The sequence below is a fragment of the Enterobacter sp. CFEC122 genome, from assembly GCF_052983755.1.
Genome location: NZ_JBRIQR010000036.1, coordinates 1 through 45,625, shown reverse-complemented (window position 1 = coordinate 45,625; position 45,625 = coordinate 1). Strand labels below are relative to the sequence as shown.

Sequence of the window (45,625 nt, the reverse complement as noted above, 5' to 3'; positions counted from 1 at the left end):
ACCAGCATCACCGCGCTGCCGGACAATCTGACCGTGGGCGGCTCGCTCTACCTGCGTCCGGAGAAGATCACGAACGTTTCTTACCGTGAAAACTGCGGTTACTCCAGCCGTACCATCTTCGCTATGTGGACCGGCAAAGAGTTTCGGATCGCTGCGGGTTGCTTTTTCGGCTCCATCGAGCAGTTCGAACAGGCAGTAGATGACAAGTATGACGGCAACGCAGCCGAAGCATACAAAAAGGCCGGGCGTGACTGCGTGGCTGAACTGACAGAAAAACTCAATCCGAAAGACTGAATTGATTCCGGCAGCCTCCACGGTGCCGGGCTTCCAGAACAGGAGAAAAAGCGATGCGGTCCGAAAACCAACAGCAAGCCATGAACCTTATCGCGTTGCTGTGCCTGATGTACCACTTATCGCCAGCTGACCTTGAGGCCATCGCCCACCAGCTCGCGCACTTCGATGCAGTTTGTGATTACAGAACACAGTGGGTTGAGCATGCTCAAAGTTCTTACTGATTTACAAAGGCGCATCCTGGAGCGTTGCACCCTTTCCGCTTCCGGATGCCTTGAATGGCAAGGCGCTGTTGATGGTTGTGGTTATGGGCAGATCCGAGACCGTGGGGCGTTACGTAAGACACATCGCATCATGGCAAATGCACCGGATGGAATCCATACGCTGCACTCATGCGACAACCCTAAATGCTGCAACCCCAGTCATTTGTCGCTGGGAACTCATACCGACAACATGATTGATAAATCGAAGAAAAGACGAGTCGCTAATGGGTCAGGTACCCAAAAGCTTAGCGAAGAAGATGTACGCAATATCCGCATAAGCAGCGACACGCATGAAAGACTGGCTCAGATGTATGGGGTCGCAAGAACAACCATCACCAATATCAAATGTGGAAACCGTTACGGGTGGGTAAAAGATGAATAACAGCAACTTATTGAGAGTGATCGACACCGAAACGACTGGGCTGGAAGGCGGCCCGGAAACCGTGGTGGAAATCGCCAGCGTCGATATTGTCGACGGCGTAATCTGCAACCCAATGAGCGACCTCGTTAAGCCAGGCGTGGCGATCGGTTTTGAGGCCATGGCGATTCACCATATCACCGAAGACATGGTGGAAGGCGCGCCGCTGCTCAGTGAAGTAATTGGCCGCTATCTGGGGGCTGATGCCTACGTCGCCCACAACGCGAAGTTCGACAAAGCCAAGCTTCCCGCAATGAGCGCTCCATGGATCTGCACCGCCAAGCTGGCGCGTTCGCTCCTGCCAGAGCACAAGAGCCACAGCAACCAGTACCTGCGTTACAGCCTCGGGCTGAAACCGGAAGTACCTGAAGGGCTTTACGCTCACCGCGCGCTGTATGACTGCTACGTCACCGCCGAATTGCTGCTCTATATGGGCCGCCTGGCGAAATGGACGATGGGCGAAATGCGGGCCATCTCCAATAACCCTTCCCTGCTGCATGCGCTCCGCTTCGGTAAGCATAAAGGCGTCTCGTTCGCAGAGCTGGCAAAAACAGAACCGGGTTATCTGCGCTGGCTCGTTGCCAACAGCGACGACGAAGACGTGCTTTTTACGGCTGAACACTGGCTGAACGGGGGTAAATGATGGGTACTCCAGTGCTGATCCTCGGTGACTCTGGCGCGGGCAAGTCCTACAGCCTGCGCAACTTCAATCCGGACGATGTGATGCTGCTCCAGTGCATCCCCAAAATGCTGCCGTTCAAGTCTGCGGGCTGGAAACTTCACGGCAAGCTGCTGCCAGACGGAAGCAAACAGCGCGGTAACGTTCTGCGCTCGGATAACTGGGAAACGGTGCTGGACACCATCTATCGCATGGTGCAGTCGAAAACGCGCCGCGTCCTGATCATCGACGATTTCCAGGTGGTCATGCAGCACGAGAACATGAACCGCGCGTACCAGACCGGCTATGCCAAGTTCACCGAAATGGCAGATCACATCTGGCGAATCATCATGGCGGCCACCGAGCTGCCGGACGACTTCCGCGTTTATTTCCTGGCTCACACCGAAGAGACCGAGGGAAAGATCCGCATGAAGACTACCGGGAAGATGCTCAACGAAAAGCTGACGCCAGAGGGCTATTTCTCCATCGTGCTGCGCGCCATCAAGAAGGACGGTAAACACGTTTTTCTCATCAAAGGCGATGACAACGACACCGCCAAAGCGCCGCCCGACCTGTTCCCGGACCAGACGGAAATGGACAACGACCTCCACGCCGTAGACGTGGCTATCACCGAATTTATGACCGAATTGTAACTTTGAGGATTTAACGATGAACCAACCAATGACTTTTATGTGGAACAACGAAACGGCTGAAATGGCGAAGAAAGCTGGCGCAACAGGCGGGATCAGCGAAACCGGCGCTTACGAGGGCGAAATCGTTTCTGCGGTGTACACCTTCGGGAAAGATGGCAGCCAGTCCCAGGCGCTCGAACTGAGCCTGGATTCCAATGGGCTTAAGGCGAATTTCCTGCGCATTAACTTCCTCGGCAAAGACGGCCAGCAGACTTTCGGCATGGGGCTGGTATCAGCGCTGATGTGGGTCGCCCAGGTCAAACAGGCGCAACCGCAGCAGGTACAGGGTCAAAACGGTATCGAATGGCACTGCCCTGCGCTGGTTGGCAAAAAGGTGGGCCTGTTTCTCCAGAAGGTGCTGTACACCAAAAACGACGGCGGCGACGGCTACAAGTTCGAAGTGCGCCACGTTTTCCAGCCGGGAACGCGCAAGACCTACGCCGAACACGCTGAGAATGCCCCAGCAGAAGCGATCGCCGCGCTTGAACTGTCGATGAAGGACAGGGACGAACGTATGCACGGCGGCGCGCAGTTCTCTGGTCCGCGCAATGCCCAATATGGCGGTAACCCTTATGCAAATCAGGCTGGCGGCGCACCACAGTCTCGCTTGCAGCAGAACAGCGGTCAGCCACCGGTCGACTTTGACGACGATATCCCATTTGCGCCGATCTGTCTTCCGTTCCCTTCTCACTCTATCTATGCGCTATGACACACGCACAGGACGAAATCAGGGTTGGCGCGGTGCGCCTTCCCTGGCTCAAAGAGAAAAACGGATGGTTGCTGCCGTGGGGTGAAGTCGTTACCAACCCACTGAAGGCGCAACGACTGGCTGAAGAACTTAACGAAAAGCAGGTGGCAGCATGAGATACGGATCTGTTTGCAGTGGGATTGAAGCCGCCAGCGTCGCATGGGAGTCGCTGGGATGGCAACCAGCTTGGTTTGCAGAAATCGAAGCCTTCCCGTCTGCGGTTCTTGCCCATCACTGGCCTGATGTAGCCAATCTGGGCGACATGACAAAAATCGCCGCAGCGGTGCGAACTGGTGATGTTGCGGCACCAGATGTGCTGGTGGGCGGCACGCCGTGCCAGGCTTTCAGTATTGCTGGTCTTCGCAATGGTCTGGATGACGAGCGCGGACAGTTAACCCTTTCTTACGTGGAATTAGCGAATGCAATCGACGACAAACGCCGCGAGCGCGGAGAAGATGAAGCGATCATCGTCTGGGAAAACGTCCCGGGCGTCCTCAGCAGCAAAGACAACGCATTCGGCTGTTTTCTGGCAGGCCTTGCCGGAGAAAGCAGCGAGTTGCAGCCAGCAGGGGAAAAATGGACGCACGCAGGTTGTGTGTCTGGACCACAAAGGATTATCGCCTGGCGCGTCCTTGATGCTCAATTTTTCGGAGTGGCCCAACGCCGCCGCCGTGTGTTCGTTGTCGCAAGTGCTCGAAAAGGATTCGATCCCGCAGCGGTACTTTTTGAGCAAGACGTCGGCAGCTGGTCGACTCAGACGAATAATGCTGGGAGCGAAAGACGCTCCTGCACAGTTGATAACTGCACTCTCTATCGCTTCAGAAGAACCGATTCATACATCAATGACGGAGTAAGCAGCACTCTTTCGGCCAGAGATTATAAGGGCCGCCGAGAGCTTGTCGTGATGGCTGATAATCGCGTAAGAACCCTTACCCCACTCGAATATGAAAGGCTTCAGGGATTCCCAGATGGGCACACGCTGATCCCGTATGAAGGAAACCTTGCTGATGATGCGCCCCGTTACAAGGCGATCGGAAACAGTATGGCAGTGCCGGTAATGCGCTGGATCGGTGAGCGTATCGCCACTGCGCTTCCAGTCGAAGCGCATGCACCGCGCAACTGGCAGCGCCCGTTCCTTAAATGGGCTGGCGGTAAATATTCGCTGCTGCCGGAGTTGGATCGCCTTATCCCCGCAGGGAAACGTCTTATTGAGCCTTTTGTGGGTGGCGGCTCGGTGTTCCTTAACTCAGACAAGCACGAGCGCTTCCTTCTGGCTGACGTCAACGCTGACCTGATTAACCTGTATCAGATGCTGGCGGTGGTCCCAGACTCGGTGATCTATGAGGCAATGAAGGCATTCAGGCATCTTAATGATGCCGAAAACTACACGGAAATTCGTGAAGCATTCAACGCACAGCGGCTGGATGCGGTCGAGCGCGCAGCAGCATTCCTTTACCTCAACCGGCACTGCTTCAACGGCCTTATCCGTTACAACCTGGACGGTTTTTTTAACGTCGGCTTTGGGAAATATAAAGCGCCATATTTCCCGGAAGAAGAGATCAAGGCATTTAAGCGGAAGGCTCACGCATGCGTATTCATGAATGCAGGCTTCAGGCGCACGCTCGCGCTGGCAGGTGCTGGTGACGTCGTTTACTGCGATCCGCCTTATGAACCGCTGCCCGGCACCGCTGGTTTCACTAACTACGCGGCTGGTGGGTTCTCATGGGATAGCCAGGTAGAGCTTGCGGAAAGCTGTGTGGCAGCCCACCAGCGGGGGGCAAAAGTGGTAATCAGCAATTCTACCGCACCGCGCGTAATTGAACTTTACGAACAGCACGGCTTCACGCTGCACCGCGTCAGTGCTCGCCGGGCTATATCCAGCAAAGGCAGCACCCGCGAAACAGCGAGTGATGTTGTAGCCACTTTGGGAGTGTAGTGATGATGATGCTGATTAATCGCAGTAAGCAATCACCTATCGGTCGCCGCGCTTGCGATGTTGCGCTGGCGGCGCACCACGCAAAATATGGCGATTACGGCAGGCAGAAGCACCAGACAAATTACACCGTTGAGGTGGATGGCATGAAGGTCACCGTCGAAGTCGTCAACCGCGCCACCAGCTATGTCGCCACAGCAATGATCGGCGTTCGTAAACTTCGAAACCTGCCAGCACAGGCACACTGATTAACAATCACGGCCCCGACTGGGGCCACTGGAGAACATCGATGGAAGAAGAAGTATTTACCAGAGATGAGGCCGCCGCCTTCCTAAAAGTGGATAAAGGCACGATTGCCCAGTGGATAAAGTCCGGTCGCCTGGCTGCTACCCGAAAAAATCCACATAAGAAAAAAAGCCCATACCTGATCTGCAAAACAGACTGTATTGCGGCAGTGAAGAACCCGATCCACAATCAACCCGTGAATGCGGTTGATGTGCAGGAGGATAAAGCATGTCAATCAAACAACGTGCCGGTACGTGGCACTGCGACTTCGTTACGCCTGGTGGAAGTCGAATTAGACGGTCTCTTGGGACAACGGACAAAAGGCAAGCGCAGGAGCTCTATGATCAGCTGAAAGCTGAAGCATGGCGAGTTGATAAGATGGGGGAGTTTAAGCCGCGAACATTCGATGAAGCGTGCGTTCGCTGGCTTAACGAAAAGCAGCACAAGAAAAGCCTGGACGATGACAAAAGCCGGATCGGATTCTGGAGGATGCACTTCAAAGGAATGGACCTGTCAGCAATCACGGAAGACAGGATCTTGTCGGCGGTGAGTTCGATGGTTAATCGCAAACATCGAATGAACTGGGAGGCTAAACGGGACAGCCTGCTGCGAAGGGGTAAGCCGGTTCCTGAATTTAAGGATAAACCAGCGTCGCTGGCGACGAAGGCGACGCACCTTGCTTTCATCCGGGCGCTGTTACGATGTGCGGCCAACGAATGGCGATGGATAGCCAAAGCGCCGAACATCAAATGCCCGGTGCCGAAAAATAAGCGTATTCGCTGGCTAACCAAAGAGGAAGCTGCGAACCTGATCCGGGAGCTTCCCGAGCATATGAAGCCAGTTGTTATTTTTGCACTGGCGACGGGGCTGCGCAGGTCGAACATCACAGATCTGGAGTGGTCGCAAATTGATATGCAGAGGAAGGTCGCGTGGATTCACCCCGAGGACGCGAAAGCAGGAAGGGCGATTGGGGTCGCCCTGAACGAATCGGCCTGTAAGGTGCTGCGGGAGCAGCTGGGGAAACATAACCGGTGGGTCTTTGTTCACACTGAATCATCCGTTCGCCCGGATGGAACGAGAACAAAGGCAGTGCGCAAAATGCGGTCTGATGCTAACACGGCATGGCGCGCAGCGTTAAGGCGGGCGGGAATAGAAAATTTCCGCTTCCATGACCTGCGGCACACCTGGGCGAGCTGGCTTGTACAGTCTGGCGTGCCACTCAGTGCGCTACAGGAAATGGGCGGCTGGGAAAGTATCGAGATGGTGCAGCGTTATGCACATCTGGCACCAAATCACCTGACGCAGCATGCCATGCAAATCGACTCATTCCTGGCGGGGAATGGCACAAATATGGCACAAGGCGCTTTTGCTGAACTGGTGAATATCGCGTGAACCCGCGTGGTTAGTGGTGCCGATAATAGGAGTCGAACCTACGACCTTCGCATTACGAATGCGCTGCTCTACCAACTGAGCTATATCGGCCCTGAGAGGCCGGTTACGAGTGTAACCACGGGGCAAAAGGTTAGATCTATCCGGGTGATGCGTCAATGCCCTTTTGAATCAAACGGCTATTTTTGCATCACCCGTGATTATTTACGCACGAATCGTATCGTCGCCGAAGCCGATCCACTTGTACGTGGTCAGCGCTTCCAGCCCCATCGGACCGCGCGCGTGCAGTTTCTGCGTGCTGACCGCCACCTCAGCGCCGAGGCCGAACTGGCCGCCGTCGGTGAAGCGGGTGGAGGCATTCACATACACCGCAGAGGAATCCACTTCGTTCACGAAGCGATCGGCATTGCGCATGGTGCGCGTCAGGATGGCGTCAGAATGCTGCGTGCCATGCTCACGGATGTGCGCAATCGCGTCGTCAAGATCGCTCACGATTTTCACGTTCAGATCCAGTGAGAGGAACTCGTCGTCATACTGCTCCGCGTTGACGGGAACGACGTTAGCCGGGCCATCCTGCAGCAGTGCGAGCGCACTGGCGTCAGCATGCAGCGTCACGCCGCTCTCTGCCATCTGTTTGCTCAGGGCCGGCAGGAAGGTGTTCGCTATGTCCTGATGCACCAGCAGCGTTTCAACGGTGTTACAGGTGCTAGGACGCTGGGTCTTCGCGTTCACGATAATCTTCAGCGCAGGAGCAATCTCAGCGCTGTCGTCTACCACGATATGACACACGCCAATACCGCCGGTGATCACCGGAATCGTCGACTGCTCGCGGCACAGTTTGTGCAGGCCCGCGCCGCCGCGTGGGATCAGCATGTCGATGTATTTGTCCATGCGCAGCATTTCGTTGACCAGCGCGCGGTCCGGGCTCTCAATTGCCTGCACGGCACCCGCCGGTAAGCCACACTCCTCCAGCGCCTGCTGAATGACTTTCACCGTCGCGGCGTTGGTGCGCCAGGTCTCTTTCCCACCGCGCAGAATGGCGGCGTTGCCGGTTTTCAGGCATAGGGAGGCGACATCCACCGTCACGTTTGGACGGGCTTCATAAATAACGCCGATAACGCCGAGCGGCACGCGACGGCGCTCCAGGCGCAAACCGCTGTCCAGCAGCCCACCGTCAATCACCTGCCCTACCGGATCGGGCAGATTGCAGACCTGACGAACATCGTCGGCAATGCCTTTCAGGCGGGCCGGGGTCAATGCCAGGCGGTCGAGCATCGCTTCGCTCAGACCGTTGCGACGCGCTTCCAGTAAATCCTGCTCGTTGGCGAGCAAAATCTCCTGGGACTGAGATTCCAGATAATCAGCGATTTTTTCCAGCACGCGGTTTTTCTCGCGGCTGGAAAGGAGCGCCAGTTTGTAAGAGGCGGCCTTCGCGGCGACGCCCATTTGTTCCAGCATGTTCTGGCTCCTTAACGAATAATCATGTCATCGCGATGCACGGCAACCGGGCCATATTCATAGCCCAGAATGGCGTCGATCTGCTGCGAATGGTGACCCGCGATGCGGCGCAGGGCATCGCTGTTATAGCGGCTTACGCCGTGGGCGATGTCGCGGCCTTCGTGGTTACGGATGCGGATCACTTCACCACGGGAGAAGTTGCCTGTCACGCTTTTAATTCCTTTAGGAAGTAATGAGCTTCCTCGTTCCAGAATCGCGGCGGTCGCCCCTTCATCAACGACGAGTTCGCCCGCAGGCGGCGCGCCAAATATCCAGCGTTTACGGTTTTCCAGCGGAGATTCCTGGGCGTGGAAGCGGGTGCCAACGGAGATGCCTTCCATCACGTCGCCAATCACGCCAGGGCGGCTGCCCGCGGCAATGATGGTGTCGATACCGGCGCGGCACGCCACGTCGGCGGCCTGCAGCTTGGTCCCCATGCCGCCCGTTCCGAGGCCGGACACGCTGTCACCGGCGATGGCGCGCAGCGCATCGTCGATACCGTGAACGTCGGTAATCAGCTCGGCTTCCGGGTTGGAGCGCGGATCGGCAGTGAACAACCCCTGCTGATCGGTCAGAAGCAGTAATTTATCGGCGCCAGCCAGAATGGCGGCCAGCGCAGAGAGGTTATCGTTATCACCCACTTTGATTTCAGCGGTAGCAACGGCATCATTCTCGTTAATGACCGGAACGATATTATTGTCCAGCAGCGCGCGCAGGGTATCGCGGGCGTTCAGGAAGCGCTCTCTGTCTTCCATATCCGCACGCGTCAGCAGCATCTGTCCGACGTGGATGCCATAGATAGAGAACAGCTGTTCCCAGAGTTGAATGAGTCGGCTTTGTCCCACGGCGGCCAGCAGCTGTTTAGAGGCGATCGTCGCGGGGAGTTCGGGGTAACCCAGGTGTTCACGCCCGGCGGCAATCGCCCCGGAGGTCACAATTACAATACGATGCCCTGCGGCATGTAACTGAGCGCACTGACGTACAAGCTCAACAATGTGGGCGCGATTTAGGCGGCGCGATCCGCCTGTTAACACACTGGTACCGAGTTTTACCACCAGCGTCTGGCTGTCACTCATGATTCTCTGCCGTTCAACGATAAGGGAAAGTAATGTCGAACGAACGTTTTAGCAGGAGTCAGCCCCGTTGCCAACTGCCTTAGCATATCGCGAAACACTTTGTTGCGCGGGATCAGGAAGCGTAGCGGGAGAATTTGACAATTTTATTACCGAAATAATAAATCACAGTTTTTTAAAATTATTCTTAGTTTGTCATAAAAGTTTCATTCCAGAACGATAAAACCCTTCCTGTTTTTTCACGGGACTTAAGCATGAGCTTATCGTCCAGCGAATTTTTTAGCGCGTTTATAAGACAGGATCGAAAATGAAAAAGAGCACTCTGGCATTAATGGTTATGGGCGTAGTGGCTTCTGCATCCGTTCACGCAGCTGAAGTTTATAATAAAGATGGTAATAAGCTGGACGTGTACGGCAAAGTGAAAGCCATGCACTACATCAGCGATGATGCCACCAAAGATGGCGATCAGACTTACGTTCGTTTCGGTTTTAAAGGCGAAACCCAGATTAACGATCAGCTGACGGGCTATGGTCGTTGGGAATCTGAATTTGCGGGTAACAAAGCCGAGAGCGACTCCTCTCAGAAAACCCGTCTGGCGTTCGCGGGCCTGAAGCTGAAAAACTTTGGTTCTCTGGATTACGGTCGTAACCTGGGTGCCCTGTATGACGTCGAAGCATGGACCGACATGTTCCCTGAGTTCGGCGGCGACTCTTCCGCGCAGACCGATAACTTCATGACCAAGCGTGCGACCGGTCTTGCCACCTACCGCAACACCGACTTCTTCGGCGCGGTTGACGGCCTGGACATGACCCTGCAGTACCAGGGTAAAAACGAAAACCGTGACGCCAAGAAGCAGAACGGTGACGGTTTTGGTACCTCTCTGAGCTATGACTTCGGCGGCAGCGATTTTGCCGTCAGCGGTGCTTACACTAACTCTGACCGCACCAACGCGCAGAACCTGCTGGCGCGTGGTCAGGGGCAGAAAGCCGAAGCCTGGGCTACCGGTCTGAAATATGACGCGAACGATATTTATCTGGCAGCGATGTATTCAGAAACCCGTAATATGACGCCAATTTCTGGCGGATTTGCCAATAAGGCACAGAACTTTGAAGTCGTCGCACAATATCAGTTCGACTTCGGTCTGCGTCCTTCCCTGGGTTATGTCCAGTCTAAAGGCAAAGATATCGAAGGTATTGGTGACGAAGATCTGGTGAAATATATTGACGTTGGCGCGACCTATTACTTCAACAAAAATATGTCCGCGTTTGTTGATTATAAAATTAACCAGATTGACGACGATAATAAACTGGGCGTGAGCAGCGATGATATCGTTGCCCTGGGTATGACCTACCAGTTCTAAGATTATCCGAATAAGAAAATCCCGGCAGATAAGCCGGGATTTTTTTTGCCCGGTGGCGCTGCGCTTACCGGGCCTACGGGATAGTGCATTTTGTAGGCCGGGTAAGGCGAAGCCGCCACCCGGCGCTGTGACGCTATCAGGCGGTCAGCTTCACCGCTTCGCTGGAAAAATCATCCGCTGGCTCGAACTTAAGGTCCAGGGTGGCCAGCAGTGCGCTCGCTTTGTCGTGAAACTCTTTCAGGGTATATTCCAGGCGATCGATCACTTCCTGATCTTTAATGGTGGTGGCCTGCCAGTTACCGTCTTTATTAAACAGGCCAAACTGGTAGCTATACGTAAAGCGTTTTTCCTCTGCTTCCATTTCCATCCACCAGCCCCAGAATTCACGTTTTTCGGGTGCAGGCTTCACGTTGACGCATACAGCCAGGCAGTCGAAAAAAAAGCGATTCTCTTCACACTGCTCTTCTCGAATATACGGGCCAAGAGCCATGAACTTCTTAATCAATCTACTTTTCGGGTGTCCACTCGGTAACGTCATTGCGATCTCCTTTTGTGAAGCCACTGTTTTACCAAACCAGCGAAATTTAGCAATCTATTAACACAATCTCTGAGCGATCCAGCGCGTAATCTCCTTCAGAGCTTTATCGAAATTCTGATAGACCGGGCTGAACGGCACCTCAAGCAGTTTGCCATCCGCAGATGACGACGTGATTAAGCGCGACTCTTCTTCCGGACTGAACGGATCGTTTTTCCAGAACCCCGACAGCATCGGCGTCGGGCAGCGACGTCCCAGCAACCCTTGCGTTTTTAAAGAGTAGCGATTGAGCTCAACGCGCAGCGCTTCGTCTGATGCATCATGCATGCCAAGACGGCTGGCCAGCACATCAAGGTACATTTCGGGCACGCTCCCCTGGCGTGCGGGATCGCTGAGCAGGGCGTGAACGACCGGTCCAAGGCAGGCGACTGCTTTCAGGCGGGAGGATTCAAGGTAAGCCAGACGCACCGCGACGTTTGCGCCAAAGCGGAAGCCAAATGCCGCCACGCGGGTGTGGTCAACCCACGGAATGTTTTCCAGCGCTTTTAGCGCATGCTGGTGCAGCAGGCTGGAATCCTGAGTCAGTTTCCATTTGGAGGAGAAGCCAATTGAGGGCATATCCAGCGTCAGCATCGCGATCCCTTTTGGTGCGAAGTAGCGCTCATACAGGCTGTAATAGTCAATTTGCAGAGAGTCCAGCCCGCCGCACATCAGCACGGTCGGGAACGGGCCTTCACCTTCGGGCATATGCAGGAACCCGGTAACGGGCGCCCCGCCCGGAACAGCGAACTCAAGCTCGCGCATCTGGCCCGGCAGGCGTTGAGCCGCCTCTTCGTAGGCGCGATTCGCCAGCGCCTGCGCCTGTTCGGCCAGCTCATCGCCTTTTAAATGCGGGTAGGCGGCAATCGCATAGAGGTTGGCCGCATGCAGCCAGTGTTTGCCGCTGCGCGTGGCATCCTCTTCCTGGCTGGCTTTTTGCTGCCAGAGCATCGCCTGTTTAGACCACTCGTAGATCCAGTTTCCGCCACGGTAGCCCACTACCGTATCATAGAGCTCGCTGTCGGTACGCTCGGCTTCACTCATCACGATACGTGCCTGCACATCAAGGATTTCACGGGGATCGATACCGCGCCAGATCCACATCAGGCGGTTAATCATGCGATACCAGTGAGGCACGTTTTTACCGTCTAATGCAGACTGGACGGCAGGCTGAGTACCCGGATTGAAGCGACGCACCAGCGTCGACGTTTCAGGGTGTTTGAAACGGGGTTTGAAGAGAGTCTCGGTGAGATTCGCCTGCGTCATTGCATTGCCTCCATGAATACGTCGTATAGAGACTATTGTAACGCGCGTCAGACTAAAAAAAACAACGCCCGGCATCACAGGGCGTTAAATTAATTGCGGAACGTGATTAACGACCCGAGATTGGCGGTACGAAGACCACGCCCATATCCCATGGTTGTTCAATCCAGGTATCCTGCGGAATATCAATCACGTAATCGTCAACCAGCGGGCGGCCAGCAGGCTTCGCGAAGATAGTGACGAAATGTGCTTTCGGATACATTTCCCGGATAGCCACCGCGGTACCGCCGGTATCCACCAGGTCATCAATAACGATGAAGCCTTCACCGTCGCCTTCCGCGCGTTTCAGCACTTTCAGCTCGCGCTGGTTGTCATGGTCATAGCTGGAGATGCAAACGGTATCGACATGACGAATACCCAGCTCACGTGCCAGCAGCGCCCCCGGTACCAGACCGCCACGGCTGACGGCAATAATGCCTTTCCACTGTTCGGAAGGCATCAGACGCGCAGCCAGTTTGCGTGCGTGAATCTGCAACATGTCCCAGGTGACGACGTATTTTTCGCTCATGTGAAGTGTCCCAGCCTGTTTTTATACGGCTTAAAAAGTGTTCGAGGGGGAAATAGGTTGCGCGAGATTATAGAGATCTGACGCACTAAAAACCAGTGTTTAGCGCCCTCTGCCTGAGTTTTTACATGCTTTATGCTACCAGCCAGCAGAGAAAGTGGTATTCTCAGTTTCATCTCGCAAGCCTGACTTGTGGTAACTATTAACCTGCTAACCCTGTGACCTGCAACCCTGTTTGCAGCGCCTCGACAAGGAGACTTATCGTGTCTGAACTGTCTCAACTATCTCCGCAGCCGCTGTGGGATATTTTTGCCAAAATCTGCTCCATTCCACACCCTTCCTACCATGAAGAACAGCTTGCCGAACATATTATGGGCTGGGCGAAGGAAAAAGATCTGCATGCGGAACGTGACCAGGTTGGCAACATTCTGATCCGCAAACCCGCCACCGCAGGCATGGAAAACCGTAAACCGGTTGTGCTGCAGGCGCACCTGGACATGGTGCCACAGAAGAACAACGACACCGTTCACGACTTCACCAAAGACCCGATTCAGCCGTACATCGACGGCGACTGGGTGAAAGCGCGCGGCACCACCCTGGGTGCGGATAACGGCATCGGTATGGCCTCTGCGCTGGCCGTGCTGGCTGACGACAGCGTTGAGCACGGTCCACTGGAAGTGCTGCTGACCATGACCGAAGAAGCGGGCATGGACGGGGCGTTCGGTCTGCAGGCGAACTGGCTGCAGGCGGATATCCTGATCAACACCGACTCCGAAGAAGAAGGCGAGATCTACATGGGCTGCGCGGGCGGGATTGATTTCATCTCTACCCTGCCGCTGTCACGCGAAGCGATTCCTGCCGGTTTCCAGACCTTCAAGCTGACGCTGAAAGGGCTGAAAGGCGGCCACTCCGGCGGTGATATTCATCTGGGTCTCGGCAACGCCAATAAATTGCTGGCACGCTTCCTGGCAGGCCATGCGGCCGAGCTGGATCTGCGTCTGGTAGACTTCAACGGCGGTACCCTGCGCAACGCGATCCCGCGCGAAGCCTTCGCCACCGTGGCAGTGCCAGCGGCAAAAGCCGACGAGCTGAAAAAACTCTCCACCGTGTACCTGGATATCCTGAAAAACGAACTGTCGGCGAAAGAGAAGAACCTGACCGTGGTGCTGGAATCCGTCTCCACGGATAAAGCCGCGCTGACCGTGCAGTCTCGTGACACCTTCGTTCAGCTGCTGAACGCGACGCCAAACGGCGTCATCCGCAACTCTGACGTGGCGAAAGGCGTAGTGGAAACCTCACTGAACGTGGGCGTGGTGACCATGAGCGACGACAGCGCGGAGATCATCTGCCTGATCCGCTCCCTTATCGACAGCGGTAAAGAGTATGTGGTGAGCATGCTGGAATCTCTGGGCACGCTGGCGGGCGCGAAAACGTCTGCAAAAGGCAGCTACCCGGGCTGGCAGCCGGATGCAAGCTCTCCGGTGATGGCGCTGGTGCGTGAAACCTATCAGCGTCTGTTCAACAGCACGCCGAACATTCAGGTGATCCACGCCGGTCTGGAATGTGGCCTGTTCAAGAAACCGTATCCGGATATGGATATGGTGTCCATCGGGCCAACCATTACCGGTCCGCACTCGCCGGATGAGCAGGTTCATATCGAAAGCGTTGGTCATTACTGGACGCTGCTGACTGAACTGCTGAAGGCGATCCCAGTTAAGTAATACCCTCACCCCAGCCCTGTTCCACAGGGATAGGGTGAAAAACCCAGGCCCGGTAAGCGTAGCGCACCGGGCTTTTTTACAATCCCAATACCAGCTGTCGCTCTAACTGCGGATCCAGCAGCGTGACGTGCAATCCCACCAGCCTCACCCCTCGCCCTCCTCGTCGCTCTTCCCATGCCTTTTTTGCCGTCGCGATAAGATCGTCTTTGTTCAGACGCGGCCAGACGTGTTCCTGCGTGGTCTGCTGGAAATCGTTGAATTTGAGCTTGATGCCCTGACGGGCAATCAGCAGGTCCGGTTTTACCTTGCTTAAGCGTCGTTCCAGCTCAGGATAAAGCTGTTCCGTGATAATGGTTTCGCATTCGGACCAGTCATGAATATCTTCAATGAGGGTTCGCTCGACGCCGACGGATTTCCGCAGCCGTTCGCTGTTCACATCGCGATCGTCAATCCCCTGGCTGCGCTCCCACAGCACGCGGCCAAACTTCCCGAAGCGCTTGAGCAGCATGGCGAGGTCGCTTCGCTGCACGTCTTCGCAGGTGCGTAATCCCATGCTTTCCAGCTTTGCGGCGGAGACTTTCCCGACGCCGGGGATTTTGCCAAGCGGCAGCGTTTTTAAAAATGCAGGCACCTCTTCCGGCGTAATGACGTACTGGCCGTTGGGCTTATTTAAATCCGAAGCGATTTTGGCAAGGAATTTAACGGGCGCGACCCCCGCAGATGCCGTCAGGTTCAGCTCGTTGAAAATCGTCTGGCGGATCTCCTGCGCCATCAGCGTGGCGGAGCCGTGGCAATGCACGCTGTCGGTCACATCGAGATAGGCTTCGTCCAGCGACAGCGGTTCTATCAAAGAGGTATAGCGGGAGAAGATTTCCCGAATATGAAGGGAAGCCTCTTTATAGGCGTCGAACCGCCCGGGCAGAAGCGTGAGATGAGGGCAAAGCTTTAAGGCCATCGCCGTCGGCATGGCGCTACGCACGCCAAATTTGCGCGCAGGGTAGTTGGCGGTGCTGATAACGCCACGCTGAACGCGGCTGCCGCCAATGGCGATGGGAATATCCCGCAGCGCCGGGTTGTCTCGCATCTCCACTGCGGCAAAAAAGCAGTCCATATCAACATGGATTATTTTGCGCATAGTAAGCCCTCACTCATTACTGGATAAGTATACAGTAAACAAATGAGGATTGAGAAGCAGATGTAAGAATGCCGGGTGGCGGCGTTGCCTTACCCCGGCCTACAAAAACTTAAATAATGCGCTGCTGCTCGCGCGCCATGCGTTTTTTGCGGGCGTCGCACGGTTCCGGGCAGTCGCAGACCTTCTCCATGCCAATGGAGGAAATACCGCCGCAGCTGCCCTGAATGCTTTTCCGCTTAACGATCCAGCCTAAAGACATGCCAAAGATGACAAGTACAAAAACCACAAAGGTTGCCAGAAACGTCAGCATCATCAGCCTCCAAAGTCATCGAGCATGATGTTCTCATCTTCGACGCCGAGATCTTTCAGCATCTTAATCACGGCGGCGTTCATCATCGGCGGACCACACATATAGAACTCGCAGTCCTCGGGAGCCGGGTGCTGTTTAAGGTAGTTTTCATACAGCACGTTGTGGATGAACCCCGTATAGCCCGTCCAGTTATCTTCCGGCTGCGGATCGGAGAGCGCCACGTGGAAGGTAAAGTTCGGGTTTTCACGCGCCAGCTGTTCAAACTCATCATCGTAGAACATCTCACGCAGCGAACGCGCCCCGTACCAGAAGCTGATTTTACGCTTGCTGCCGAGCCGCTTGAGCTGGTCAAAGATGTGCGAGCGCATCGGGGCCATGCCGGCACCGCCGCCGATAAAGACCATTTCCGCGTCGGTATCTTTCGCGAAGAACTCACCGAACGGGCCGGAGATGGTCACCTTATCGCCCGGCTTCAGGGACCAGATGTATGATGACATCACGCCCGGCGGCGCATCCGGCACATTCGGTGGCGGCGTGGCGATACGCACGTTGAGCATAATAATACCCTTCTCTTCCGGGTAGTTGGCCATCGAGTAGGCGCGCAGCGTCGGCTCTTTCACCTCAGATACAAAGCGGAAGAGATTGAATTTGTCCCAGTCGGCGCGGTACGCCTGCGGAACGTCAAAGTCCGCATACGCCACGGTATGCTCAGGGCACTCAATCTGAATGTATCCTCCGGCGCGGAACGGGACATCTTCCCCTTCCGGCACCCGCAGCTTCAGCTCTTTGATAAAGGTAGCTTTGTTATCATTAGAGATAACTTCACATTCCCATTTTTTGACGCCGAAAATCTCTTCCGGCAGTTCAATCTTCATGTTCTGACGCACTGCGACCTGACAGGCCAGACGGCAGCCCTCTTTTGCCTCACGCTTTGTGATATGCGACAGCTCGGTGGGCAGAATATCGCCGCCACCCTCTTTTACCGTCACGCGGCACTGCCCGCAGGAGCCGCCGCCGCCGCAGGCCGAGGAGACAAAAATACCGTTACCGGACAGCGTGTTGAGCAGCTTATCTCCCGCAGGGGTGCGGATCTGATTCTGCGGATCGTCGTTAATATCAATCACTACGTCGCCGGAATTCACCAGCTTCGCGCGCGCCGCCAGAATGAGCCCTGACAGCACCAGTACAATCAGCGTGAACATCACCACGCCAAGAATAATTTCCATCTGTTAGCCCTTATAGCTGCACACCGGAGAAGGACATGAAGCCCAGCGCCATCAGCCCGGTGGTGATAAAGGTGATCCCTAAGCCACGCAGGCCTGCAGGCACGTTGGCATATTTCATTTTTTCGCGGATCCCCGCCATGGTGACAATCGCCAGCATCCAGCCGATGCCGGAGCCGAAACCGTACACCACGGATTCACTGAAGTTGTAATCACGCTGAACCATAAACGAGACGCCGCCGAAGATGGCGCAGTTCACCGCGATCAGCGGCAGGAAGATCCCCAGCGCGTTGTACAGCGACGGGAAGTACTTATCGAGGATCATCTCCAGGATTTGCACCAGCGCGGCAATCACGCCAATAAAGGTGATGAAGTTCAGGAAGCTGAGGTCAACCCCTTCCACCAGCGCGCCGTCCCGCAGCACAAAGTTGTAGACCAGATTGTTAATCGGTACAGATAAGCCAAGCACCACGGTGACCGCGATACCCAGCCCAAATGCCGTCGACACTTTTTTGGACACCGCAAGGAACGTACACATGCCGAGGAAAAACGCGAGCGCCATGTTTTCAACAAACACCGCGCGCACAAACAAACTCAGGTAATGAGCCATCGTCGGTTACTCCTTTTCCTGCTGTTCTGGTCTCAAGGTACGAATCAGCCAGATCAACAAACCGATAATGAAAAATGCGCTGGGAGCCAGCAGGAACAGGCCGTTTGGCAGATACCATCCACCGTTTTGCACCGTGTCCAGCACCGTGATGCCAAACAGCTTACCGCTGCCAATGAGCTCACGCAGGAAGCCAACGGTCAGCAGGATCACACCGTAGCCGAGGCCGTTACCGATACCGTCCATAAAACTCGCCAGCGGCGGCATTTTCATGGCGTAGGCTTCCGCACGCCCCATCACAATACAGTTGGTGATGATCAGCCCGACAAATACCGAGAGCTGTTTGGAGGTTTCATAGGCGAAGGCGCGCAGCAGCTGATCGACCACGATCACCAGCGAGGCGATGATCGCCATCTGCACGATGATCCTCACGCTGTTGGGAATGTGGTGGCGGATCATCGAGATAAACATGCTCGAAAATGCCGTGACCAGCGTGACCGCCAGCGTCATCACCACCGCCGTTTCTAGCTTGGTCGTCACCGCCAGGGCTGAACAGACGCCCAGCACCTGCAGCGTGATCGGGTTATTGGCCAGCAGTGGGCCAATGAGCACCTTTTTGACTTCTTTCAGTTCACCGGTATCAGCCATTGTTCAGCGCTCCTTCACGTACGTTTTTCAGGAAAGGACCAAAACCCAGCTCGCCCATCCAGAAATCAAAACTGTGCTGCACGCCTTTGGAGGTGAGCGTGGCGCCGGACAGCCCGTCGACGGCGTAGTCGTCACCGGGACGTGCCGCCCCTTTCATCACCTTCAGCGCAGGCAGACCGTTATCGTCGAGCACTTTCTTACCGATAAACTGTGCCCGCCAGTTCGGATTTTCTACTTCGCCACCCAGCCCCGGCGTTTCGCCCTGGTCGTAATACGTAATGCCTTTTACGGTACGGCCATCCGTATCAAGCGCCACAAAGGCATACATCATTGACCACAGGCCGTTGCCGTAGACAGGAAGCACCACTTCCTGAATGCGTTTTTGGGGGTCACGCACCAGATAAATTTCGGCGAGATTGCTGCGGCGCTTAATCCCGGCGGGATCTTGCGATGCCTCGAGCGTCAGGCTCATCTGCGGATCTTTCAGCGCCAGCGCCTGGTTATACTTCGCCGGATCTTTATCCAGCAGCTGGCCGGTTTTCAAATCCACCAGACGCGGTGAAATACGCTCCGCAAATACCGCCGAGACGTCGTCTGCACTCATCCCTTCCTGCATCAACCCGGCCACGGCCAGTATGTTGCGCTGTTTATCCAGCGCACGTTGCGCCTGCTGCAGGGGTTTTAACCCCACGGCAGAGCCGGCCACGACAATCGAACAGACCAGACAGAGCACCAGCACCACCAGCAGCGTTTTGCTGATACTGTCGTTATTTTTAACTTCAGCCACGCGCCTTCCTCCGCTTAATGTTGGCCCGCACCACCAGGTAATCGAAGAGTGGCGCAAACAGGTTGGCAAACAGAATGGCCAGCATCATTCCTTCCGGGTACGCCGGGTTGACCACGCGGATCAGGACACACATCGCGCCAATGAGCACGCCATAGCTCCATTTACCTTTGTCCGTAAACGAGGCAGAGACGGGGTCGGTTGCCATGAACATCATGCCAAACGCGAAGCCACCCAGTACCAGATGCCAGTACCAGGGCATGGAGAACATTGGGTTGGTGGTCGAACCGATAACGTTGAACATCGTGGCGGTCAGCACCATGCCGATCATCACCCCCGCCACAATTCGCCAGGAGGCCACGCGCCCAAACAGGATGATCGCCCCACCAATCAAAATCATCAGCGTTGAAACTTCACCAATGGAACCCGGAATGTTGCCAATAAAGGCATCAAACCAGGTCACAGGCTGACCCGTCGCGTTGTTCACCAACGTTTCGCCGCCGTGTGCCGCCCACTGTGAAAGCGGCGTCGCGCCGGAAAAACCGTCTGCCGCCGTCCAGACCAGGTCGCCGGAGATTTGCGCCGGATAGGCAAAGAAGAGGAACGCACGCCCCGCCAGCGCCGGGTTAAGGAAGTTCCGCCCGGTGCCGCCGAAGATCTCTTTGGCAATGACCACACCAAAGCTGATGCCCAGCGCTGCCTGCCAGAGCGGTAGCGTCGGGGGAACAATCAGGGCAAACAGAATAGAGGTCACGAAGAAGCCTTCGTTGATCTCATGTTTACGGATGATGGCAAACAGCACTTCCCAGAAGCCGCCCACGATAAAGACCGTGATGTAAATCGGCAGGAAGAACACCGCCCCCAGCGTCATCATGCTCACCCAGCCCGCGTCTGGCGCAAAGCTCACCCCTAACGACTGGGCCAGGCGGTAGTGCCAGTCAGACTGAAGCACCTGCGCCAGCTGCTGCGCATCGTACATGTGGTGCAGCGCCGGAATGGTCTGCAGACCGACGTTGTACATCCCCCAGAACATCGCCGGGAAGACCGCAAACCACACCAGGATCATCATCCGCTTAAGGTCGATGGCGTCACGGACGTGCGCCGCTCCTTTCGTCACCAGCCCCGGCGTGTAGAAAATGGTCGCCGTGGCTTCATACAGCGGGTAGTACTTTTTGAGCTTCCCTTCGGTAAAGTGCGGCTCAATTTTTTCAAAGAGGTGTTTTAAGCCCATCGGTTATCCTTCCTGCTCAATGCGGGTTAACACCTCGCGCAATACCGGTCCATATTCGTATTTTCCCGGACAGACATAGGTACAGAGCGCCAGATCTTCTTCGTCCAGTTCCAGACAGCCCAGCGCCTGCGCGCTGTCGGTATCGCCGGCGAGCAGATCGCGCAACAGCATGGTCGGCAGAATATCCAGCGGCATGACGCGCTCGTAGTTGCCAATCGGGACCATAGCGCGCTCGCCGCCGTGCGTACTGGTCGAAAAGCTAAACAGCTTATTACGCAGGAAGTGCCCCAGCGTGGTACGGGTGACGGAGTATTTTTCCGCACCGGGCAGCACCCAGCCGAACAGCTCTTTCTCGCGGCCTTCCTGCACAATGCTGACCTGCAAATGGAAACGTCCCAGATAGGCGTGCGCCTGCACGGCATGGCGGCCACTGAGGACCGAACCGGAAATCAGCCGGTTTTCGCCTGCTTTGGTTTCTTCGTTCAGCAGTTCATTGATATCCGCGCCAATCAGCGTCTTCACCAGACGCGGGTTTGCAGCCTGCGGCCCACCGATGGCGATGATGCGTTCCGCGCACAGCTCTCCGGAGGTGAAGAGCGTACCGATGGCGATGACGTCCTGATAATTAAGATGCCAGACCTGTTTCGTCAGGCTCACCGGCTCAAGGAAATGGATGTGCGTCCCGACCAGACCCGCCGGATGCGGGCCAGCAAACTCATTAAACGTGACCTGCCCCTGAGGATGACCGCCAAGCTTGCCGCCACCGGCCTGGCAAACGTGGACTTTTCCCGACGTCAGACGGGTTAAAACGGTAAGCCCGGCATCAAAGGCTTTGCGCTGTGCCAGGATAACCGGCTGCGGATCCACGCTGAGCGGGTTGGTATCCATTGCGGTGACGAAAATCGCGGCCGGTTCCGTGCCGGGAACCGGGGATTTACTGAAGGGACGCGTGCGAAGCGCGGTCCATAAACCGGACGCCAGAAGCTGAGCCTGAACAGCCTCACGGCTCAGCGACGCGAGGTCTGCGGCATCGTAACGGGCGAATTCACGCTGTTCATCGCCTTCAATGCGGATCACCACCGACTGCAGAACGCGCCGTTCGCCACGGTTGATCGCCACAACGGTGCCGCTCGCGGGGGCTGTAAACACCACGCCGGGATTTTTTTTGTCCTCAAAGAGCGCCTGGCCTTTGATCACGCGATCGCCTTCCTGTACCAACATCGAAGGACGCATTCCCAGGTAGTCGTCGCCCACAATGGCGACATGACGGACACTTGCGCCTGTCGAAACGTGCTGCGCGGGCACGCCTGCAATCGGCAGATCAAGTCCTTTTTTGATTTTAAACATGTGGTTAGCAGGTTTCCATGAACAACAATCCAGTGGCCGCGAAGTGTAACATTTTCCCCTTCTCGCGGGCAGCGAATCCGCCGTCGCGCGCGCCAAATTGCGAGCTAATGCGCAAAGTTCCTGGAGCCATCGCGATTTTGATGGTTTATAAAGTAAAACTAATTTGTAAACTCACCGCCCGGCTCTTGCGAAAATCTATAGCGGTGCTAATGTGAGCGCTCCTAACAGAATAATCTGATTTCGGGTCTCTTTTGCCGTCCTGGCAAGTTGGTCATGGTTTTATCAAGGAACTAGTAGTATGCGTAAAATCGCATTGTTCATTGCGATGCTTCTGATTCCGTGCATGTCGTTTGCCGGACTGCTCAGCAGTAATAGCTCAACGACGCCGATCAGCAAAGAATATAAACAGCAGTTAATGGGATCGCCGGTTTATATTCAGATCTTCAAGGAAGAACGCACTCTCGATCTGTTTGTAAAAATGGGTGAGACGTATCAGCTGCTTGATAGCTACAAAATATGTAACTACTCCGGTGGATTAGGGCCAAAACAGCGTCAGGGCGATTTCAAAAGTCCGGAAGGGTTTTACAACGTTCAGCGTAGCCAGCTCAAACCAGACAGCCGTTTCTATAAAGCCATCAATATCGGTTTCCCGAATGCCTATGACCGTGCACACGGTTATGAAGGTAAATACCTGATGATCCACGGTGCTTGCGTGTCTATCGGCTGCTACGCGATGACCGATTCCGGCATTGATGAGATTTTCCAGTTTGTCACCGGCGCGTTGGTCTTTGGTCAGCCAAACGTTCAGGTCAGCATCTATCCGTTCCGCATGACGGATGCCAACATGGCGCGTCACAAGTATTCGTACTACGCGGATTTCTGGAAACAGCTGAAACCCGGCTATGACTACTTCGAGCAGACTCACAAGCCGCCTGTTGTCTCGGTTGTGGATGGCCGTTACGTGGTCAGCAAGCCGCTGAGCCACGAAGTTGTCCATCCACAGCTGGCGTCAAATTACACGGTCCCCGAGACAAAATAGCACCCACTCGCCTGGCATAATCTTTTGCCAGGTTTCGTTGCCCGTCAGCGGCTGCGTTGCAATAACAGTGACCACATCGTTCGGTGTGGTCTCCTTCTGAAAGTCTATCTCCACATCCTGATCGAGCAGCGTTGCCACGCCAAACGGCGCACGGCGGGTGATCCAGAACAAATTCGTCGAGCAGAACGCCATCACATAGCGGCCGTCTGAGAGCAGCATGTTGAACACGCCTTTTTCGCGTAGCTCGGTCGCCAGCGTCGCGATGTATTTAAACACGGCAGCCATATTGCCTGGCGTGCGGGGATAGCGCTCCGTCAGCTTGTGCAGCAGCCAGCAGAAGGCTTTTTCACTGTCGGTTTCGCCTACCGGGCGGAAATTGCCCGTTTCCAGCGACTTATAGCCCGTGAGTTGCCCGTTGTGCGCGTAGGTCCAGTTTCGGCCCCACAGCTCACGGGTAAACGGATGGGTATTTTCCAGCGCCACTTCGCCACGGTTAGCCTGGCGAATGTGGGCGATCACCGAGCGGGACTTGATAGGATAGTCCTGCACCAGTTTGGCAATCGGTGAGTTAAAGCTGGGCTGTGGATCTTTGAACGTGCGACACCCTTTGCCTTCGTAGAAGGTGATGCCCCAGCCGTCTTTATGCGGCCCGGTTCCTCCACCGCGCTGCACCAGCCCGGTGAAGCTAAAGCAGATATCGGTTGGCACATTGGCGCTCATCCCGAGCAGTTCGCACATACATCACCTCCACAACAGCGGGGGGCACCGGCGCCCCCCAGCGAAGTCTTACTTAGCCATCTCTTTTTCGATCAGCTGGATCAGGATGTGGATCACTTTGATGTGAATTTCCTGAATGCGGTCAGCATAACCGAAGTGCGGAACGCGAATTTCAACATCCGCCGTACCGTTCATCTTACCGCCATCTTTGCCCGTCAGGGTGATGACTTTCATCCCTTTTTCACGCGCGGCGGCGATCGCTTTGATCACGTTACCGGAGTTGCCGGAGGTAGAAATCCCCAGCAGCACGTCGCCTTCACGGCCTACCGCTTCAACGTAGCGAGAGAAGATGTGGTCGTAACCGAAGTCGTTGCCTACGCAGGAGATGTGGCTCACGTCGGAAATCGCAATCGCCGGGTAGCCAGGACGGTTTTCGCGATAGCGTCCGGTCAGCTCTTCTGCGAAGTGCATCGCGTCGCAGTGAGAGCCGCCGTTACCGCAGGAGAGCACTTTGCCACCCGCTTTGAAGCTGTCGGCCAGCAGGACCGCCGCGCGCTGAATAGCGTGAATATTGGCATCATCTTTCAGAAAGTTCGCCAGCGTTTCCGCCGCTTCGTTCAGTTCGTTACGAATAAGATCCTGGTACATGAGGATAATCCTTCAGTATTGATGAAATAACACAGTGGAGTGTACCGGATAGCGGGAAAAGCGAGAAGCTAAAGCCATGCGAAACGTCCGGCGTTTTGCTTTTTCGTGCCGGGTAAAACGCGAACAATGTGAACCAGGTTGTAATTATTTTGTAAACACATTGCTAAAGGAAATAACATCAACTACAACCATATCATCACAAGTGGTCAGACCTCCTACAAGCAAGGGAGCTTTTCTTTATGATGATTTTGAGCATTCTCGCAACCGTTGTTCTGCTCGGTGTGTTGTTCTATCACCGCGTCAGTTTATTCCTGAGCAGCCTGATTCTTCTGGCCTGGACGGCTGCGCTTGGCGTCGCAGGTCTCTGGACTATCTGGCTTTTAGTCCCTCTTGCCATCATCCTTCTGCCGTTTAACTTTGCCCCGATGCGTAAATCAATGATTTCTGCACCGGTGTTCAAAGGCTTCCGCAAGGTGATGCCGCCCATGTCGCGTACTGAAAAAGAAGCGATTGATGCGGGCACCACCTGGTGGGAAGGCGACCTGTTCCAGGGTAATCCGGACTGGAAAAAGCTGCATAACTACCCGCAGCCGCGTCTGACCGCGGAAGAGCAGGCGTTTATTGACGGCCCGGTAGAAGAAGCCTGCCGTATGGCGAACGACTTTGCCATCACCCATGAAATGGCCGACCTGCCGCCAGAGCTGTGGGCGTACCTGAAAGAGCATCGCTTCTTCGCGATGATCATTAAGAAAGAGTACGGCGGTCTGGAGTTCTCCGCCTACGCTCAGGCTCGCGTCCTGCAAAAGCTGGCAGGCGTTTCCGGCATCCTGGCGATTACCGTTGGCGTGCCTAACTCCTTAGGCCCGGGCGAACTGCTGCAGCATTACGGTACCGAAGAGCAAAAAGATCACTACCTGCCGCGTCTGGCACGCGGTCAGGAAATCCCTTGCTTCGCGCTGACCAGCCCGGAAGCAGGCTCCGATGCGGGCGCGATTCCGGATACCGGCGTGGTCTGCATGGGCGAGTGGCAGGGCGAGCAGGTGCTGGGCATGCGCCTGACCTGGAACAAGCGTTATATCACGCTGGCCCCTATCGCCACCGTGCTGGGTCTGGCCTTTAAGCTCTCTGACCCGGAAAGACTGCTGGGCGGCGAAGAAGATCTGGGCATTACCTGTGCGCTGATCCCAACCTCCACCCCGGGCGTTGAGATTGGTCGTCGTCACTTCCCATTGAACGTGCCGTTCCAGAACGGTCCAACCCGCGGCCAGGATATCTTTGTGCCGATTGATTACATCATCGGTGGTCCAAAAATGGCCGGTCAGGGCTGGCGTATGCTGGTGGAATGTCTGTCGGTGGGCCGCGGCATTACCCTGCCGTCGAACTCAACCGGCGGTCTGAAGTCGGTGGCGATGGGGATTGGTGCCTACGCGCACATCCGCCGTCAGTTCAAAATCTCCATCGGCAAGATGGAAGGTATCGAAGAGCCGCTGGCGCGTATCGCGGGCAACGCCTACGTGATGGACGCTGCCGCCACGCTGATTACCTACGGCATTATGCTGGGCGAAAAACCAGCCGTACTGTCGGCCATTGTGAAGTACCATTGTACCCACCGCGCGCAGCAGTCAATTATTGACGCGATGGATATCGCGGGCGGTAAAGGCATTATGCTCGGCGAAGGCAACTTCCTGGCGCGCGGCTATCAGGGCGCACCGATTGCTATCACCGTGGAAGGGGCAAACATCCTGACCCGCAGCATGATGATCTTCGGTCAGGGCGCAATTCGCTGCCATCCTTACGTGCTGGAAGAGATGGCCGCTGCGCAGAACAACGACGTGGATGCCTTCGATAAGCTGTTGTTCAAACATATCGGTCACGTGGGCAGCAACAAGGTGCGCAGCTTCTGGCTGGGCCTGACGCGCGGCCTTACCAGCGCCACGCCGACCGGCGATGCAACTAAACGTTATTATCAGCATCTGAACCGTCTGAGCGCCAACCTGGCCCTGCTGTCCGACGTTTCCATGGCGGTACTGGGCGGCAGCCTGAAGCGTCGCGAACGTATCTCTGCCCGTCTGGGCGATGTGCTGAGCCAGATCTTCCTGGCCTCTGCGGTCCTGAAACGTTACGACGACGAAGGCCGTCAGGAAGCGGATCTGCCCCTGGTGCACTGGGGCGTGCAGGATGCGTTGTATCAGGCTGAACAGGCGATTGACGATCTGCTGGCAAACTTCCCGAACCGCTTCGTGGCAGGCGCCCTGCGCGTGGTGATCTTCCCGACCGGTCGTCACCATCTGGCACCGTCCGACAGGCTGGACCACAAAGTGGCGAAGATCCTGCAGGTTCCGAGCGCAACCCGTTCCCGTATCGGTCGCGGTCAGTACCTGGCACCGACGCCGCATAACCCGGTGGGTCTGCTGGAAGAGGCGCTGCTTGACGTGATGGCCGCCGATCCGATTCACCAGAAGATCTGTAAACAGCTGGGCAAAAACCTGCCGTTTACCCGTCTGGACGAACTGGCAAAACAGGCGCTGGCCGGTGGCATTATCAATAAAGATGAGGCCGCTCTGCTGGTGAAAGCCGAAGAGAGCCGTTTGCGCAGCATTAACGTGGATGATTTCGAACCGGACGAGCTGGCGACGCAGCCGGTAAAGCTGCCGGAGAAGCACCGTAAACCTGAAGCGGCATAACGCGTTTTCGCTTACCTAAACCCCGCCTCGCGCGGGGTTTTTTATTGCCACATTTTCTCGTTATGTCGTGCTACAGTGTCAAAAAGTGGTCGTTTGAGGAGTCTGTATCGTGCCTGGTCTGAAGATTTCTATTTTGCAGCAACCTTTAGTGTGGATGGATGGCCCCGCCAACCTGCGCCACTTCGATCGTCAACTCGAGGACATTACCGGGCGCGATGTGATTGTCCTGCCGGAAATGTTCACCACCGGCTTCGCCATGGAAGCGGCAAAACAGTCAATGCCGCAGGAGGAGGTGGTCGCCTGGATGCATGCCAAAGCGCAGCAGACCAACGCGCTGATTGCCGGTAGCGCCGCGCTGCAAACGGAGCGCGGCCCGGTGAACCGCTTCCTGCTGGTCGAGCCGGAAGGAAAGGTGCATTTCTACGACAAGCGTCACCTGTTCCGTATGGCGGATGAGCACCATCACTATGAAGCCGGTAACGAACGCGTGGTGTTCGAGTGGCGCGGCTGGCGCATTCTGCCGCTGGTCTGCTACGACCTGCGCTTCCCGGTGTGGTCGCGTAACCGCAACGATTACGACCTGGCGCTGTATGTGGCCAACTGGCCTGCACCGCGCTCCCTGCACTGGCAGTCGCTGCTGGTGGCGCGCGCGATTGAGAACCAGGCGTACGTGGTGGGCTGCAACCGCGTGGGGACGGACGGCAACGGGCATCACTATCGCGGCGACAGCCGGGTGGTGAATCCGCAGGGCGAGATCATCGCCACCGCAGAGCCGCATCAGGCGACGCGTATTGATGCGGAGCTGTCCTTGACGGCGCTGAAGGAGTACCGGGAGAAGTTTCCGGCGTGGCAGGATGCGGATCCTTTTAGCATTGAGTGAAAAAAAAGCCGGGTGGCGGCTACGCCTTACCCGGCCTACCAATGTTGCTCGCTTCTTTTAACTCACCAACGCCTGCCCGTCTTTGCGGCTTTCCGTCGCCGCCACGTAGTGTCCTTCCGGCAGGCGGTAAATCACCTGTGCACCACCGAAGTTGTAATCCTGAAGCGGATCTTCCACCACAATTTGATGCCCGCGCTCGCGCAGCGCGGCAATCGTGTTGCGATCGAACGTCGATTCAACGATCACCTCCCTGCCCTGCACCACGCGCCAGCGCGGCGCATCGATTGCCGCCTGCGGGTTTTGCCCGTGCAGCATGATGCGTAGCGCCATCTGCATGTGCCCCTGCGCCTGCATCGGGCCGCCCATCACGCCGAAGGACATCAGCGGCTGGCCGTTGCCGTCCATCGCAAAGCCCGGAATGATGGTGTGGAACGGGCGCTTGCTGCCCGCCAGCGCGTTCGGGTGATTTGGATCCAGCACAAAGCCGCAGCCCCGGTTTTGCAGGCTGATCCCGGTATCCGGCACCACAATGCCTGAACCGAAGCCCATATAGTTGGACTGAATAAACGAGACCATCATCCCGCTGGCGTCCGCGGTGCTGATGTAGACCGTGCCGCTCTGCGTCGGGGAACCGTAGACAAAATCAGATGCGCTGTCGTGGTTGATCAGCGCCGCACGCGACTTCAGGTAATGGTCGCTCAGCAGTTCTTTCGCCGCAAACGCCATGTGTGCTTCGTCTGCCACGTAGCGGTCGAGATCCGCCAGCGCCAGCTTCATTGCCTCGATAGAGAGATGCAGAGACTGCACGGAATCCGGATGATGCTTCTCAATGCCGCACTGCTCAAGAATGCCGAGCGCAATCAGCGTGGCGATCCCCTGCCCGTTTGGCGGCAGCTCCTGCACCGAGCCGCCCGCAAAGTCGCGTGACAGCAGTTCTACCCAGTCCACGCGGTGGTTGGCCAGATCCTCGGCCGTCAGGTGCGCGCCATGCTCTCTGGCGAAGGCGGCAATTTTCTGCGCCAGCTCACCGCGGTAAAAGGCTTCGCCGTTGGTGCGGGCAATCAGCTCAAGCGAGTTCGCCTGCGCCGGGTTACGGAAGATCTCCCCCACGCGCGGGGCGCGGCCTTCCGGGGCGAAACAGGCGCTGAAGCCCGGCTGATCTTTCAGCTTGTTATAGCCGCGCTGCCAGAGATGCCCAATCAGCGGGGAGACCGGGAAGCCGTTGCGCGCGTAGTCAATGGCGGGCTGCGCCAGGGTGGTCAACGGCAGCGTGCCGAAGCGTTCCGCCAGGGCGACCCAGCCGGATACCGCCCCCGGCACGGTCACCGCGTCCCAGCCGATTTCGGGCACCGCGGTTTTTCCGGCAAACAGATCCGCGTGCCAGCTCGCAGGCGAACGACCGGAGGCGTTCAGGCCGTGCAGCTTTTCACCGTCCCAGACGATAGCAAAGGCGTCGCTGCCGATGCCGTTGCCGGTCGGCTCGACCACCGTCAGCGCCATGGCGGCGGCTATGGCCGCATCCACGGCATTCCCCCCCAGCTGCAGCATCTTCATTCCCGCCTGCGCCGCCAGCGGCTGAGACGTCGCAACGGCGTTATGGCCCAGCATCGGCGGACGGCGTGAAGCGTAACCGGACGTAAAATCTAGCGCTTTGGTCATCATGACTCCTTAGTCGTGGCGCGGATCGAGCGCATCGCGCAGCCCGTCGCCGAGTAAATTAAAGCCCTGCACGGCAAGGAAAATCGCCACGCCGGGGAAAATGGACATCCACGGGGCCTGTTCAAGAAAACCTTTGGCGGTGTTGAGCATGGAGCCCCAGGATGGATTGGGCGGCTGCTGTCCCAGCCCCAAAAACGACAGGCTGGCTTCAGCGATTATCGCCGAGGCAATCGCCAGCGTGGCCTGGACCAGAATCGGCGACATCACGTTGGGCAGAACGTACTTGATGATGATCCAGCGATCCGGCAGGCCAATAGCCCGCGCGCCGTCGATGTACTCTTCGTTGCGAATGGCGATCACTTGGCCGCGCGTCAGGCGGGCGAAGATCGGCATCGCGGAAAGGCCGATGGCGATCATCGCGTTCGTCAGGCTCGGGCCCAAAAACGCCCCCAGCGCGATCGCCATGATCAGGAACGGGCAGGCCAGCAGCGCCTCGATCACGCGCGAGATGACGCCGTCCCACATCTTCTGGAAGTAACCCGCCACCAGCCCCAGCGGTACGCCGATAACCACGGCAATCACCACAGACATACAGCCCGCCATCAGCGAGGTGCGCGCCCCCCAGATAATGCGGGATAGGATGTCTCGCCCCAGCTCGTCGGTGCCGAACCAGTACATCGCCGACGGCGCTTTGCGCACCGCCAGGAAGTTGGCTTTGACCGGGTCGAACGGGGCGATCCACGGCGCCAGCAGCGCCACCAGCACAAAGAACCCCACCACTGCCGCGCCAATGACCGCGCTTTTATTGGCGAGGAATTTTTTCAATACCCGGTTTTGCGCCCGCGGTAGTGCGGGCGCAACGGTTTGGGTCGTCATTTCCGCCATCGTTAGCCTCGCATTTTCGGGTTGATAAGGACGTAAAGCACGTCGGCCAGCAGGTTGAGCATCAGGAAGCCGATGGCGACGATCAGCACCACGCCCTGCACCACCGCATAATCACGGTTAAATACCGAATCGACGATCATCTTGCCGAAGCCCGGAATGGTGAACACCTGCTCGGTCAGCACCGCGCCGCCCAGCAGTTCGCCAAACAGCAGCGTGGTGAGGGTGATCACCGGCACCAGCGCGTTGCGGAACGCGTGCTTCAGGATCACCGCCTTCGGCAGCAGCCCTTTCGCCCGCGCGGTGCGGATGTAGTCCGCCTTCAGTACCGCAATCATCGAGGCGCGGGTGTGGCGCATCAGCGTTGCCGCGAGCCCCGTTCCGAGCACGGACGCGGGCAGCAGCAGCGTGCGCAGGTTCTGGAGCGGATCTTCACTGAACGGCACGTAGCCGGAGGCAGGCAGCCACTGCAGGTTTACCGAAAAGACCAGAATCAACAGGATCCCCAGCCAGAAGTGCGGGATCGAGATCCCCGAGATCGCCACGAAGTTCGCCCCGTGATCGACCCAGCTGTTTTTGTTCACCGCCGCGAGGATCCCCATGCTGATGCCAAACACCAGCGCGATAATCATCGCCAGCAGCGACAGCTCAAGCGTCACCGGCAGCTTGCTGGCAATCAGCTGCGTCACCGGCTCGTGCGTGCGTAAGGAGACGCCCAGATCGCCCTGCAGCGCCCGCGTCAGCCAGTGGAAATACTGCACCGGGATCGGGGCATCGAGGTTCAGCTCCGCACGCAGCTGAGCGATAACTACCGGGTCGCGCTCCTCGCCTGCCATGGCGATCAGCGGGTCGCCAGGCAGCAGCTTTTGCAGCCCAAACACCATCATGCTCACCAGCAACAGCGTCGGGACGGCCAGCAGCAGACGTTTGCAAATCAGTTCCAGCATGGGCTCTCCTCAGGACACTTATTTCGCAAGCGTTAAGCCAGCCAGACGCACGATGCCGTCCGGGTACGGCTTAAAGCCCTGCACGCTTTTGTTCAGGCCAAAAATACGCGGCTCGAAGTAGAGGTAGGCAATCGGCATGTCGGTTTGCAGCTGCTTCACCACCTTGTCGTACAGCGGCTGGCGCGCGGCCTGGTCGGTACTCTGGCGCGCCTGGGTCAGCCACTCATCGACCTGCGCGTTGCTGTAGCGGCCGTCGTTCAGGGTGCCTTTGCTGTTGATAAAGCCGTAGATGCTGCCGTCCGGATCCGGGCGCCCCGACCAGCCGGAGAAGCTCAGCTGATAGTCCCCGCTCTGCTGGCGGTCCAGCAGCGTGGCGAATTCGGTCATCTGCAGGTTCAGGTTAAAGCCCGCCTCGGCGACCATAGCCTGCAGCACCTGCCCTACCTGCTGCGAGGTTGGGTTGTTCGGCACCAGCAGGTTGACGGTCAGCGGCGCGGTGACGCCTGCCGCTTTGAGCAGGGCTTTGGCTTTATCGACGTCACGCGGCGGGACCGGCAGGTTGACGTGATACGGACTCACCGTGGAAAACGCCTGGTTGGCTGGCGTATACAACCCTTCAAAGACCACCTGGTTTAGCGCATCGCGGTCGATGGCCTGAGAAAACGCCTCGCGTACTCGAGCGTCCTTGAACGGATCGTTGGCGGGCACCTTGCCGTTATTGATGTTGAAAGTGATGCCCTGATAGCCCAGACCGGTCACCTTCGCCAGCGCCAGCTTGCTGTCGGCTTCGACGGTTTTAACGTCGCTGGCGGCGATGCCTTCGGTCAGATCAAGATCGCCCGCGCGCAGGTTCGCGAGGCGCACGGAGGCATCCGGGATCGGCAGATAGATGATTTTGTCGAAGTGGTAGGCGTCTTTGTTCCAGTAGTTGTCGAAGCGGGTCAGAACGATGCGGTCCTGGGACACGCGGCTGTCGAATTTATACGGGCCGGAACAGACCGGATGGGCGGCAAAGTCAGGCTTTTTTGCCGCTTCAGGGGCCATCATGGCGCCCGCACGGTCGGTGAGCTGCATCAGCAGTGCCGCATCCGGCGTCTTCAGGTGCAGGGCAATCTGCATCGGACCGGTGACCTCGACCGATTCAACGGAGGAGATCTCGCTTTTACGCAGGGAGCCTTTTAAGGTCAGGGCGCGGTCGAGGTTGTATTTTGCCGCGGCGGCATCGAATTTCTCACCGTCGTGGAAGGTCACGCCTTCGCGCAGGTTGAGCGTCAGGGTTTTACCGTCGTCACTCCACGCCCAGTCTTTGGCCAGACCGGGGACGACCTTCAGGTTTTCATCCACATCCACCAGCCTGTCGCACAGGGAGGCAAAGACGAAGCGGCCATAGTAGGTGCGCGCCAGATGCGGGTCGAGCATGTCCGGGTCAGCCCCCAGGCCAATACGCAGCACGCTTTCAGAATGGGCGGGCAGCGCCGCGCCAAGCAACATAACACTTCCCAGTACGGTCAAAAGAGAATTACGCATTGTCATTATCATGAGTTCCTTGAAGGAAGGGACGAGTGGGTGGCCGCGTGTTCAAACAGCGCGCGGCGGCGCAGAAACGCAGCGGATGGCGATGCGATCTGGATAACGCTGCGATCGCGGTTGATCTCCTGCCAGCGATGACAGGCAACCTGACGCCCGCCGTCGAGCACCTGATTAATCGGCTCGACCTGACGGCATTCGTCAGTGACGAACGGGCAGCGGGTGTGGAAACGGCAGCCGGACGGCGGACTGGCCGGGTTCGGTAAATCCCCCTGCAGCAGCGGCGCGTCGCGTTCAGCGCCCGGCTGCATCTGCGGCGCCGAGGCGATCAGCGCCTGGGTATAGGGGTGCAGCGGTGCGTCAAAGATCTCATCGACGCTGGCAAGCTCAACGATTTGCCCGAGGTACATGACCGCCACGCGGTCGCTCATATGGCGAATAACAGCCAGACCGTGGGCGACAATCACCATCGTCAGCCCCAGCTGGTGCTTCAGGCTTTCCAGTAAATTGACCACCTGCGCCTGCACCGACACATCCAGCGCGGATACCGGCTCATCGCCCAGCAGCAGCTTTGGTCCTGAGGCCAGCGCGCGCGCAATGCCGATACGCTGGCGCTGCCCGCCGGAAAACTCGTGCGGGTAGCGCCCGGCCCAGGCGGCGGGCAGGCCCACGGTCTTAAGCAGTTCGGCAACGCGGTACTGCCGGTCCCCTTTCTTCATGTTCTGGTGCAGCCACAGCGGCTCACCGACGATCTGCTCCACCGTCATGCGCGGGTTCAGGGAGGCGAAGGGATCCTGAAAGATGATCTGCAGCTCGCGGCGGAGCTGATTGAGGCGCGCGCCCGAGGCGTGGGTGATCTCTTCCCCCTGATAAAACACGCGCCCTTCGCTGGCGGCCAGCAGGCGCAGCAGCAGGCGGCCAAGCGTGGATTTTCCGGAACCGGACTCGCCGACAATCGCCAGCGTTTCGCCCGGCATGACGGCAAGCGACACGCGATCGACCGCCGTCACAAACCGGGCGGGGGTAAAGAGTTTTTTCGGGCCGGGGAAAAGCTTGCTGAGATCCCGAGCTTCCAGAATGGGCGTGGTCATGCGGTCTCTCCCAGGGCGATGTGGTGTTCGAGCGGCACGCGGAAGCAGGCAACCCGATGGCCCGCGCCGAGCGTGGTGAGCGGCGGTTTTTCATCATGGCAGCGCGACTGCGCAAACGGGCAGCGCGTTGCGAAACGGCAGCCTTGCGGCATGGATTCCGGCAGCGGGACCGATCCGGGAATAGTGGAAAGCGGGCCCTTGCGTGCGCCAAGGGAGGGGATCGAGCCCATCAGGCCGATGGTGTACGGGTGCTGCGGGTCGGCAAATATCGCCTCGACGCTCCCCTGCTCTACCACCTGTCCGGCATACATCACCGCCACCTGCTGCGCCACTTCGGCCACCACGCCTAAATCGTGGGTGATCATCAGCACCGCCGTGCCGGTTTCCTCTTTCAAGGTGTTGAGCAAGGCGAGGATTTGCGCCTGGATGGTGACGTCGAGCGCGGTGGTCGGCTCATCGGCAATCAATAATTTAGGATGATTGATCAGCGCCATGGCAATCATCACGCGCTGGCGCATGCCGCCGGAAAGCTGGTGGGGATAGGCTTTCAATCGCATCTCTGCTGCCGGAATCTGCACTTTCTCGAGGATCTGCAGCGCGATCTTCATCGCCTCTGCGCGCGAGACGTCCTGATGACGCATAACCGCCTCGCTCAGCTGATCGCCCAGCGTAAACGCCGGATTGAGCGAGGTCATCGGCTCCTGGAAAATCATCGCCAGCTCGCTACCGCGCAGATCGGCATATTCCCGCGGCGAGAGCTTGCGCAGATCGTGGCGACGAAACTGCATCTCCCCGCTGACGATCCGTGCGCTGGCGGGCAGTAACCCCATCAGCGCCAGGGAGGTGATACTTTTCCCGCAGCCGGATTCTCCCACCAGCGCCAGCGTTTCGCCCGCCCTGACGGTCAACGAGATACCGTCAAGCACGCTTACCGGCGAGCCCGCGAACGTAACGTTGAGGTTTTTTACTTGCAATACGGGCGTGGCGTCCTTAAAGGGGATTGTCGTCATGGCGTGAAGTCGTCCTCGAGGTGGATCGCCTGAATCAGGGCGGTTTGCAGGCTGAGCAGGTGTTCGCGCATCGCGGTCGCGGCCTCGTTAGGCTGGCGATGGATAATGGCAGCCATGATCTTGTGGTGGTGGTCGTTATAGCTATCGACACGCTCGGGGGTGCGTGCCAGCTCGCGCAGATGCTGCCAGCCCGGTTCACGCCGCACGGCATCAATGGCATCAAACAGGCCGAGCATCAGGCGGTTGCCCGCCGCTTCCGCAATGGCGCGGTGAAAGGCGCTATCCCACAGTTCGTTGAGATCGCGGTCATCCGGGCTGACCTTGTCGATGCGTTCCAGCATGCGCTGCATGAGCGCAAGGTTTTCCCTGGTGGCACGCAGTGCCGCAAGCCGGGCTAAGCCGGGTTCGAGCTGCAGACGAGCTTCCATCACTTCCAGAAGGTTGGTTTGCTGAACCAATCCCTGAAGGGCCAGCGGTTCAACGGGTGCAGCCGGGCCGATAAAGGTCCCTTTGCCCTGCTTACGCCAGATGCGCCCCTCTTCTTCCAGCACGTCCAGCGCGCGACGCACTTCACGTCGTCCTACGCCGAGTGTGTCCGACAGCTCACGTTCCGTGGGCAGTGGAGTGCCTGGTGTTGACTCGTGCTGGTTGATTAGCCCGCGCAGCTGTTCAAGCGCGGTGCTGGAATTTGCCAGAAACCGTGACGGTTTTTCCATATTGGTTCGCTCGCTTTCATCATTGCTTTATTTTTATTAACGATAAGTTATTGATATGGAATGACGCTTATCGTGCTAATGATTAAGCAATAACCAAACCAATCTGCAATTGGTTCAGTAATTTTTAGCATAGCGGGTTATAAGCAGATGATTCTGTATGAATTCTTTTTTACAGAGAGACACAATCTGACTCGTGCCTGAATAGCCAGCGGTGGAAAAATGCACAACAACAGTGCAAAGAATGCACTAATGATGTGCAATTGTTAATTAATTGCACTATTGATATTAACTTTTTGTTAACTACAAGTCAGAAGAGAGGGAATGGAATCACAGCTGGCTGAAACGACGAAGGCCTGAATCATTTCTGATTCAGGCCTTCTGAATAGTGGCGGAACGGACGGGACTCGAACCCGCGACCCCCTGCGTGACAGGCAGGTATTCTAACCGACTGAACTACCGCTCCACTGTTCCCGTTTGGGGAACGAGGCGCATATTACGGTGCGCCTCCAATCTCGTCAACGCTTTTTCTCGCGTTTTGAATCGTTTGCTGCAAAAATCGCCCAAACGATGATTTTACAGGCATTCCGGCGTTTTTTCAGGCACGCCACAGGCAGCTGCCGCCCTTCTTCTGCACCAGATCAAGACGGGATTCGTGATTAAGCAGCTCTTCATCACTGGCTAAAACAACCCGCAGCCGACTTGCCTGACGGACGACACGCTGAATACCCGCTTCGCCCTGCGTTTGCTGCGACTCATTTTCCATACTGAACTTCATAGACGTCTGCCCACCGGTCATCGTCAGATAGACATCGGCGAGGATCTGGGCATCGAGCAACGCCCCGTGGAGCGTTCGTTTGGTATTATCTATCTCGTAGCGCGAACACAGTGCATCCAGGCTGTTACGCTTGCCGGGGAACATTTTCCTCGCCAGCGCCAGACTGTCTGTCACCTTACAGAAGGTGTTCGTCTTCGGGATATCACGATTAAGCTTGCTGAATTCATAATCCATAAAGCCGATATCGAACGAGGCGTTATGGATAACAAGCTCAGCGCCCCTGATGTATTCCAGGAATTCGTCAGCCACGTCCGCAAAAGTCGGCTTATCCAGCAAGAACTCATCGGCAATACCGTGAACGCCGAACGCTTCGGGATCCACCAGCCGATCGGGCTTGAGATAGACGTGGAAGTTGTTCCCCGTAAGACGACGGTTCACCACTTCAACGGCACCGATCTCAATGATCTTATGCCCTTCGTAGTGCGCGCCAATCTGGTTCATACCGGTGGTTTCGGTATCGAGGACGATCTGGCGAGTAATTGCAGTGCTCATAGCGGTCATTTATGTCAGACTTATCGTTTAACTGAACGTTTCAAATACAGGAAGTCTACCAGAGATGCGTAAACAGGTAGAAATTTTCACCGATGGATCTTGTCTCGGCAACCCGGGTCCCGGCGGCTACGGCGCGATTATGCGTTATCGCCAGCATGAAAAAACTTTTAGCGAAGGCTATTTTCTGACCACCAACAACCGGATGGAGCTCATGGCGGCCATTGTGGCGCTGGAGGCGTTAAAAGAACATTGTGACGTGGTGTTAAGTACCGACAGCCAGTACGTTCGTCAGGGAATTACCCAGTGGATCCATAACTGGAAAAAACGCGGCTGGAAGACTGCCGATAAGAAACCGGTCAAGAACGTCGATCTCTGGAAACGGCTTGATGCCGCCCTGGGCCAGCACCAGATCAAGTGGGAGTGGGTTAAAGGGCACGCCGGTCATCCGGAAAACGAACGCTGTGACGAACTGGCGCGTGCGGCAGCCGCTAACCCTGCGCATGAGGACGCGGGTTATCAGCCTGAATCCTGATCAGGGCTTTCTGTACTGCCGCGTGGCGCCAACGGTCTGGCGGATCGGTGTTTTCGATTTGCTCTGCTTCATGGGATTAAGCGTTAGGGGAATGGTTCGCTTACGCGCGACGATAAACTGCATGCAGCCTAAGGCAGGCAAATGCGTGCTCAACAAGACGCCCCCCTGCCGTGCCCAGGGCAGCACCTGAAAGCCGCCGTAGCAGAGCACTTCGAAGTTAAGCAGTGACAGCCAGTCGAGCTGGCGCATCATGGTGAACATCCGGCTGTTGTAAGGCGGCGTCCGGCGCAGCACCGGTACCAGCTTTCGCAGGCCCATCAGGCTCAGCGGGTTGAATCCGCTCAGCACCAGCCAGCCGTCATCAATCAGCACGCGATCGGCTTCGCGAAGCAGACGGTGCGGATCGCTGCACCAGGGTAACGTATGTGCGAGCAAACACGCATCAACGGATTTTTCCGCAAACGGCAGATGTAACGGGTCTGCTTTCACCTGAACCGGCGATCCGCCGAGAGAGACGTTCACCTGATGCGAGATAGCGCAGCTTTCGGTATTGATTTCCGCGCTGAGATTGCCAATCTTAAGCAGGTGAAAGCCATACATTTTCGCGAGCCAGGGCTTCAGCTGTTGCTCTAACGCCTCGCGATAGTATTCACCCCAGGGCAGTTCCGCCCAACGTTCCGGTGCTGCGACAGTCTGAGGTATCCTTGCCGGTTTCATCAACACACCCGCCACGCTATAAGAGGTAATGTATGAATCTTATCAGTATTTCTGCTTTTGAGGACAATTACATCTGGGTTTTGGTTGACGATGAACGTCGATGCGTCATTGTCGATCCCGGAGAATCCGCCCCCGTACTGCGCGCAATAGAAGAGAACGGCTGGCAGCCGGAAGCTATTCTGTTGACGCATCACCATAACGATCATACGGGCGGTGTACCTGAACTGCGTACCCATTTTCCGCATGTTGTGGTTTACGGACCGTCAGAGGCACAAGATAAGGGTGTCACGCAAGTAGTCGAAGAAGGCGAAAAAATCCTCATACGTGAGTGGGAGTTTTCCGTATTTGCCACACCGGGTCACACTTTGGGACATCTGTGTTTCTACAGTAAGCCTTATCTTTTTTGCGGTGACACGCTGTTCTCAGGGGGCTGCGGAAGGCTGTTTGAAGGAACACCAGCGCAAATGTATCAGTCTTTACAGAAGATTAACGCATTACCCGATGACACCGTTATTTGTTGCGCACATGAGTATACATTAGGAAATATGAAGTTTGCCGTCAGCCTGTTGCCTGAGGATCGGGCGATTCAGGATTATTATCACAAAGTGAAGGAGTTACGTGCAAAAAACCAAAACACACTCCCCGTAATTCTGAAAAACGAGCGCCAAATTAATTTATTTTTGCGAACAGATGATATTGATTTAATTAGCAAAATTAACCAAGAAACAAATTTGCAACAACCAGAACAGCGATTTGCATGGTTAAGGTCAAAGAAAGATAACTTCAGATAATTGCTGGTTGCCTTTTCAAAAATTCGCCGTTATCATCGCTCGTCTTTTAAGCAACTATTGACACACACATGAAGGCAAAAGCGATATTACTCGCCTCTGTCCTGCTTGTAGGTTGCCAGTCGCAGAACGGCAGCAACGTACAACAGCACGCACAGAGCCTTTCTGCAGCTGGTCAAGGGGAAGCAGGGAAGTTTACAAGTTCGGCGCGCTGGATGGACGATGGGACATCTTTCGCGCAGGAGCAAGACTTGTGGACCTCTATTGGCGACGAGCTAAAGATGGGAATTCCGGAAAACAGCCGGATTCGCGAACAGAAACAGAAGTATTTAAGTAATAAGAGCTATCTCCACGATGTAACGTTACGGGCAGAGCCGTATATGTACTGGATAGCCGGGCAAGTTAAGAAACGTAACATGCCTATGGAGCTGGTACTCCTACCCATAGTGGAGAGCGCTTTTGACCCACACGCGACGTCTGGCGCCAATGCCGCAGGCATTTGGCAGATCATTCCGAGCACCGGGCGAAACTATGGTCTGAAACAGACCCGCAACTATGATGCGCGTCGCGATGTTGTCGCTTCAACGACAGCCGCTCTCGACATGATGCAACGTCTGAACAAGATGTTTGACGGCGACTGGCTGTTAACGGTCGCAGCGTACAATAGCGGCGAAGGTCGTGTACTGAAGGCAATGAAAGCGAATAAAGCACGGGGTAAATCCACCGATTTTTGGTCGCTCTCACTGCCACAGGAAACAAAGATTTACGTACCGAAAATGCTGGCTTTGAGCGATATTCTCAAGAACAGCAAGCGTTACGGTGTACAACTGCCAACACCAGACGAAAGTCGTGCACTGGCGCGTGTTCGCCTCAGCAATCCGGTTGATATTCAACAGGTTGCTGATATGACGGGTATGTCGGTAAGTAAATTGAAAACCTTTAATGCTGGCGTTAAAGGCTCAACGCTGGGGGCGAGTGGCCCGCAGTATGTAATGGTTCCGCAGAAACATGCTGAGCAGTTACGTGAGTCTTTAGCTTCGGGTGAAATCGCCGCCGTTCAGTCAACGCTGATCGCGGATGCATCATCAGTTAACAGCCGCAGCTATAAGGTTCGTTCAGGTGATACGCTTTCGGGAATTGCGTCACGTCTTGGCGTGAATGCGAAAGATCTGCAGCAGTGGAATAACCTGCGCAGTTCAGGCCTGAAAGTGGGTCAAACTCTGACGGTGGGTGCAGGTAGCAGCGCACAGCGTCTCGCCAGCAACAGCGATAGCATTACCTATCGCGTGCGCAAGGGTGATTCGCTGTCCAGTATCGCAAAACGTCACGGCGTGAACATCAAAGATGTGATGCGCTGGAACAACGATACTGACAATCTGAAACCGGGCGACCAGCTAACGCTGTTTGTGAAGAACAGCGCGACGCCAGACTCCTGATAACACGACCGAAAGATAAAAAGGCACCGATTCCCCTCGGTGCCTTTTTTGTTTATCCCGCTTTTTGCGCTTCCGCCATGATGGTATCGCTGGTAAATGAACCATCGTCCTGCAGTTCAAAGTACGCCTTCACCTCTGCCGACGCACTCTCCTGATACAGCCTGATAGCCTGGCTTAATGCTTCCGGGGTGCGCATACGCGCTATCCACGAGCTAAACTCCAGCGGTAAACGGTCTGTGATTAACGAACGCGCGATCAGCCCCGCTTCCGTGATAAGCGATAACCACTCTCCGCTGGCGTAGTTTTGCACATGGGAGGTGTCGCGCAGCGCTTCCACCGTCTGCAGCCAGATATTACGTACCGGATGCCCAGGCGACATGACATCCATAATAATGAAGATGCCACCCGGCTTCAGAACGCGTTTGACTTCGCGTAATGCCTGGCCAACATCATGCCAGTGGTGCGCGGAATAACGGCTGATCACCACCTCAAACGAGGCATCATCAAAAGGTAAGGATTCGGCATAGCCCTGACGCGTATCAATGTTGCCCAGTCCCTTCGCTTTCGCCGCTTCAGCAACCACCTCCAGCATCTGGCTGGATAAGTCATATGCGGTTACGTGCGCCACCTGCTGCGCAGCCGTGAAGCTGGCATGCCCTGCCCCGCAGCCTAAATCCAGCACGTGCGCCTGCGGGAATGCCGACAGACGTTCACCGAGACGCACCAGATCGCGACCTGAAGCGTGCACGGCGCTGCTCAGATAGGCATTTGCCTGAGAACCAAACTGTTTTTCTACGTTGTCATGATGGGAGTGTGTTGTTGTCATCGTACTGTCCTTTGTGGGTTAAAAATAGAAGGGCAGCACCCGCGCAGGTCTGCCCCACGGCAGACCTGACACACCATTATTTATCAGGTTTGCCGGGACTGAATTCGACTAGTAGAGGGTTATGATCGGAGGCGCGCGTCACCAGCACAGAGGCGTCGTGTACGCTTAAACCACGGTAGAAGACAAAATCGAGAGGACGACCAAAGGCTTTTTTGCGCTGGTCATCGCTAAAACGGACTTCACGCAGCGACATTTCGCGCGCAAAGCGGTACAGCGCATTCATGCGCGGGCGGCTCCAGGCATTGAAATCACCGGCCATAATGATCGGCCCACTGTGATGCGCAATCTGATCGCCGATCGGAAGTAACTGCTTGCTATAAACATCCACGCCCAGGCTGAAGTTTACCGCGTGGATATTCACGACCATCAGCATACGGGTATCCGGCAGTGGATAGACCGTCACCAGTGCCGATTTCGCCAGACGCAGGATAGGCTCGCGTTCGCGCAATGGACAACAATAGACCGGATGTGCTGCTGAAAGCGTCATCACCCCCGAGGGGTGCTGAGGCAGAACAAAGGCCGGTACCTGGTCGGCGGCAAGATAGTGAGTGGTGGCAAACCGGACCAGCTCAGGGGTGGTTTGCGCCTCCTGGAGCAGAACCAGATGGGCATCTTTGCCAAAATTCTTGAGTACCGATAACCACTCCGCACGCTGCTGCTTAAAGATATTCCACACCAGTACGCGGATTTTTTCATCGCTGCTTAACGGTGTGCCGGCGGGTAATGCCTGACTGATGCTCGCAAACGACCCCGGAGGCAAGATCCTCTCCGCGGGCATTCCGGCAACATAACGCATGGCATAGGTATTTTTTCGCACTTTTGGAAACAGCCTCTGTAACATGAACCAGTCCGGAAAACGGACTGGTTCTAATGTTATAGGGACTTTAGGTCACACTTTCAACGCAATTTCTGAGAAACCGCTTTCCAGTTTTGTAAGCCAGCGCTTACTGATGTTACCCCAGCGCAACGCGGGCTGGCTTATCCAGACGTCCGCTCATGCCAATCAGCAGGAAGGCGATCAGGACAATCACCGCGCCAATCCACGGGGTCTGGGTCAATCCGAAGTGCTCGACGGTTTGTCCGCCAATAATTGAACCCAGCGCAATACCAATATTAAATGCGGCAATGTTCAGCCCCGATGCCACGTCCACCGCATTTGGCGTATAAAGCTCGGCTTTCTGTACAACGTAGACCTGAAGCCCTGGCACATTACCAAAAGCGAAGATCCCCATGACCAGTACCGTGACCAGCGCGGCGTACTGTATCGAGGCGGTGAACTGGAAAATCATCAGCAGAACAACCAGCGCGGCGAAGATGAATTTCAGCGCCGGCACCGCACCATGCTTATCCGCAAGCTTGCCGCCCCAGATATTGCCAATCGCAACGGAAATACCGTACCCCAGCAAGATCCAGCTCACGGCGTTGGTAGAGAAGCCCGCCAGGTCCTGCATCATCGGTGCCAGGAAGGTAAAAGCAGTGAATACGCCACCATAGCCCAGCGCCGTAACCGCGTAGATGATCAGCAAACGCGGATGCGTAAGTACCTTCAGCTGATCGCTCAAGCTAGCGCTGGCCCGGCCTGGAATATTCGACGGCACCAGCAGCAGGCTGGTCACCAAGGCAATGACGCCCAGTAGGGAGACGGCCAGGAACGTTTCACGCCAGCCGAAGTGTTGTCCGATAAACGTGCCCAACGGTACGCCCGTAACGAGTGCAACGGTCAACCCACCGAACATGATCGCAATGGCGGATGCCGCTTTCTCTTTGGGTACCAGGCTGGTTGCAATAGTAGAACCAATCGAGAAGAACACCCCGTGAGCAAGGCCGGTCAACAGCCGAGCGATGACCAGCGTGGTGTAGTCCGGCGCCTGCCAGGCCAGAATGTTGCCAGCAGTGAACAGCACCATCAGTGCAACTAACAGCTGCTTACGTGGGAAACGTCCTGTCAGGGCCGTCAGGGCTGGCGCACCGACGGCAACGCCCAGGGCATAGATAGACACCAGCAATCCGGCGGAGGGCAGCGAGATCGCAAGCTGGTTAGCAATGGTGGGAACCAGTCCCACGATAACAAATTCGGTCGTGCCAATTGCGAAGGCACTGATCGTCAGGGCAAGTAGCGCCAGTGGCATAAAATACTCCGTATCATCAGGATTAAGATGACAGGCAGTATGCGTCAGTGCTTAAATAACAAAAATGGTCAAAATCTCAATAGAATTTTGCGGGTGGTGCAACAATGAAAGCAACGTCAGAAGAGCTGACAATCTTTGTCGCCGTGGTTGAAAGCGGCAGCTTTAGCCGCGCGGCCGAACAGCTGGGACAGGCTAACTCAGCCATCAGCCGCTCGGTAAAAAAGCTGGAGATGAAGCTTGGGGTGAGTCTGCTCAACCGAACGACGCGGCAGCTGAGCCTGACGGAGGAAGGTGAGCGTTATTTTCGCCGCGTGCAGTCGGTACTGCAGGAGATGGCCGCAGCAGAGACCGAGATTATGGAGACCCGCAGCACGCCGCGTGGGTTACTGCGCATTGATGCAGCCACGCCGGTTGTGCTGCACTTTCTGATGCCGCTAATCAAACCTTTCCGTGAACGCTATCCGGAGATGACGCTCTCTCTGGTCTCGTCCGAGACGTTTATTAACCTCATCGAGCGAAAGGTAGATGTGGCGATCCGGGCCGGAACGCTGACCGATTCAAGCCTGCGGGCCCGCCCGCTGTTTGCCAGCTACCGTAAAATTATCGCGTCGCCACAGTATATTGCTGAACATGGCAAACCGGAGACGGTTGAGGAGTTGAAACAGCATTTGTGCCTGGGCTTCACGGAACCCGTTTCGCTAAATACCTGGCCCGTCGCCTGCCCTGACGGTCAGTTGCATGAGATCACCTGCGGGTTGTCGTCCAACAGCGGGGAGACGCTGAAGCAATTGTGTCTTGAAGGCAACGGTATCGCCTGTTTGTCTGACTATATGATTGATAAGGAGATTGCGCGGGGTGAACTGGTGGAATTGATGGCCGATAAACGCCTGCCAGTCGAAATGCCTTTCAGCGCGGTGTATTACAGCGACAGAGCGGTGAGTACGCGCATTCGTGCCTTTATCGATTTTCTGAGTGAACATATAAAAACAGCTCCCGGAGGAGCTGTGTGAGGGTTCAGGTTACAGAGGGTGGGTCAAACTTAATCCCAGTTTGGCGCTAAGCCTTCCGGGCTGACCAGGCGATCGTTGCACTCCAGGGCTGCGATCGCTTTTTTATCGTCAGCATCCAGATGAAGATCCGTTGCTAACAGGTTGCTCGCCAGGTTTTCACGCTTAGTGGATGATGGGATCACGGCATACCCTTCACCCATTGCCCATGCCAGAATGACCTGCGCAGCCGTCGCATTATGCTTCTCGGCGATACGGATAATCACCTCATCTTTCAGTGCCTTACCGTAGGCCAGCGTCATGTATGAGGTGATGTGGATCCCATGCTGTTTTGCCCAGTCCACCACTTTGCGGTTTTGCAGATATGGAGAGAGCTCAATCTGGTTGGTTGCAATATTTTCTGCGCCAACAGCAGCAATGGCCTTTTCCATCAGCGGGATCGTGAAGTTGGAGATCCCAATTTCACGCGTTAAGCCCTGTTTTTTCGCTTCCAGCAGCGCCTGCATGAATTCTTCCACGGAGACGGCATCGTTCGGTGATGGCCAGTGGACCAGCGTCAGATCCACGTAGTCAGTACGCAGTTTTTTCAGGCTTTCTTTCAGGCTTGGGATCAGCTTGTCTTTGCTGAGATTCTCAATCCAGATTTTCGTGGTAATAAACAGCTCATTACGCGGCACACCGCTCTCTTCGAGAGCTTGTCCAACGGCTGCTTCGTTTTCATAGATCTGCGCCGTATCAACAGCACGGTAGCCCAGTTCGAGTGCGGTTTTAACTGATGCGATAACAACGTCGTCTTTCAGGCGGAAAGTGCCCAAACCAAATGCAGGGAGAGTCATACTATTCCTCAATCATTATGTTCGTAAACTGAGGACGATTATCGCTGGCGGTGTTATAGAGAAAAAGATCGCAAAATGCAGAGGATTTTTGCTGATTTCGCAATAATTAAACGTCAGATAAGAAAAAAGCCCTGAGCGTTAGCTCAGGGCTT

47 protein-coding genes and 2 tRNA genes are annotated in these 45,625 nt (G+C 56.2%); 19 read left to right on the top strand and 30 right to left on the bottom strand.

Going from position 1 to position 45,625, the window contains the following annotated elements:
* The 10 genes from ACVCAM_RS20665 to ACVCAM_RS20620 all read left to right on the top strand — a co-directional run.
* On the top strand, positions 1 to 294 hold a 294-nt coding region (locus ACVCAM_RS20665), incomplete at its 5' end, for a hypothetical protein (protein WP_191229369.1).
* 201 nt (positions 295 to 495) lie between these two features.
* Positions 496 to 936 (top strand): HNH endonuclease, encoded by a 441-nt coding sequence (locus ACVCAM_RS20660; protein ID WP_044702471.1) that lies wholly within the window; start codon positions 496 to 498, stop codon positions 934 to 936.
* A complete protein-coding gene (gene exoX / locus ACVCAM_RS20655) occupies positions 929 to 1,615 on the top strand; it encodes an exodeoxyribonuclease X (RefSeq protein ID WP_447093654.1) in 687 nt (228 codons plus the stop codon). Before ACVCAM_RS20660 ends, exoX begins: the two co-directional genes overlap by 8 nt.
* Positions 1,615 to 2,283, top strand: coding sequence for an AAA family ATPase (locus ACVCAM_RS20650; RefSeq protein WP_000537165.1), 669 nt, complete (start codon positions 1,615 to 1,617; stop codon positions 2,281 to 2,283). Before exoX ends, ACVCAM_RS20650 begins: the two co-directional genes overlap by 1 nt.
* Before the next feature lie 16 nt (positions 2,284 to 2,299).
* Complete coding sequence (locus ACVCAM_RS20645) at positions 2,300 to 3,031, top strand: hypothetical protein (RefSeq protein WP_447093653.1); 732 nt, start codon at positions 2,300 to 2,302, stop codon at positions 3,029 to 3,031.
* Positions 3,028 to 3,186 (top strand): DUF1317 family protein, encoded by a 159-nt coding sequence (locus tag ACVCAM_RS20640; RefSeq protein WP_038155432.1) that lies wholly within the window; start codon positions 3,028 to 3,030, stop codon positions 3,184 to 3,186. The genes ACVCAM_RS20645 and ACVCAM_RS20640 overlap by 4 nt, the downstream gene beginning before the upstream one ends.
* Complete coding sequence (locus ACVCAM_RS20635; RefSeq protein ID WP_447093652.1) at positions 3,183 to 5,006, top strand: Dam family site-specific DNA-(adenine-N6)-methyltransferase; 1,824 nt, start codon at positions 3,183 to 3,185, stop codon at positions 5,004 to 5,006. The genes ACVCAM_RS20640 and ACVCAM_RS20635 overlap by 4 nt, the downstream gene beginning before the upstream one ends.
* Positions 5,007 to 5,011: 5 nt before the next feature.
* Positions 5,012 to 5,251: a DUF4060 family protein gene (locus tag ACVCAM_RS20630; protein ID WP_447093655.1), complete on the top strand. Its 240-nt coding sequence runs from the start codon at positions 5,012 to 5,014 to the stop codon at positions 5,249 to 5,251.
* Positions 5,252 to 5,292: 41 nt separating this feature from the next.
* Positions 5,293 to 5,640: a helix-turn-helix domain-containing protein gene (locus ACVCAM_RS20625; RefSeq protein WP_074147367.1), complete on the top strand. Its 348-nt coding sequence runs from the start codon at positions 5,293 to 5,295 to the stop codon at positions 5,638 to 5,640.
* Positions 5,523 to 6,680, top strand: a complete 1,158-nt coding sequence (locus ACVCAM_RS20620) for a site-specific integrase (RefSeq protein ID WP_233423429.1) — start codon at positions 5,523 to 5,525, stop codon at positions 6,678 to 6,680. Before ACVCAM_RS20625 ends, ACVCAM_RS20620 begins: the two co-directional genes overlap by 118 nt.
* 14 nt (positions 6,681 to 6,694) lie before the next feature.
* Here the strand turns inward: ACVCAM_RS20620 and ACVCAM_RS20615 are convergent.
* The 3 genes from ACVCAM_RS20615 to proB form a co-directional block, all read right to left on the bottom strand.
* Positions 6,695 to 6,770, bottom strand: a tRNA-Thr gene (locus tag ACVCAM_RS20615).
* Between the two features lie 111 nt (positions 6,771 to 6,881).
* On the bottom strand, positions 6,882 to 8,135 hold the full coding sequence (gene proA / locus ACVCAM_RS20610) for a glutamate-5-semialdehyde dehydrogenase (protein ID WP_407223080.1): 1,254 nt from the start codon (positions 8,133 to 8,135) through the stop codon (positions 6,882 to 6,884).
* 11 nt (positions 8,136 to 8,146) lie between these two features.
* Entirely contained in the window at positions 8,147 to 9,250 is a 1,104-nt protein-coding gene (gene proB, locus ACVCAM_RS20605; protein ID WP_407223079.1) for a glutamate 5-kinase, read from the bottom strand.
* Positions 9,251 to 9,554: 304 nt separating this feature from the next.
* Between proB and phoE the strand changes: the two genes are divergently transcribed.
* Positions 9,555 to 10,607: a phosphoporin PhoE gene (gene phoE / locus ACVCAM_RS20600; RefSeq protein WP_008501878.1), complete on the top strand. Its 1,053-nt coding sequence runs from the start codon at positions 9,555 to 9,557 to the stop codon at positions 10,605 to 10,607.
* Positions 10,608 to 10,743: 136 nt separating this feature from the next.
* On the opposite strand, the gene crl is transcribed toward phoE, so the two are convergent.
* The 3 genes from crl to gpt form a co-directional block, all read right to left on the bottom strand.
* The gene (gene crl, locus ACVCAM_RS20595) at positions 10,744 to 11,145 is read right to left on the bottom strand and encodes a sigma factor-binding protein Crl (RefSeq protein WP_008500249.1); all 402 of its coding nucleotides are present in this window, start codon (positions 11,143 to 11,145) and stop codon (positions 10,744 to 10,746) included.
* Positions 11,146 to 11,202: 57 nt separating this feature from the next.
* Positions 11,203 to 12,447, bottom strand: a complete 1,245-nt coding sequence (gene frsA / locus ACVCAM_RS20590) for an esterase FrsA (protein WP_008500250.1) — start codon at positions 12,445 to 12,447, stop codon at positions 11,203 to 11,205.
* 106 nt (positions 12,448 to 12,553) lie between these two features.
* The gene (gene gpt, locus ACVCAM_RS20585; protein ID WP_003863205.1) at positions 12,554 to 13,012 is read right to left on the bottom strand and encodes a xanthine phosphoribosyltransferase; all 459 of its coding nucleotides are present in this window, start codon (positions 13,010 to 13,012) and stop codon (positions 12,554 to 12,556) included.
* Between the two features lie 260 nt (positions 13,013 to 13,272).
* On the opposite strand from gpt, the gene pepD reads away from it, so the two are divergent.
* Entirely contained in the window at positions 13,273 to 14,730 is a 1,458-nt protein-coding gene (gene pepD / locus ACVCAM_RS20580) for a cytosol nonspecific dipeptidase (protein WP_069597903.1), read from the top strand.
* 76 nt (positions 14,731 to 14,806) lie between these two features.
* Here the strand turns inward: pepD and dinB are convergent, their stop codons facing one another.
* The 8 genes from dinB to ACVCAM_RS20540 form a co-directional block, all read right to left on the bottom strand.
* Positions 14,807 to 15,865 (bottom strand): DNA polymerase IV, encoded by a 1,059-nt coding sequence (dinB, locus tag ACVCAM_RS20575; RefSeq protein ID WP_008500252.1) that lies wholly within the window; start codon positions 15,863 to 15,865, stop codon positions 14,807 to 14,809.
* A gap of 109 nt (positions 15,866 to 15,974) precedes the next feature.
* A complete protein-coding gene (nqrM, locus tag ACVCAM_RS20570; RefSeq protein WP_023615899.1) occupies positions 15,975 to 16,178 on the bottom strand; it encodes a (Na+)-NQR maturation NqrM in 204 nt (67 codons plus the stop codon).
* Entirely contained in the window at positions 16,178 to 17,401 is a 1,224-nt protein-coding gene (gene nqrF, locus ACVCAM_RS20565; protein ID WP_008500254.1) for an NADH:ubiquinone reductase (Na(+)-transporting) subunit F, read from the bottom strand. Before nqrF ends, nqrM begins: the two co-directional genes overlap by 1 nt.
* Positions 17,402 to 17,411: 10 nt before the next feature.
* Positions 17,412 to 18,008: an NADH:ubiquinone reductase (Na(+)-transporting) subunit E gene (gene nqrE, locus ACVCAM_RS20560; RefSeq protein WP_008500255.1), complete on the bottom strand. Its 597-nt coding sequence runs from the start codon at positions 18,006 to 18,008 to the stop codon at positions 17,412 to 17,414.
* Positions 18,009 to 18,014: 6 nt separating this feature from the next.
* Positions 18,015 to 18,653, bottom strand: coding sequence for an NADH:ubiquinone reductase (Na(+)-transporting) subunit D (locus ACVCAM_RS20555; protein ID WP_008500256.1), 639 nt, complete (start codon positions 18,651 to 18,653; stop codon positions 18,015 to 18,017).
* Positions 18,646 to 19,440 carry a Na(+)-translocating NADH-quinone reductase subunit C gene (locus ACVCAM_RS20550; protein WP_023293210.1) on the bottom strand — a complete coding sequence of 265 codons (795 nt, stop codon included), beginning with the start codon at positions 19,438 to 19,440 and terminating at the stop codon, positions 18,646 to 18,648. Before ACVCAM_RS20550 ends, ACVCAM_RS20555 begins: the two co-directional genes overlap by 8 nt.
* Entirely contained in the window at positions 19,433 to 20,668 is a 1,236-nt protein-coding gene (locus ACVCAM_RS20545) for an NADH:ubiquinone reductase (Na(+)-transporting) subunit B (protein WP_008500258.1), read from the bottom strand. The genes ACVCAM_RS20550 and ACVCAM_RS20545 overlap by 8 nt, the downstream gene beginning before the upstream one ends.
* Positions 20,669 to 20,671: 3 nt before the next feature.
* Positions 20,672 to 22,015 (bottom strand): Na(+)-translocating NADH-quinone reductase subunit A, encoded by a 1,344-nt coding sequence (locus ACVCAM_RS20540; RefSeq protein ID WP_032664053.1) that lies wholly within the window; start codon positions 22,013 to 22,015, stop codon positions 20,672 to 20,674.
* Positions 22,016 to 22,313: 298 nt separating this feature from the next.
* Between ACVCAM_RS20540 and dpaA the strand changes: the two genes are divergently transcribed.
* Positions 22,314 to 23,054: a peptidoglycan meso-diaminopimelic acid protein amidase gene (dpaA, locus tag ACVCAM_RS20535; RefSeq protein ID WP_008500261.1), complete on the top strand. Its 741-nt coding sequence runs from the start codon at positions 22,314 to 22,316 to the stop codon at positions 23,052 to 23,054.
* On the opposite strand, the gene ACVCAM_RS20530 is transcribed toward dpaA, so the two are convergent.
* Positions 23,025 to 23,792, bottom strand: a complete 768-nt coding sequence (locus ACVCAM_RS20530; protein WP_008500262.1) for a class II glutamine amidotransferase — start codon at positions 23,790 to 23,792, stop codon at positions 23,025 to 23,027. The genes dpaA and ACVCAM_RS20530 overlap by 30 nt on opposite strands.
* Positions 23,793 to 23,840: 48 nt before the next feature.
* Positions 23,841 to 24,419, bottom strand: a complete 579-nt coding sequence (gene lpcA / locus ACVCAM_RS20525) for a D-sedoheptulose 7-phosphate isomerase (protein WP_407223078.1) — start codon at positions 24,417 to 24,419, stop codon at positions 23,841 to 23,843.
* Positions 24,420 to 24,658: 239 nt separating this feature from the next.
* Between lpcA and fadE the strand changes: the two genes are divergently transcribed.
* Both fadE and ACVCAM_RS20515 read left to right on the top strand, forming a co-directional pair.
* Entirely contained in the window at positions 24,659 to 27,103 is a 2,445-nt protein-coding gene (gene fadE, locus ACVCAM_RS20520; protein WP_032654786.1) for an acyl-CoA dehydrogenase FadE, read from the top strand.
* A 109-nt stretch (positions 27,104 to 27,212) separates the two neighbouring features.
* Positions 27,213 to 27,983: an amidohydrolase gene (locus ACVCAM_RS20515; protein ID WP_008500265.1), complete on the top strand. Its 771-nt coding sequence runs from the start codon at positions 27,213 to 27,215 to the stop codon at positions 27,981 to 27,983.
* 57 nt (positions 27,984 to 28,040) lie between these two features.
* On the opposite strand, the gene ACVCAM_RS20510 is transcribed toward ACVCAM_RS20515, so the two are convergent.
* The 9 genes from ACVCAM_RS20510 to dnaQ all read right to left on the bottom strand — a co-directional run bounded on the left by ACVCAM_RS20510 (position 28,041) and on the right by dnaQ (position 37,142).
* Positions 28,041 to 29,642, bottom strand: a complete 1,602-nt coding sequence (locus ACVCAM_RS20510; RefSeq protein WP_021242874.1) for a gamma-glutamyltransferase family protein — start codon at positions 29,640 to 29,642, stop codon at positions 28,041 to 28,043.
* A gap of 9 nt (positions 29,643 to 29,651) precedes the next feature.
* Positions 29,652 to 30,527 carry an ABC transporter permease gene (locus tag ACVCAM_RS20505; protein ID WP_087450630.1) on the bottom strand — a complete coding sequence of 292 codons (876 nt, stop codon included), beginning with the start codon at positions 30,525 to 30,527 and terminating at the stop codon, positions 29,652 to 29,654.
* A 2-nt stretch (positions 30,528 to 30,529) separates the two neighbouring features.
* Complete coding sequence (locus ACVCAM_RS20500) at positions 30,530 to 31,471, bottom strand: ABC transporter permease (protein ID WP_407223077.1); 942 nt, start codon at positions 31,469 to 31,471, stop codon at positions 30,530 to 30,532.
* An 18-nt stretch (positions 31,472 to 31,489) separates the two neighbouring features.
* The gene (locus tag ACVCAM_RS20495) at positions 31,490 to 33,004 is read right to left on the bottom strand and encodes an ABC transporter substrate-binding protein (protein WP_023343412.1); all 1,515 of its coding nucleotides are present in this window, start codon (positions 33,002 to 33,004) and stop codon (positions 31,490 to 31,492) included.
* 2 nt (positions 33,005 to 33,006) lie between these two features.
* Complete coding sequence (locus ACVCAM_RS20490) at positions 33,007 to 34,089, bottom strand: ABC transporter ATP-binding protein (RefSeq protein WP_023326738.1); 1,083 nt, start codon at positions 34,087 to 34,089, stop codon at positions 33,007 to 33,009.
* Positions 34,086 to 35,099, bottom strand: a complete 1,014-nt coding sequence (locus tag ACVCAM_RS20485) for an ABC transporter ATP-binding protein (protein ID WP_055321984.1) — start codon at positions 35,097 to 35,099, stop codon at positions 34,086 to 34,088. The genes ACVCAM_RS20490 and ACVCAM_RS20485 overlap by 4 nt, the downstream gene beginning before the upstream one ends.
* Positions 35,096 to 35,815, bottom strand: a complete 720-nt coding sequence (locus tag ACVCAM_RS20480; protein WP_021242871.1) for a FadR/GntR family transcriptional regulator — start codon at positions 35,813 to 35,815, stop codon at positions 35,096 to 35,098. Before ACVCAM_RS20480 ends, ACVCAM_RS20485 begins: the two co-directional genes overlap by 4 nt.
* A gap of 386 nt (positions 35,816 to 36,201) precedes the next feature.
* A tRNA-Asp gene (locus ACVCAM_RS20475) sits at positions 36,202 to 36,278 on the bottom strand.
* Positions 36,279 to 36,410: 132 nt separating this feature from the next.
* The gene (dnaQ, locus tag ACVCAM_RS20470) at positions 36,411 to 37,142 is read right to left on the bottom strand and encodes a DNA polymerase III subunit epsilon (protein ID WP_025912581.1); all 732 of its coding nucleotides are present in this window, start codon (positions 37,140 to 37,142) and stop codon (positions 36,411 to 36,413) included.
* Positions 37,143 to 37,206: 64 nt separating this feature from the next.
* Between dnaQ and rnhA the strand changes: the two genes are divergently transcribed.
* The gene (rnhA, locus tag ACVCAM_RS20465; RefSeq protein ID WP_008500276.1) at positions 37,207 to 37,674 is read left to right on the top strand and encodes a ribonuclease HI; all 468 of its coding nucleotides are present in this window, start codon (positions 37,207 to 37,209) and stop codon (positions 37,672 to 37,674) included.
* Here rnhA and ACVCAM_RS20460 read toward each other — a convergent pair whose 3' ends face one another.
* Positions 37,675 to 38,391 (bottom strand): class I SAM-dependent methyltransferase, encoded by a 717-nt coding sequence (locus ACVCAM_RS20460; protein WP_008500277.1) that lies wholly within the window; start codon positions 38,389 to 38,391, stop codon positions 37,675 to 37,677. It abuts the gene before it with no gap.
* Between the two features lie 32 nt (positions 38,392 to 38,423).
* On the opposite strand from ACVCAM_RS20460, the gene gloB reads away from it, so the two are divergent.
* Positions 38,424 to 39,182 carry a hydroxyacylglutathione hydrolase gene (gene gloB, locus ACVCAM_RS20455; protein ID WP_021242868.1) on the top strand — a complete coding sequence of 253 codons (759 nt, stop codon included), beginning with the start codon at positions 38,424 to 38,426 and terminating at the stop codon, positions 39,180 to 39,182.
* Positions 39,183 to 39,250: 68 nt separating this feature from the next.
* Entirely contained in the window at positions 39,251 to 40,615 is a 1,365-nt protein-coding gene (mltD, locus tag ACVCAM_RS20450; RefSeq protein ID WP_023293221.1) for a murein transglycosylase D, read from the top strand.
* Between the two features lie 52 nt (positions 40,616 to 40,667).
* Here the strand turns inward: mltD and ACVCAM_RS20445 are convergent, their stop codons facing one another.
* The 3 genes from ACVCAM_RS20445 to ACVCAM_RS20435 form a co-directional block, all read right to left on the bottom strand.
* Complete coding sequence (locus ACVCAM_RS20445) at positions 40,668 to 41,441, bottom strand: class I SAM-dependent methyltransferase (RefSeq protein WP_023343407.1); 774 nt, start codon at positions 41,439 to 41,441, stop codon at positions 40,668 to 40,670.
* A gap of 76 nt (positions 41,442 to 41,517) precedes the next feature.
* Positions 41,518 to 42,318 (bottom strand): endonuclease/exonuclease/phosphatase family protein, encoded by an 801-nt coding sequence (locus ACVCAM_RS20440; protein WP_025912579.1) that lies wholly within the window; start codon positions 42,316 to 42,318, stop codon positions 41,518 to 41,520.
* A gap of 136 nt (positions 42,319 to 42,454) precedes the next feature.
* Positions 42,455 to 43,630, bottom strand: a complete 1,176-nt coding sequence (locus ACVCAM_RS20435; RefSeq protein WP_025912578.1) for an MFS transporter — start codon at positions 43,628 to 43,630, stop codon at positions 42,455 to 42,457.
* Between the two features lie 104 nt (positions 43,631 to 43,734).
* On the opposite strand from ACVCAM_RS20435, the gene yafC reads away from it, so the two are divergent.
* Entirely contained in the window at positions 43,735 to 44,640 is a 906-nt protein-coding gene (gene yafC, locus ACVCAM_RS20430) for a DNA-binding transcriptional regulator YafC (RefSeq protein WP_021242864.1), read from the top strand.
* A gap of 29 nt (positions 44,641 to 44,669) precedes the next feature.
* Here the strand turns inward: yafC and dkgB are convergent, their stop codons facing one another.
* Positions 44,670 to 45,473, bottom strand: coding sequence for a 2,5-didehydrogluconate reductase DkgB (gene dkgB, locus ACVCAM_RS20425; RefSeq protein WP_008500284.1), 804 nt, complete (start codon positions 45,471 to 45,473; stop codon positions 44,670 to 44,672).
* Between the last annotated feature and the right edge of the window lie 152 nt (positions 45,474 to 45,625).

Bases quoted from the DNA above. Each gene is read 5' to 3' on its own strand.
- ACVCAM_RS20660 (WP_044702471.1), top strand. From the start codon at position 496: ATGCTCAAAGTTCTTACTGATTTACAAAGGCGCATCCTGGAGCGTTGC.
- exoX (WP_447093654.1), top strand. From the start codon at position 929: ATGAATAACAGCAACTTATTGAGAGTGATCGACACCGAAACGACTGGG.
- ACVCAM_RS20650 (WP_000537165.1), top strand. From the start codon at position 1,615: ATGGGTACTCCAGTGCTGATCCTCGGTGACTCTGGCGCGGGCAAGTCC.
- ACVCAM_RS20645 (WP_447093653.1), top strand. From the start codon at position 2,300: ATGAACCAACCAATGACTTTTATGTGGAACAACGAAACGGCTGAAATG.
- ACVCAM_RS20640 (WP_038155432.1), top strand. From the start codon at position 3,028: ATGACACACGCACAGGACGAAATCAGGGTTGGCGCGGTGCGCCTTCCC.
- ACVCAM_RS20635 (WP_447093652.1), top strand. From the start codon at position 3,183: ATGAGATACGGATCTGTTTGCAGTGGGATTGAAGCCGCCAGCGTCGCA.
- ACVCAM_RS20630 (WP_447093655.1), top strand. From the start codon at position 5,012: ATGATGCTGATTAATCGCAGTAAGCAATCACCTATCGGTCGCCGCGCT.
- ACVCAM_RS20625 (WP_074147367.1), top strand. From the start codon at position 5,293: ATGGAAGAAGAAGTATTTACCAGAGATGAGGCCGCCGCCTTCCTAAAA.
- proA (WP_407223080.1), bottom strand. From the start codon at position 8,135: ATGCTGGAACAAATGGGCGTCGCCGCGAAGGCCGCCTCTTACAAACTG.
- proB (WP_407223079.1), bottom strand. From the start codon at position 9,250: ATGAGTGACAGCCAGACGCTGGTGGTAAAACTCGGTACCAGTGTGTTA.
- phoE (WP_008501878.1), top strand. From the start codon at position 9,555: ATGAAAAAGAGCACTCTGGCATTAATGGTTATGGGCGTAGTGGCTTCT.
- crl (WP_008500249.1), bottom strand. From the start codon at position 11,145: ATGACGTTACCGAGTGGACACCCGAAAAGTAGATTGATTAAGAAGTTC.
- frsA (WP_008500250.1), bottom strand. From the start codon at position 12,447: ATGACGCAGGCGAATCTCACCGAGACTCTCTTCAAACCCCGTTTCAAA.
- gpt (WP_003863205.1), bottom strand. From the start codon at position 13,012: ATGAGCGAAAAATACGTCGTCACCTGGGACATGTTGCAGATTCACGCA.
- dinB (WP_008500252.1), bottom strand. From the start codon at position 15,865: ATGCGCAAAATAATCCATGTTGATATGGACTGCTTTTTTGCCGCAGTG.
- nqrM (WP_023615899.1), bottom strand. From the start codon at position 16,178: ATGATGCTGACGTTTCTGGCAACCTTTGTGGTTTTTGTACTTGTCATC.
- nqrF (WP_008500254.1), bottom strand. From the start codon at position 17,401: ATGGAAATTATTCTTGGCGTGGTGATGTTCACGCTGATTGTACTGGTG.
- nqrE (WP_008500255.1), bottom strand. From the start codon at position 18,008: ATGGCTCATTACCTGAGTTTGTTTGTGCGCGCGGTGTTTGTTGAAAAC.
- ACVCAM_RS20555 (WP_008500256.1), bottom strand. From the start codon at position 18,653: ATGGCTGATACCGGTGAACTGAAAGAAGTCAAAAAGGTGCTCATTGGC.
- ACVCAM_RS20545 (WP_008500258.1), bottom strand. From the start codon at position 20,668: ATGGGCTTAAAACACCTCTTTGAAAAAATTGAGCCGCACTTTACCGAA.
- ACVCAM_RS20540 (WP_032664053.1), bottom strand. From the start codon at position 22,015: ATGTTTAAAATCAAAAAAGGACTTGATCTGCCGATTGCAGGCGTGCCC.
- dpaA (WP_008500261.1), top strand. From the start codon at position 22,314: ATGCGTAAAATCGCATTGTTCATTGCGATGCTTCTGATTCCGTGCATG.
- ACVCAM_RS20530 (WP_008500262.1), bottom strand. From the start codon at position 23,792: ATGTGCGAACTGCTCGGGATGAGCGCCAATGTGCCAACCGATATCTGC.
- lpcA (WP_407223078.1), bottom strand. From the start codon at position 24,419: ATGTACCAGGATCTTATTCGTAACGAACTGAACGAAGCGGCGGAAACG.
- fadE (WP_032654786.1), top strand. From the start codon at position 24,659: ATGATGATTTTGAGCATTCTCGCAACCGTTGTTCTGCTCGGTGTGTTG.
- ACVCAM_RS20510 (WP_021242874.1), bottom strand. From the start codon at position 29,642: ATGACCAAAGCGCTAGATTTTACGTCCGGTTACGCTTCACGCCGTCCG.
- ACVCAM_RS20505 (WP_087450630.1), bottom strand. From the start codon at position 30,527: ATGGCGGAAATGACGACCCAAACCGTTGCGCCCGCACTACCGCGGGCG.
- ACVCAM_RS20500 (WP_407223077.1), bottom strand. From the start codon at position 31,471: ATGCTGGAACTGATTTGCAAACGTCTGCTGCTGGCCGTCCCGACGCTG.
- ACVCAM_RS20495 (WP_023343412.1), bottom strand. From the start codon at position 33,004: ATGACAATGCGTAATTCTCTTTTGACCGTACTGGGAAGTGTTATGTTG.
- ACVCAM_RS20490 (WP_023326738.1), bottom strand. From the start codon at position 34,089: ATGACCACGCCCATTCTGGAAGCTCGGGATCTCAGCAAGCTTTTCCCC.
- ACVCAM_RS20485 (WP_055321984.1), bottom strand. From the start codon at position 35,099: ATGACGACAATCCCCTTTAAGGACGCCACGCCCGTATTGCAAGTAAAA.
- ACVCAM_RS20480 (WP_021242871.1), bottom strand. From the start codon at position 35,815: ATGGAAAAACCGTCACGGTTTCTGGCAAATTCCAGCACCGCGCTTGAA.
- dnaQ (WP_025912581.1), bottom strand. From the start codon at position 37,142: ATGAGCACTGCAATTACTCGCCAGATCGTCCTCGATACCGAAACCACC.
- rnhA (WP_008500276.1), top strand. From the start codon at position 37,207: ATGCGTAAACAGGTAGAAATTTTCACCGATGGATCTTGTCTCGGCAAC.
- ACVCAM_RS20460 (WP_008500277.1), bottom strand. From the start codon at position 38,391: ATGAAACCGGCAAGGATACCTCAGACTGTCGCAGCACCGGAACGTTGG.
- gloB (WP_021242868.1), top strand. From the start codon at position 38,424: ATGAATCTTATCAGTATTTCTGCTTTTGAGGACAATTACATCTGGGTT.
- mltD (WP_023293221.1), top strand. From the start codon at position 39,251: ATGAAGGCAAAAGCGATATTACTCGCCTCTGTCCTGCTTGTAGGTTGC.
- ACVCAM_RS20445 (WP_023343407.1), bottom strand. From the start codon at position 41,441: ATGACAACAACACACTCCCATCATGACAACGTAGAAAAACAGTTTGGT.
- ACVCAM_RS20435 (WP_025912578.1), bottom strand. From the start codon at position 43,630: ATGCCACTGGCGCTACTTGCCCTGACGATCAGTGCCTTCGCAATTGGC.
- yafC (WP_021242864.1), top strand. From the start codon at position 43,735: ATGAAAGCAACGTCAGAAGAGCTGACAATCTTTGTCGCCGTGGTTGAA.
- dkgB (WP_008500284.1), bottom strand. From the start codon at position 45,473: ATGACTCTCCCTGCATTTGGTTTGGGCACTTTCCGCCTGAAAGACGAC.